The organism is Flavobacterium soyae (genome assembly GCF_021245985.1).
In the GTDB taxonomy this organism is placed as follows: domain Bacteria; phylum Bacteroidota; class Bacteroidia; order Flavobacteriales; family Flavobacteriaceae; genus Flavobacterium; species Flavobacterium soyae.
Window position 1 is genome coordinate 57,672 of the sequence record NZ_JAJQXA010000015.1, and the last position, 44,766, is coordinate 102,437.

Here is a 44,766-nt window from a genome sequence, read left to right on the forward strand (position 1 = left end):
TTTCAAAGATGCGAAGCAATACGATTACTGGGATCACGTAGATTACACTTTAGACGTGGCCCAGAAAAACGGAATTTACGTTGCTATGGTTCCAGTTTGGGGAACCAACGTTTCAAAAGGAAATAAAGTAAGCAAAGAACAGGCAACTGAATATGCTAAGTTCTTAGCTAATAGATATAAAAATAGAACCAATGTAATTTGGTTAAACGGTGGTGACACACATGGAAATGAATTTCAGGATATCTGGAATGCCATCGGAAATACTTTAAAAACCAATAATCCAAACCAGTTAGTGACTTTTCACCCGTTTGGAAGAACCGATTCTTCAGAGAATTTCCACAACGAAAAATGGTTAGATTTCAACATGTTCCAATCAGGACACAGAAGATACGATCAGGATTCAGTAAAAACGAATTTCAAAGAAGACAATTATAAATTCGTTCTAAGAGATTTCGAATTAAAACCAACAAAACCAACACTTGACGGTGAACCATCTTACGAAGGAATTCCACACGGTTTGCACGATACGCTTCAACCAAAATGGACAGCAAGCGATGTTCGCCGTTACGGATATTGGTCGGTTTTATCAGGCGCAGCAGGTTACACATATGGGCACAACGCCGTAATGCAAATGTTCAGAAAAGGCGATAAACCAGCTTACGGAAACAAAGAATTATGGACATCGGCGATCAATGCGCAAGGAGCAAAAGAAATGGTTTACATTAAGAAATTAATGGAACGATATAGTTCTCCAGATCGTATTCCAGATCAAAGTTTAATTGCTAATCAAGGTGAAAAATACGACTATCTAGCGGCAATAAGAGGAGTGAATTTTGCTCTAATTTATACCTATAACGGGAGAAAAATTTCTATCAATATGGGAAAAGTTTTAGGAGATAATGTTTATGCTTCATGGTACAACCCAAGAGATGGACAACGTAAAGAAATTGGAACATTTGAAAATAAGGGAGTAAAAGATTTTCAACCCAGCGGAAAAAAAGAAGATGGAAATGATTGGGTTTTAATTTTAGAATCAGAGGAATAAGATTCTCAACAGCTAAGCACAATCTTGTCATTTCGACGTAAGGAGAATCTTCGCAAGAAACTCTACAAAGTTGCTCAAGCATGTCGAGCTACTAACGAGGATTTCTCCTTACGTCGAAATGCCAAAAATGAGAGTAAAGAATCAGTGCTAATCATTTTAATCAGTGGCAAAAAAAAAATCTGCACAATCTGCAAGATCTGCGTGAAACCAAAAAACACAACTATGAAAAACATACTAATAATACTCTGCTTCATAACCGGATTAAACACTGCTTTCGCAAACGACGGCTGGTTAAACATCCTAAACGAAGGCGGAAACAACAAAGGAATAAAATGTACTCAAGCCATTCAGAACGCCATTGAAAAAGCATCTAAAAACGGCGGAGGTACTATCTTTTTTCCTGCGGGAGAATACTTGACAGGAGCTTTAACATTAAAAAGCAACATCACGATTCACTTAGATTCTGGAGCGCTTTTAAAGTTTTCAGAGAACTTTGATGATTTTCTGCCTTACGTAGAAATGCGTTACGAAGGAATTGTAATGAAAAGTTTCCAGCCCTTATTTTATGCAAAAGACGTAGAAAATATCACCATCACAGGAAGAGGAGTAATCGACGGACAAGGAAAAGCGTGGTGGAATGAGGTGTACCGAATCGAAACAGCTAAAGAACCGCTTCCTCCAACCAAATATCAAACCATGTGGGAAGAGCAAAATAAAGGTCTTTACACAGAACCTTACTACAAGAGAACGGTTGACAAGAAATTTTTCAGACCTTCTTTCTTTCAGGCTTATAATTGCAAAAATATTTTAATTGAAGGTGTAACTTTTAAAAACTCACCTTTTTGGACAATCAACCCGGAATTCTGTGATAATGTAACGGTTAACGGAATTTCAATTTTTAATCCGCATTCGCCAAATACAGACGGAATCAATCCTTCTTCTTGCACCAATGTTCACATTTCAAACTGTCATATCAGCGTTGGAGATGATTGTATTACGATTAAATCAGGAAGAGACGGCGACGGACGTAAATACGGAAAAGCAACAGAAAATGTAACCATCACAAATTGTACGATGTTAAGCGGTCACGGCGGAGTGGTTATCGGTAGCGAAATGTCGGGCGGAATCAAAAAAATAACGATATCCAACTGTGTTTTTGACGGAACAGACAGAGGAATCCGTATCAAATCGGCTCGCGGAAGAGGCGGTGTTGTAGAAGATATTCGTGTCGATAATATCGTCATGAAAAATATCAAAGAAGAAGCCATTGTATTAAGCCTTTTTTACGATAAAGGAACTCAGGTTGAGCCAGTAACCGAGAAAACACCACTTTTCAGAAATATCCACATGAGTAATATTACAGCTTCAAACGTAAACAAAGCTGGACAGATTTTGGGAATTACAGAAATGCCAATTCAAAACATCACTTTCTCGAATATCAATATGGACGGAAAAGAAGGTTTTACGGTAAGTACAGCCACAGACGTTGAATTTCACGATGTAAAAGTAAATGCAACAGTAGGTTCTTCTTTCAAAATTTCAGATTCAAAAAATATAATTTTAGACAACGTTGGATCTTCAACAGCCATAAAAGGAGTTCCCGTTATCAAATTAGATAATGTTTCAAATGTGCTGATCAACAATAATTTTCCATTCAATCCAACCGATATTTTTATCGAGGCCGATGGAAAAGACACTAAAAACATTTTCTTAAAAAATAATGTGTTCAACAATGTAACAACAGCTGTTAAAAAGGGAAAAGATTTAGATAAAAAAGCAATTACAGAATAATTCCACGTTCCTGCAAGGTTTCCAAAACCTTGTAGGTATTTAATAATTATTTTTAGAAGCAGAAACAATAGGCATTTTTGGAAGCATCGTCCCGCTTTCCGTTACAATCTTTTGTATCTCGTTAAAGAAACGAGACACAAAAGGATTTCCACTGCAATCGGGGCTAAAGAGAAAGATTAGGCTTTTTTGCAATCAGTAGAATTCTGAATTAAACATAAAATATACCTACAAGGTTTTGGAAACCTTGCAGGAAAGAAAAACAAAGCATGAAAAAAATATTCATCATAGTAATCCTTTCACTTTTTGCCATAACTTATGGACAGAAAAAGAAAGATTTATATCTTTTTACGTCATTTAGAGAACCCGCAACAGGAGGTTTATATTTGGCGTACAGTGAAGACGGTTACAACTGGAAAGGATTAGAAGGATCATTTTTAAAGCCAGAAATCGGAGCTAGTAAAATCATGCGTGATCCGTCCATCACAAAAGGAGCAGATGGAACGTATCACATGGTTTGGACAACCGACTGGAAAGGCGGAAACGGTTTTGGTTACGCCAGTTCAAAAGACCTGATTCATTGGTCAGAACAACAATATATCCCGGTAATGAAAAACGAACCAGAAGTGGTAAATGTTTGGGCTCCGGAAATTTTTTATGATGATGTAAAAAAAGAATACATTATTATTTGGGCATCGACAATTCCGTTTAGATATCCAAAAGGAGTGGAAGAAGAGAAAAACAACCACAGAATGTATTATGTAACGACTAAGGATTTCAAAACTTTTTCAGATACAAAATTATATTACGATCCAGGTTTCAGTGTAATTGATTGTGTGATCGTCAAAAAAAGCAAAAAAGATTACGTTTTAGTTTTAAAAGACAATACAAGACCGATGCGAAACATAAAAGTAGCTTTCGGAAAATCGCCTTTAGGGCCATTTGAAAAACCTTCAAAGCCTTTAACCGAATATTTATCTGAAGGTCCAACGGTAGTTAAAGTTGGTAAAAACTGGTTGTTATATTATGACAATTACGGTTCAAAAAATTATAAAGCGTTAAGTACAACAGATTTTGTTCATTTTGAAGATGTTTCATCAAAAATAACTCTTCCTGAAGGACACAAGCACGGAACGATTACAACAATCTCTGCGGACGTTTTAAAAGGATTAATTGATAGAAAATAAATTATATAGCCACAGATTACACGGATTAAAAGGATTTTTTTTAAGATCTGAGAATTAAAAATATAAATCTGCATAATCTGCTAAATCTGCGAGAGTAAATTCTTCCCGGAGATTTAGCAGATCAAGCAGATAAAAAATAATCTTTTTTAATCTGTGTAATCTGTGGCAAAAAAATAAATAAAATGATTGCTTTCCAAAACATAAAAACCAACATCATCACAGCCACAATCCTTTTGGCTAGCACGGCTGTAAATGCGCAGAACGACACAGTGCGTTATGTTGGAAAAACACTTTCAAACATCGATTATCATCACGGACAGTTAAGTCCAGCGGTTGGGGTTCACGCTACGCAAATTATGCGTGCAAGTCGTGAACACCCTGAAAAAGCAGATGGATTTGGATGGACATACAACCACCAGCCGATGATGGCGTATTGGAATAATACCTTTTATCTGCATTATTTAAGCGATCCTTCGGGCGAACATATTCCGCCAAGTCAAACTTTATTAATGACTTCTAAAGACGGTGTAACGTGGACTAAACCAGAAGTGATTTTCCCAATTTATAGAATTCCTGACGGATGGAAGAAAGAAGGAGTTGAAGGCGTTGCCAAAAATCTGGATGCAATTATGCACCAGAGAATGGGGTTTTATACGTCTAAAGACAACCGACTTTTTGCATTAGCGTATTACGGAATCGCAATGGATGAAAAAGACGATCCAAACGATGGAAAAGGAATTGGACGTGTAATTCGTGAAATCAAGAAAGACGGAAGTTTCGGCGAAATCTATTTCATTAGATACAACAAAACGTGGGATAAATCGAAATCGAAATTCCCATTTTATACCGCATCAAAAGATAAAGGTTTGAAAAAAGCCTGCGAAGAAATTTTATTAGAACCTTTGGTTTTACAGCAATGGGTGGAAGAAGCCGATCGTGATGATGAATTGATTCCGTTACAGAAACCGTACAAAGCGTTTAGTTATTACCATTTGCCAAACGGAAATGTCGTTGGTTTATGGAAACATGCTTTAACATCCATCAGTAGAGACGGCGGAAAATCTTGGGATTATATGCCATTGCGTGCGCCAGGATTTGTAAACAGCAATGCTAAAATCTGGGGACAAAAAACGTCAGACAATCGTTATGCAACGTTTTATAATCCATCAGAATACCGTTGGCCATTGGCAATTTCTACAAGTGACGACGGTTTAAATTATAAAGATTTATTGTTGGTGCACGGAGAAGTAAGTCCGATGCGTTATGGTGGAAATTACAAATCGGCAGGTCCTCAATACGTTCGCGGAATTACAGAAAAGAACGGAACTCCGCCAGACGGAAAAATCTGGGTGGGTTATAGTATGAATAAAGAGGATATTTGGGTGGCATCGATTCCCGTTCCTGTTACTTCGGTAGTAACCGAAAATGTAAATGACGTTTTCAATAATCTTCCAGACGGACAAGAATTAAAATTATGGAATACGTACGACCTTTCTTGGGCATCAACAAAAATCGAAAAGAAAGCTGATGGTAAGAAATGGCTGACTTTAAGAGATCAGGATTATTTTGACTATTCACGTGCTGAAAGAGTTATTCCTTTTGCATCAAAAATGGAAGCCGTTTTCACAGTAAAACCGGAGCAAAACGATCATGGTTTATTACAGATTGAATTCCAAAATAAACAAGGTCTGCCTTCTGTAAGATTGGTTTTTGACAGCGACGGACAATTAAAAGTAAAAATGGGAGCACGTTTTAATACCATTGCCAAATATGAAGCGAATAAAACGTATAAAGTTGCGGTAAAATTAGATGCTAAAAATCGTTCGTACACTGTGAAAGTAAACGACGAAAAAGAATCAACAAAGATATTTTATGCGCCAACAGATGGTTTTGAGCGAATCATGTTCCGCACAGGAGAGCAAAGACATACGCCAAATCCAGACACCGAGCCAGATACAGACGATTACGACGACCTGCCTCAAACTGGAAAATTAATCCCAGAAGCAGTATTTAATATCGAATCGTTGATTACGAAGAAGTTGTAGAGTAGAATAACCGTAATCTTGTCATCCTGACGAAGGAAGGATCACACAAGTAGCTCGACAATGATTGTCGATTAACTTTGAGGAGTTTCTAGTGTGATCCTTCCTTCGTCAGGATGACAAAAAATGAGAATAAGGATTCTATATCCAAACAAATAATAATGAAGAATTTCAAAAACATATTATTAGGACTTAGCTTTTTAATCACGTTCATTTCAAATGGACAAATTCTGCCTGTACATTTAACTACAGAAATGGCTGAAAACCCATTAGCAGTTGTCGAGAATCAGCCGAGATTGAGCTGGCAATTGATTTCAAAAGAATCTGATGCATCACAAATCGCTTACATTATTTTGGTGGCTTCGTCAGAAGAAAAACTAAATAATGATGATGGAGATATCTGGAATACGGGAAGAGTAAATACAGATAAGAACCTGCATATTGTTTATAACGGAAAACCTTTAAAAAGCGAAACCAAATACTTCTGGAAAGTTAAAGTATGGAATCAGGAAGGAAAAATTTCAAAATGGAGTAAAACGGCTACTTTCAGAACAGCTCCGTTAGAATCAGATTTAAATCCTACTTGGATTGGTGCCATTACCAAAGCCGATAGCCATTTGCCTGAAGGAAGAAATTACCACACAGCCACTTTCAACAGAGAAAAAAAGAATTCGTTTATCAATGCTTCCGATTCGTTGGCAAGAAGAAGTATAATGCTTCGCAAACCTTTCGAAATAGAAAAAGCAGTCAAAGAAGCCGTTGTTTATATTTCAGGTTTAGGACATTATGAATTGACTATCAACGGGAAAAAAGTGGGTAACAGCCAATTCGCACCTTTATGGACAGATTATGATAAAACGGTTAATTATAATGTTTACGAACTAAGTGCAAAAGAATTTGAAAAAGGAGATAATGTAATTGGAGTTTTGTTAGGAAACGGAATGTACAATACATTGGCCGAAAGATATACCAAATTCTTTGTAAGTTTTGGCCCGCCGACTTTATTTTTTAAAATGAAAATAAAGTATAATGATGGTTCAGAAGAAATTATAAAGTCAGATGGATCTTGGAAATACAGCAAAAGTCCGATTACTTATAATAGTATTTTTGGAGGAGAAGATTACAATTCCAATTTAGAGCAAAAAGGCTGGAATCGTAAAGGTTTCAAAGATAGAGATTGGAAAAAAGTCGTGATTCAGGAAGCACCAAAAGGTGTTTTAAGACCACAGACTGCACCGCCAGTTACGATTCAGAAACAATACGAAGTGAAAACCGTAAAAGAGCTGAAACCAAATTTCTATGTTTTTGATATGGGGCAGAATCTTTCAGGATTTCCAACAATCAAAGTAAAAGGAAAAATAGGACAAACGATTCGTGTTTGGGTTGCTGAAGGATTAAATGAAGAAGGCACAATAGCGCAGGGAAGATCTGGAAAACCATACTATTACGATTACACTTTAAAAGGCGATGGAGTTGAAGAATGGACACCAAAATTTAGTTTCTACGGTTATCAATATGTTCAGATTGAAAACATTAATTATAAAGAAGATAAGAATAAAGAGTTTCCAACTTTGGTCGATTTAAAATCGAATTTCATTTACAATTCGGCAGGAGAAGCAGGAAGTTTTTCATGTTCAAATGAGATTTTCAATAAAACACACGAATTGATCAACAACTCTATAAAAAGCAATTTCCAAAGCGTTTTTACCGATTGTCCGCAACGTGAAAAATTAGGCTGGCTGGAAGAAATTCAGTTAAATGGTCCCGGTTTGATGTTCAATTATAATCTTCAAACTTTCCTTCCAGCAACGATGCAGAATATTTCTGATTCACAAAGAGAAAATGGTTTAATTCCGACAATTGTTCCTGAATATGTAATTTTTGGAGGTGATTTTACCGATTCTCCAGAATGGGGTGTTACAGGCGTAATACTGCCTTGGATGTATTATGAATATTATGGAGACGCTTCATTGTTGGAGAAGTATTTTCCTGTAATGAAAAATTACGTCGATTATTTAGGAACAAAAGCAACAAACCATATCGTTTCGCACGGATTAGGCGATTGGTACGATTACGGAACGCATCCGGCAGGATATTCTAAAAATAGTCCGATTGCGCTTTCTGCGACTTCACATTACTATTATGGAGCTTATTTAGTGACAAAAGCATCAAAATTATTGGGGAAAACCGAAGATTTTGAGAAATATAATGCTTTGGCTTCTGAGATTAAAACGGCTTTCAATGCGGCATTTTTTAATGAAGAAACCAAACAGTACGGAACAAGTAGTCAGTTTAGCAATGCTGTTCCGATTTTTATGGATATCGTAGAACCACAATATAAAGAGGCAGTAATGCAAAATTTACTAGCTGATATCAAAGAAAAAGGAGATCGTTTGACGACGGGAGATGTTGGAAATCGTTACTTATTTCAGACTTTGGCAAGAAATGGCGAAAACGAAACCATGTACAGAATGCACAATCATTATGATGCACCGGGTTATGGTTTTCAGATTAAATTTGGCTTGACCACTTTAACCGAACAATGGGATCCGAGAAAAGGAAATTCGTGGAATCATTTTATGTTAGGACAAATTGAAGAATGGTTTTACCAAAGCTTGGCAGGAATAATGTCCGATCCTGAAAAACCTGGATTCAAACATTTCTTTATTCAGCCAGAAGTGGTTGGCGATATGACTTTCGCGAAAGCGGACTATCAATCGGTTTACGGAAAAATTGCTTCTTCTTGGGAAAAGAAAGACGGCAAATTTATTTTGACAGTTCAGATTCCGGTGAATACAACTGCGACAATAAAATTGCCGGTTGCTAAAAATTCAGAAATAAAAATGGATGGTAAAAGATTTAAGTCAGGTTTTGATGAAAAAGCCCAAAAGCCTGTTTTGGAATTAGGATCAGGAATTTATACAATAGAATGCACAATATAATGGGACACGGATGAAACGGATTCGCTATCGCGAAGACGCGGATTTATACGGATTTTTTTGTTCTATTTCAAGATGTAAAATTGAATTGCCTCCAGTTTTAACTGGAGGTTTAAGAAAACAAGACAAGCCGCAGGGCTTTAGCCAAACGACTAAGTTCGGCTAAAGCCAATGTAGAAATCAATAATATTTTCCTCCAGCTAAAGCAGGAGGCAATTAAAAAAAATAAAAAAAACCGCTTTAATCCGCGTCTTTACGAAGTAAATCCGTGTCATCAGCGTTCAATTTTAAGTTAGTTTAACACAACGAAACAATGAAAATTAAAAACATATATATAACAATTTTATTTTTTGCTTTGACATTTGCCAATGCACAAAGTACTTCTGATACTAATTTTAGAAAACCGGTATCAGAAACATTGAAAAAAATAGAAACTCTTTTTAATGTCACAATCAACGATGACAGAGGTTTATTAAAAGGAAAAGAACTGGATTACGCTGATTGGAGAATTGAACCTGGAAATCTGCCACTTTCACTGACCAATATTTTGGCACCGTTTGAATTGATGTATTTCAAACAACCCGATGGAACCTACATCATACGCAAGTATGAAAACCATAAAGTTTCGGTAGATAAAGGAAAAGAGCGTTTGTTTTACTTAGAAAGCCTTTATTCAACCAAAGAAGAATGGGAGAAACGCAAAACGGAGTTAAAAGCTTGTATGATTGCATCATTTGGATTAGAAAAGGCGCCCCCCACGCCAAAGTCTAAGCCACTTTTAACTCCAAAGAGAATTTACAAAGATTACAGTGTCGAAAATATTGCTTTAGAGATCCTGCCGGGAGTTTATGCCACAGGATCGATTTACAAACCGTATCCGTTAAATAAAAAAGCAGCTGTTATTTTAACTCCTGACGGACATTTTGGCGACGGAAGATATAGAAAAGACGAGCAGTACCGTTGTGCGATGATGGCAAAAATGGGCGCAATTGTGGTAGGTTACGATTTATTTGCTTGGGGAGAATCGTTACTACAGTTTCCAGAAGAAACACACAGAAATAGCATTGCATCGACGGTTCAGGTTTTAACTGGAATTCGTTTATTGGATTATTTAGCAACGGTAAAAAATGCTGATATGTCAAGAGTTGGGGTTACAGGTGGTTCTGGTGGAGGATCGCACACGATGTTTTTATCGGCGATAGATGATCGAGTGAAAGTTTCAGCTCCGGTTGTGATGGTTTCATCTCACTTTTCAGGCGGTTGCCCATGCGAAAGCGGACGCGGAATTCATCTTTGCGGAAACGGAACAAACAATGCTGAAATCTCTGCAATGATGGCTCCAAAACCGCAATTGGTTGTTTCTGACGGAAAAGACTGGACATTGGCAGTTCCAGAACTGGAATTTCCTTTTATCCAAAGAACGTATGAATTATATGGAAAGAAGGATTTAGTCGAAAATGCTCATTTTGCAAAAGAAGGACACGATTTCGGAATCTCGAAACGTATGGCTTTGTATCCGTTTATGGCAAAATATTTAAATTTAGATTTGAATAAAGTGAAGAATGATAAAGGCGAAATCGACGAATCGACTTGTGTAATTGAACCAAAAGAAAAGTTGTTTGTCTTTGGAGATAAAGGTGAAAAATTGCCAAAAAATGCTTTAAAAGACATCAACAAATTATATGAAATGTTCGGAGAAAAAAATCTGAAAGTTTACGAAGTTAAAAAGTGATAGCCACGAATTCACGAATTTATTTTTTATAAACGATACGCAATTTTTACTTTAAAATTAATCGGATTAACTTTTTCGATAAAATTAGAGAAATAAAGCGCAAAGAATAGTTAGAGTAAATTCGTGAATTCGTGGCAAAAAAAATATACTATGAAATTAAAAAGTAAAATTACGGCGATTTGTCTTGGGATTTTTTCGCTTACAGCAACAGCACAAAGTGACCTAAAATTATGGTACGATAAACCTGCGTCTATCTGGAACGAAGCATTACCTTTAGGAAACGGACGTTTGGGGGCAATGGTCTTTGGCGATCCTGCAGTTGAACGTTTACAATTAAATGAAGAAACTATTTGGGCGGGTTCTCCAAACAGCAATGCACATTCCAAATCGATAAAAGCATTACCAATTGTTCGTCAGTTAATTTTTGACGGAAAATTTGATGAAGCGCAGGATTTGGCGACACAGGATATTATGTCGCAAACCAACGATGGAATGCCGTATCAGACTTTTGGGAGCGTTTATATTTCGTTTGCCGGACATCAAAAATATACGGATTATTATCGTGATTTAGATATCAGCAATGCTACGGCGAAAGTAAAATACAAAGTAAATGGCGTTGAATTTACTAGAGAAATTCTAACCGCATTTTCAGATCAGGTTATTGTAGTAAAACTTACTGCGAGTCAGCCGGGACAGATTACGTGTAATGTTTTCATGAACAGCCCAATTGATAAAACGGTTGCTTCGACAGAAGGAAACCAGATTATACTTTCGGGAGTTGGAACTAACTTTGAAGGCGTAAAAGGAAAAGTAAAATTTCAAGGCCGATTATCGGCTAAAAATAAAGGCGGTCAAATCGATGCCAGCAATGGCGTTTTAAGTATCAACAAAGCCGATGAAGTGACTTTATACATTTCGATTGCAACCAATTTCAAAAACTATCAAGATATTTCTGGTGACGAAATTGCGAAAAGCAAAGATTATTTAACGAAAGCAGAAGCCAAAGATTTTGAAACGATTAAGAAAGCCCATGTTGATTATTACCAAAAGTTCTTCAAGAGAGTTGCTTTAGATTTAGGTTCAAATGATTTAGTTAAAAAGCCAACAAACGAAAGAATTAGAGATTTCTCTAAACAGTTCGATCCGCAATTGGCTTCGTTGTATTTCCAGTTTGGACGTTATCTTTTAATTTCAAGTTCACAGCCAGGCGGACAGCCAGCCAATTTACAAGGAATCTGGAATGATATGGTGACTCCGCCTTGGGACAGTAAATACACCACAAACATCAATGCCGAAATGAATTATTGGCCGGCACAAGTAACAAATTTGCAGGAAATGCACGAACCTTTTGTGCAAATGGCAAAAGAGTTGGCGGTAACTGGTGCAGAAACGGCTAAAACGATGTACAATGCTAGCGGTTGGGTTTTGCATCATAACACCGATATTTGGCGAGTTACCGCTCCGGTAGATTCAGCAGCATCAGGAATGTGGCCGACTGGTGGCGCTTGGGTTTGTCAGGATTTATGGGAAAGATATTTATATACTGGAGATAAAAAGTATTTGGAAGAAATTTATCCGATTATGAAAGGTGCGGCTGATTTCTTTCTTGACTTTATGGTTATCGATCCAAACACAAAATATTTAGTGGTTGTTCCGTCAAGTTCGCCTGAAAACATACACGCGGGCGGAACAGGAAAAACAACAATTGCATCGGGAACAACAATGGATAATCAGTTGGTTTTTGATTTGTTTACGCATGTTATTGAAGCTTCGGCTTTGGTTTCTCCAGATGCTGCTTATGTGAAAAAAGTAAGTGATACTTTGGCAAAAATGCCTCCAATGAAAGTGGGTAAACACAGTCAGTTGCAGGAATGGCAGGACGATTGGGACAATCCAAAAGACAATCACAGACACGTTTCGCATTTGTACGGATTGTATCCGAGTAATCAGATTTCAGCAATTAAAACACCTGAATTATTTGAAGCCGCAAAACAATCTTTGATTTATAGAACAGATGAATCTACAGGCTGGTCAATGGGATGGAAAGTGAATTTGTGGGCAAGATTATTAGACGGAAATCATGCGTATAAATTGATTCAGGATCAATTGCATTTGGTAACTGCGGATCAAAGAAAAGGCGGCGGAACGTATCCGAATATGTTGGATGCTCATCAGCCTTTTCAAATTGATGGAAACTTTGGCTGTACAGCCGGCTTTGCCGAAATGCTGATGCAGAGTCAAGAAGATGCGATTCATTTACTGCCTGCTTTACCAACTATCTGGAAAGACGGAAGCATAAAAGGTTTAGTTGCCAGAGGCGGATTTGTTATTGATATGACTTGGAAAAATAATAAGGTTTCGGAGTTGAAAATCTATTCGAAAATTGGAGGAAACTGTCGATTGAAAGTAGAGAATACTTTAAAAGGTTCTTCGCTTAAAAAAGCAAAAGGAAAAAATCCGAATCCGTTGTTTTATGATGTGGAAGTGAAGAAACCGATTATTTCTAAAGAAGCAAAATTGCCTAAAGTGCAATTGCCAACTTATAATATTTACGATGTAAAGATGAAAGCAGGGCAGACTTATACTTTTTCGGGGAATTAATATTTTAAATAAAGTATAAGTCTAGTTTGTCATTCCGAGGAACGAGGAATCACACTAGAAACTCCGCACAGAATGTCACCAATCTTTGTCGAATCCCGCGTGTGATTTCTCCCTTCGGTCGAAATGACAAAACAGTACCAAAATAATAAAATAAAAAAAGAATATGTTACAACATTTCAAACATAAAATAATAACACTTTCGATAGTAATTGCTTGTATAAACAGCGGTTGTAAATCGGGAGTATCACATTCTCAAAAAGGAAAATCGGTTATTTTAAAAGAAGAAAACTTCAAACATTATGTGGATTATTTCAACACGATGGAAGATGAAAACTTGAAGTTTGCGATTCCGAATGACAGCGCGTGGACGTGGATGAAAAAGAATATTCCGTTGTTTGAATGTCCACAACAGAATTTTGAGGAGATTTATTATTTCAGATGGTGGAGCGTTCGAAAACATATTAAAAATACACCACAAGGGTTTGCGATTACAGAGTTTCTGGTAGATCGTTCGTATGCTGATAAATACAATATGATCAGTTGTGCTTTGGGACATCATATCAACGAATTCAGATGGGTTCATGATCCGAAATACATTGAACAAGATGTTAAACTTTGGTATAGAGGAAATGATGGGAAACCAATGAACAAATTGTATAAATTCAGCAGTTGGACAGCCGATGCTTTGTATAATCGTTATTTGGTGAATAAAGATGAAAAATTTTTATTGGATTTGTATCCAGATATGGTTACAGATTATGCCGTTTGGGAAAAAGACCGCCAACGTAAAGATGGTTTGTTCTGGCAGCATGATGTGAAAGATGGAATGGAAGAATCTTTAAGTGGCGGACGAAAAGTACAAAATGCAAGGCCTACGATAAACAGTTATATGTATGGAAATGCTATAGCAATTTCTAAAATGGCTGAATTGAAAGGTGATGAGGAAACAGAAACCAAATTCAAAGCGAAAGCTGACGTTTTACAGCAATTGGTAGAAACGAAATTATGGAATCAGAAAAGTGAGTTTTTTGAAACTTTAACAGAAAAAGATACTTTAGCACAAGTTAGAGAAGCGATCGGATTTATTCCGTGGTATTTTAATCTTCCTGAAAAAGGAAAAGGTTTTGAAAAAGCCTGGGAACAAATTAAGGATGAAAAAGGATTTTCGGCTCCATTTGGTTTGACTACGGCAGAACGAAGAAATCCACGTTTTAGAACGCACGGAACTGGAACCTGCGAATGGGACGGTGCGATTTGGCCATTTGCAAGTTCGCAGACGTTAACGGCTTTGGCAAATGTTTTGAATAATTACAATCAGAATTTTGTAGCCAAACCTGATTATTTCAAGCAAATGGAATTGTACGTTCAGTCGCAGTATTACAGAGGAAAACCGTATGTTGGCGAATATTTAGACGAAACAACAGGGTATTGGTTAATGGGCGACAGGGAAAGAAGTCGTTATTATAATCATTCGACTTTCAACGATTTGGTGATTACAGGTTTGGTTGGTTTACGTCCGAGAGCTGATGAAAAGATTGAAGTAAATCCGTTGATTCCACAAGAAAAATGGGATTGGTTTTGTCTGGACAATGTTCTGTATCACGGCAATATTATTACCATTCTTTGGGATAAAACAGGAGAAAAATATAAAAAAGGTAAAGGTTTTAGAATCTTTAAAAACGGGAAGGAAATTGCAGTTTCTGAGAAATTGGAGAAGTTAGTTTCGCAATAAGTACCTGCTTAGTTTGTCATTTCGACGTAAGGAGAAATCACATACGGGATTCAACAAAGATTGGCATTACTTTGCGGAGTTTCTAGTGTGATTTCTCCTTACGTCGAAATGACAATACTTTGTCTATAAATAGAATACACAAAATACCTAACAAGTTTTTGAAACCTGTTAGGAGAAAAAATAATACTATGAAAAAGTTTTTTTTACATCTTACATTAATCATTTCACTTTTCACCATTTCGGCGAAAGCCCAAAACAAAATCATAGTGAGTGATTTTAAATGCGAAATGCTGACCAATCCAGAAGGAATTGATGTTTTACAGCCAAGATTGAGCTGGAAAATAAAAGCAAACGTAAATGATGTAAAACAAACTCATTATCAAATTTTAGCTTCTTCGTCTTTAGAAAAACTAAATGCCGGAAACGGAGATTTATGGGATAGTGGAAAAGTGCAAAGTGATGAATCTGTAAATGTAATTTACAACGGAAAAAAACTAAAAGACAGACAAGACGTTTATTGGAAAGTAATTGTTTTTACGAATAAAGGAGAAGTTCAATCAAAAGAAACAGCACATTTCAGCATCGGGATTTTAACTTATGCAGATTGGAAATCGACTCGCTGGATTGGATACGAAAAAACGTCTCCGGGAGATAGTATTTCGCAGTATTCGCGATTATCTGCCAGATATTTAAGAAAAGAAATCGACTTGAAGAAGAAAGTCAAAAGTGCCAAGGTTTATATCATGGGAATGGGCTTGTACGAGTTATATATTAACGGAAATAAAATTGGAGATCAGGTTTTAGCTCCCGTTCCTACGGATTATACGAAGAATGTAAAATACAATGTTTTTGATGTGACTTCACAATTGCAAGAAGGAAAAAATGCATTAGGAACGATTTTAGGAAACGGACGTTTTTTTACGATGCGTCAGGATTATAAACCTTATAAAATCAAGACTTTTGGTTACCCGAAAATGGCTCTGCAATTGTTTGTAGAATATACTGATGGAAGTAAAGATGTTATTAGAACTGACGATACTTGGAAAATCACAACTGACGGACCGATTTTATCCAACAACGAATATGACGGCGAAGAATACGATGCCCGCAAAGAAATGAAAGGTTGGAATACCATTAATTTTAATGATAAAAAATGGCTTTCAGCTGAATATGTGCAAGAACCGGGCGGATTCTATGAAGGACAGATGTCGGCGAATATGAAGATAAAACGCGAAGTAAAACCTATTTCAATCAAACAGACTCCAAAAGGAACTTATATCTTAGATATGGGACAGAATATGGTGGGTTGGTTACAATTGAAAGTAAAAGGAAATTCGGGCGATAAAATCACAATGAAATTCGCTGAATCATTGCAGGCCGACGGTTCGTTATACATTGCAAATTTACGTGATGCTAAAACAACTGATATTTATACGTTAAAGGGAGAAGGCGAAGAAGTTTGGGAACCTCGTTTTATTTTTCACGGATTTCGATTTGTGGAGATTTCAGGTTTTAAAACAAAACCGACTTTAGAAAATTTCGTCGGAAAAGTCGTTTACGATGATATTGCGACAACAGGAACTTTCGATTCTTCAAATCCAATAATGAATCAGATTTTTAAGAATGCGTGGTGGGGAATCAGCGGAAATTATAAAGGAATGCCAATCGATTGCCCACAGAGGAATGAGCGTCAGCCTTGGTTGGGAGACAGAACAACGGGAGCTTACGGAGAAAGTTTCTTATTTGATAATCAGACGTTATATGCCAAGTGGTTAGATGATATTAAGAACTCACAAACTATCGATGGTGGAATTCCAGATGTAGCACCAGCTTTCTGGCGTTATTATGGTGATAATGTGACTTGGCCGGGAACTTATATTACAGTTGCCGATATGCTGTATCAGCAGTTTGGAGACAAAAAAGTGGTTGAAAAACAATATCCGTCGATGAAAAAATGGATGGATTATATGGAAGAAAATTATTTGGTTGATGATATTATGACCAAAGATAAATATGGCGATTGGTGTGTTCCACCAGAATCGTTGGAATTAATTCGTTCCAAAGATCCTGCGCGTTTAACAGACGGCGAATTGATTTCGAGTGCGTTTTATTATCAGCTTTTAAGCATCATGAAGAAATTTGCTGTAATTGCCAATGCTCAAAATGATATTAAGCATTATGACGAATTAGCTGCAAGAATCAAAAAAGCATTCAACACTAAATATTTTAATTCATCAAAAAATGGTTACGCCAATAATACAGTAACGGCCAATTTACTGCCTTTAACTTTCGGAATGGTTCCAAAAGAATTAGAGCAAAAAGTTTTCGAAAATTTAGTGCATGAAGTAGAAGTGACAAAAAATGGTCATGTAAGTACAGGCGTTATCGGAACACAGTTTTTAATGCGAACCTTAACCAATTTTGGACGTGGCGATTTGGCTTTCAAATTAGCATCAAACAAAACCTATCCAAGCTGGGGTTATATGGTCGAAAACGGTGCCACGACCATTTGGGAACTTTGGAACGGAAACACTGCCGACCCAGCAATGAATTCGCAAAACCACGTCATGCTTTTAGGTGATTTATTGATTTGGTATTACGAAAATATGGCAGGAATCAAGAGCAATCCAGAAACTCCAGGCTTCAAACAAATCATCATGAAACCAGATTTTAATGCCGGATTGACTTATGTAAATGCTTCATACGAATCGATTTACGGATTGATAAAAAGTGACTGGAAAAAAGATAAAAAAGCTTTGGTTTGGAATATTACGATTCCTGCAAATGCTTCAGCTTTAGTGTATTTACCAACAACAAATGTTTCAGCAATAACAGTGAATAAGCAAAAGTTAACTCAATTTTCTACTTCTATTAAAACGGATAATAATACTGTTGTAACATTACCATCGGGTTCCTATGTTTTGAGTGTAAAATAAGGAAGTTTTTTCGTACTATTGTAGACTATTGTAAAAAGTAATTCATGGATGCCATTAAAGTTTTTGAAGATAAAAAAGTACGAAGCCATTATGATACCGATAATGAAATTTGGTATTTTTCTATAGTGGATATTGTTGAGGCATTAACAGATTCTAAAAACCCGACAGATTATTTAAAAAAAATCAGAAAGAGAGATGTTGAACTTGGAAGTTACATAGGGACAAATTGTCCCCAGGTAACAATGCTGACTAATGGGAAAAAGCGTAAAACATTGGCAGGCAACGTTGAGAATATTTTTAGAATAGTACAATCCATTCCATCTCCTAAAGCTGAACCGTTTAAACAATGGCTAGCAAAAGTTGGTTATGAACGTATTCAGGAAATTCAAGATCCGGTGCAAAGCATTGATCGGGCGAGAGAAAACTGGAAACAACATGGAAGAAGCGAAAAGTGGATTCAGCAACGCATGATGGGACAAGAAACCCGAAATAAGCTAACTGATTATTGGAAAGAAGCGGGTATTGAAGAGAAAAATGAATTTGCAATTCTAACTAATATTATTCATCAGGAATGGACTGGTCTTTCAGTGAAAGAACATAAAGAAGCAAAAGGCTTAAAGTCACAAAATCTTAGAGATCACATGAGCGAGGCTGAACTTATTTTTACTGCGCTGGCTGAACTTTCAACAAGACAAATAGCCGAAAATGATGAAGCAAAAGGAATAATCGAAAATGCAGTGGCAAGCAAAAAGGGTGGAGCAGTGGCAAAAAATGCGAGAGTTGAACTGGAACAGCAAACGGGCAAAAATGTAGTGACAAATGAGAATTTTTTGCCTCCTGCAGACGAGAAAAAGACTTTACCTAGGAAGAAATAATATTTTTTTCTCAAAAAATGAACTCTTAGAAATATTACTTTGATATAATAAAAAAAATAAATGAGATTTCGGATATTACGTTTTCGTCAGGAAATTTTGAGATAAACGTTAAATAATCTGCATTTTTAATAATTCGGGACAGTACAGGATGCATTGTTAATTTTTTGGTGTTATTTTTACACTTATTAAATATTTTTACCTAAAAAAATGTTAGGTATGTATTTATAGTCAAAAAAAATAATTCATAATTTAATTAAGAATGAAGTTAGCAAAATTAGCATTTGTCTTGTTTGGACTTTTCCTTTTAGGAAGCTGTAAATCGGCTTTAGAGAAAAAGACTTGGAAAGAAGGAATTTTAGTAGATCAATTTGTTTACGATAAAGCACCTTATCCGTCTTGTCACGCCATTACAATTGTCGAAGCTACAAATGGTGATTTAGTTGCCTCATGGTTTGGAGGAACGCACGAAAGAAATCCTGATGTTTGCATTTATGTAGCCATCAAACCAAAAGGAAGCGATACTTGGAACGAAGGCGTAAAAGTTGCCGACGGTGTCATGAAAGAAGGACCGAGATTACCAACTTGGAATCCGGTTTTATATCAAATTCCAGGAGGTGATTTAATGTTATTCTACAAAATAGGACCAAAACCATCAGAATGGTGGGGCGTAATCAGAACTTCATCTGACGGCGGAAAAACGTGGTCTGAGGCTCAAAAAATGCCAGACGGTTTCTTAGGGCCAATCAAAAATAAACCAGTTTTATTAAGCAACGGAACTTTATTGTGCCCGTCAAGTATTGAAGGCGACGGATGGAGACTTCGTATGGAATCTACTCCAGATTTTGGAAAAACTTGGGTAATGGGCGATACGCTTCCGAGAGGAAAACAGAAAATCAATGCAATCCAGCCAAGTATTTTATTTCATAAAGATGGAAGTATTCAGGCTATCGGAAGAACAAGAAACAGAGCTATTTTTAGTACATTCTCAAAAGACAACGGAAAAACTTGGTCGGATGTAGAGTTAATCGGACTTCCAAATAACAACTCAGGAACCGATGCTGTAACGTTAAAAGATGGTAGACATTTGTTAGTTTACAATCATGTTTTGCCTCCAGGAAAAGAAGCGAAAGGGCCAAGAACACCTTTGAATGTTTCGGTTTCTAAAGATGGAATCAATTGGAATGCCGCTTTGGTTTTAGAAGATTCAAAAATCAGTCAGTATTCTTATCCTTCAATGATTCAAAGCTCAGACGGAATGGTTCATATCGTTTATACTTGGAGAAGAGAAAAACTGAAATATGTAAAAGTGGATCCGAGTAAACTGGTTGCGCTTCCAATCAAAAACGGAATCTGGCCAGGTGAGGAAGGAAAAGTAGTTACAGCTGTAAAAGCGGAAGAAGAGTAAAATAAGTTCGCCACGAATTTTACTAATTTCCACAAATTTTTTAAAATAATAATTCGTGAAAATTGGTGCAATTCGTGGCAAAAAAATATAAAGCCACAGATTAAAAGGATTAAAATGATTTTTTATTCTAGTTAATCTCTAAAATCTGCTCAATCTGCGAGAGTAAAATTTTTCCCGCAGATTAAGCAGATCGAGCAGATTTTTTTAATCCTTTTAATCTTTATAATCTGTGGCAAAAAAATATAAAGAATGAAATCTAAAAAACATTTATTAATTGCAATGCTTGTTGTTCTATTAACAACATTCAATAGTTGTGCAACGGCTCAGTCTTCTAATAAAAAGCAAAAATACAAAGTGGCAGTTTGCGATTGGATGATTTTGAAAAGACAAAAATTAGGTGCTTTTGGTTTAGCAGCTGAAATAAAAGCTGACGGAATCGAACTGGATATGGGAGGTTTAGGAAATAGACCAACATTTGACAGCAAACTAGGCGACCCAGCAGAAAGACAAAAATTCTTAGATAAATCGAAAGAAACTGGAGTAGGAATCAGTTCTATTGCAATGTCGGGTTTTTATGCACAATCTTTTGCCACAAGAGAAATCACACCAATGATTACGGATTGTATTCAGGCAATGAAAAACATGAAAGTAAAAGTGGCATATCTTCCGTTGGGAACTCAGACCGATTTAGTTAAGAATCCAGAATTACGTCCAGAAGTAATTAAGAGATTACAATGGGCAGGAAAAGAAGTCGGGAAAATTGGCGGAGTTATAGCAATTGAGACTTCTTTGAGTGCGACTGAAGAGAAAAAACTTTTAGATGAAGTCGGTTCAAAATACATTAAAAGCTCTTTCAATTTTGCAAATGCTTTAGATAATAAAAGAGATATTTCATCCGAATTAAAAATATTAGGAAAGAAATATTTAGCGCAGATTCACGCTTCAAATACCGATCAATTTTGGTTAGAAAATGACAAAGCGATCGACATGCCAAAAATCAAACAAACTTTGGATGAAATGAAATGGAGCGGATGGCTAATTGTAGAGCGTTCTCGCGACGTAACGCAAGTGCATAATGTAAAAGCTAATTACGGAGCAAATGTGGCTTATTTAAAACGCATTTTCCAGAATTAATTTTTAGCCACAGATTAAAAGGATTAAAATGATTTTTTAAATCTGTGAAAATCCTTTTAATCTGTGGCTAAAGAATAAAATCTCACTTTTGTCATTTCGACGAAGGAGAAATCACATTAGAATTTCCGCTAAGTATATCGCCAATCTTTGTCGATTCCCGAGTGTGATTTCTCCTTCGTCGAAATGACAAACTAGATGGGAATTTTTAATGAATAAAATTAAAATACCATGAAATATTTACAATTACTTTTTTTATGTCTTTACGTCTCTTTCGCGACAGCGCAGAACATCACAGTTGTAAGTGATCCGAGTTCGCCTAGAGCAAAGTTTGGAGCAGCCAAATTATCTGAAATGCTTTCTGCAAAAGGATTCAGCGTAACTTCTTCTGATAAATTCAAAAAATCAAAAGATAAAGTAATTGTAATTGGAGAAAAAGGAACCGATTTCTGGAAGAAAAATGCTAAAAGCGCTAAAATCAACGATAGCAAATTAACTAAGAAAGAAGGTTTCCAGATTCGCACTCAAAATAATATAATTTATATTGAAGGAACAGATGCTTCAGGAACTTTGTATGGTGCATTAGAATTAGCAGATAGAATTAAAACTTCAGGTCAGCTTCCATCAGAAATCAATATTGATGATAGTCCAGAAATGGTTTTGAGAGGAGCTTGCATCGGAATGCAGAAACCAGTTTATCTTCCAGGACGTGACGTTTACGAATATCCGTATACGCCAGAAACTTTTCCTTGGTTTTATGATAAAGCACTTTGGATTAAATACTTAGATATGTTGGTAGAAAACCGCATGAACTCTTTGTATTTATGGAACGGACATCCGTTTGCTTCTTTGGTAAAACTAAAAGAATATCCGTTTGCTGTTGAAGTAAGCGACGAAGATTTCAAAAAGAATGAAGAAATCTATAAATTCTTAACCGTTGAAGCAAACAAACGTGGAATCTGGGTAATCCAGATGTTTTACAATATTATTGTTTCTAAACCTTTTGCAGAACATTACAATATTAAAACTCAAGATCGTTCGCGTCCAATTACACCGTTACTTTCAGATTATACCAGAAAATCTATTGCTGCTTTTATCGAAAAATATCCAAACGTAGGTTTAATGGTTTGTTTGGGCGAAGCCATTAATACCGTTGATGATGATGTAGAATGGTTTACCAAAACGATTATTCCGGGTGTTCGTGATGGTTTACAGGCATTAGGAAAAACAGAAGAACCGCCAATTATCCTTCGTTCTCACGATACAGACGGGCCTTTGGTAATGGAAAAATCACTTCCATTATATAAAAACTTATATACAGAAAGCAAATATACAGGAGAATCTTTAACGACTTATACGCCGGGTGGACCTTGGGGAGAAACGCATAAACAATTAAGTGCTTTAAAATCAATTCATATTGAAAATGTTCATATTTTGGCAAACTTAGAGCCTTTCAGATATGGTTCTCCAGATTTTATTCAAAAAACGGTTAAAGCGATGCATAGTGTTCATGGAGCAAATGCGCTACATTTATATCCGCAGGCATCTTATTGGGATTGGCCTTACTCGGCAGATAAAACAAAATCAGGAGAACGTTTATTAGAAATGGATCGTGACTGGATTTGGTACAAAGCTTGGGCAAGATACGCTTGGGACAGTAAAAGAGATCGAAACGAAGAAGTTAAATATTGGGATAATGATTTAGCTGCGAAATTCGGAACAACTCAAGAAGCAGCAAATAACATTCTAAAAGCTTACGAAGAAACTGGAGAGATTGCTCCAAAAACCTTAAGACGTTTCGGAATCACAGAAGGAAATCGTCAGACTTTATTGTTAGGAATGTTTGAAAGTCAGTTGGTGAATCCGTCCAAATGGAGAGTATATCCTGGATTCCACGAATCTTGTGGACCAGCGGGCGAATTGCTTTTAGAATATGCTAAAAAAGAATGGAATAAAGAACCGCATTCTGGTGAACTTCCAACTCAAATTATTGCTGAAATTACAGAACATGGAAGATTAGCTGTTGAAGCAATCGACAAAGCCGAAGCCAGCGTAACCAAAGACAAAGAAGAATTTGCACGTCTTAAAAATGATATGCATGCGTATAAGGCTTTCGCCGATTTTTTCTCAGAAAAAGTAAAAGCCGCTTTATTGGTTTTAAGATACAGTTATTCTAACGATATTGCTGATTTAGACAAAGCAATGCCTCATTTAGAAAAGAGCATTGAGTATTATGAGTTATTGGTAAAACTAACAAAAGATACCTATTACTATGCCAACAGTATGCAAACTGCTCAACGCCGAATCCCAATTGGAGGAGATGACGGAAACAACAAAACTTGGGCAGAATTATTACCGCATTACGAGCGTGAATTGGCTAATTTCAAGAGAAATCTAGAGAAGCTAAAATCTTCAAAAGACGGTAAGATCGAAACCAAAGAAGGAAAACCTTGGAAACCAGCCGAAGTAACTTTTATAGATGAAAAACTGGGAACGTATTTAGTAAAAACTGGAACAAAAGTGTACGGAACAGATATTTCGGAGTTAACTAAAATTGCTCCTGAACTTCAAAACCTAAGAGGATTCTCATTTGTAGAAAACGATCAAAATGAAAAAGGAACACATTTGAAGTTTAGAAACACAAAAGCGGTTAAATTAGTGGTAGGATATTTCAATTCAGATCAGAAGAGATTCTTATTACCACCAAGTTTGGAGACAGATGCAGCAGGAAATGCGCACGGTCAAGCCGAAGTGATTCTGGCAAGTGCCATGAATTTGAAAGATTTGCCACGTGTAAACATTCATACTTATACTTTTCAGCCGGGTGAGAATAAATTAGATTTAGGTAAAGGAAAAGTATTAATTTTAGGTTTCATCGACGCAGATCAAACCATAACACCACGTGATGTTGGGTATATCAATGCAGGAGAAAAAGCAGCTATTGATTGGTTGTTTTATTAGCCTATGCGTTCCTGCAAGGTTTTCAAAACCTTGTAGGTATTATAAATGGACGTTAAAAGTAAACCTACAAGGTTTTGAAAACCTTGCAGGACATAGAAAATATGAATAGAATAGTTTTTTTTATTTTTTGTTTTTTTTCAAGTCTTTGCTTTGTTTGGAGTCAGAGCAAAGATTCGGGGAAGTTTCGTAAAGAAATTTCACTGAATTCGTCTTGGGAAACCGTAATACTGGATAATCTTCCGCTGAAAGAAGAAGATTTTGTAGAAAATCCAAAAACTGATTCCAATTGGCAGCAGGTTAGTGTGCCTCACAATTGGGATCAGTATTATGGTTTCAGAAGAACAAAACATGGAAATTTGCATGGTACTGCTTGGTATAAAAAGACAGTAAAACTCGATAAGAAAGACAGTTTAAAACAACATTTTCTTTATTTTGAAGGTGTAAGTTCTTATGCAACGGTTTGGATAAACGGTAAAAAAGTAGGCGAACACAAAGGCGGAAGAACTACTTTCACTTTAGACATTTCCAAAGCAGTTTCTTTCGATGCAGCAAATATCATTGTAGTAAAAGTAGCGCATCCCTCTTTTATTGCCGATTTGCCTTGGGTTTGCGGTGGCTGTTCTGGCGAATGGGGATTTTCAGAAGGTTCTCAGCCAATGGGAATTTTTAGACCTGTTACTTTAGTTGTTACAAATGATGTGAGAATTCAGCCTTTTGGTGTTCATATTTGGAATGACAAATCGGTTTCAAAACAAAAAGCAATTCTGCATACCACTACAGAAATCAAGAATTACAGCACTTCACAACGAAACTTAATTGTCGAAAATACCCTTTTGGATTCTTCAGGAAAGAAGGTTGCTATCAATAAAAGCGATAACAAAATCAATTCGGGAGAAACAAAGGAAATAGCACAGGCACTTCCTGAGATTCAGAATCCGAAATTATGGTCGCCATCCAATCCGTACTTGTATAAATTGGTGACTTCAATTTATGAAAATGGAAAAATAATCGATCAGTTAACAACTTCGTACGGAATTCGTTGGGTAAGTTGGCCAGTTAGCCGTGACGGAAAAGACAATCGTTTTTTCATAAATGATGAGCCTGTTTTTATAAACGGCGTTTGCGAATACGAGCATTTAATTGGAAAAAGTCATTCGTTTTCAGACGAAATGATTCATTCTAGAATCGAACAAATCAAAGCAGGCGGATTTAATGCTTTTAGAGAAGCGCATCAGCCTCATAATTTATTGTATCAAAAAGAATTAGACGAAAACGGAATCCTGTTTTGGAGTCAGTTTTCAGTACATATTTGGTACGATACGCCTGAGTTTAAAGAAAATTTCAAAACCTTATTACGAGAATGGATTAAGGAACGAAGAAATAGTCCATCTGTTGTCATGTGGGGATTGCAGAATGAAAGTACGATTCCGAAGGAATTTGCAGAAGAATGCACGCAGATTATCCGAGAAATGGATCCGTTATCGGCTTCTCAAAGGATTGTAACAACTTGTAATGGCGGAGAAGGAACCGACTGGAATGTCGTTCAAAACTGGTCGGGAACGTATGGCGGAGATCCGTTAAAATACCATCTGGAAATGACCACTCAGTTATTAAACGGAGAATACGGCGCATGGCGTTCAGCCGATTTGCATACAGAAGGTGAGTTTGACCAAAAAGGAACTTTAAGCGAAAACCGTTTTTCTCAGTTAATGGAAATTAAAGTTAGAGAAGCCGAATCGGTAAAAGATAAAATTGCGGGACAGTTTAATTGGCTTTTTGCTTCGCACGAAAATCCGGGACGAGTGCAGAACGGAGAAGGTTTTAGAGACATTGACAAAGTTGGCCCAGTAAATTACAAAGGACTTTTTACCATTTGGGGCGAGCCTTTGGATGCTTTTTATATGTATCGCGCCAATTATGTTTCGAACAAAACCAATCCGATGGTGTATATCGTTTCGCATACTTGGCCAAGCCGCTGGGAAAAACCTGGAATCAAGAACGGAATCGATATTTATTCCAATTGTGACGAAGTAGAATTGTTTAATGATATCAATAAAGCTTCACTTGGAAAACTAAAAAATCCAGGAATCGGACAGCATTTTCAATTCAATAATGTCAATATTCAGTACAATGTTTTGTATGCTGTTGGCTATGTAAACGGAAAAGCTGTTGCTAAAGATTATATTGTTTTAAATAACCTTCCAAAAGCACCTAATTTAGATGTTTTAACCACCAATAAAGCAGATATTACAAAAGCCAAAAGCGGTTATAATTATATTTACAGAGTAAATTGCGGAGGTTCAGAATTGACAGATTCTGCTGGAAATACGTGGTTTTCCGATACACACAAAAATGGACAAAACAGTTGGGGTTCATTATCTTGGACAGATAATTTTGAAAAACTTCCAGACTTTTTTGCCAGTCAAAGAACCACTTTCGACCCGATAAAGGGAACAAAAGATCCTGAGTTGTTTCAAAGTTTTAGATACGGAGTTGATAAACTGCGTTACGAATTTCCTGCACCAGATGGCGAATATTTAGTAGAATTGTATTTCACAGAACCATGGTACGGAACTGGCGGAGGCTTAGACTGCAAAGGCTGGCGTTTGTTTGATGTTGCCATCAATGATAATGTTGTTTTAAAAGATTTCGATATTTGGGCAGAAGCAGAACATGATAATGCGTTGAAGAAAACATTCAAAGTAAAAAGCATAGATGGAAAAATTGTGATTTCGTTTCCAAATGTAAAAGCTTCACAAGCGATTATTTCTGCGATTGCGATTGCAACAAAAGATATTCATGCAAGACCAGCTTCAGAATCTTTAAAAAACATTCAGAATTTGCTTTTAGATTCTTATGATAAAACCAACAGAATAGCTTCATGGCTGGATATTAATTCAAAACAATATTCTGATTCTGATGTTGTTTTTACCGAATTGCCTTCTGAGGTTTTTGGAGCAGATTATTTACAGTTTTCTTCTCATTCTAAAAATAATGGTTCGTTTACTGCTAAAGAAGAATCGACAGTTTATATTTTAGTTGACGATAAAAAGAAGACATTAAAAGGGCTTTCGGATTATAAAAAAATAGAGGAAAAAGCGAAAAACAACAATGGAATTTCGTTTGATGTTTTCACTAAAAAAGTAAAGAAAGGCGAGAAGGTTCTTTTTGATAATTCGGAAAACATAAACACAATTGCTGTCGTTCCAACTTATGACATGGGAGAAAAAGACGATTCAAGATCTGTTGTAATTATAGAAGCAGAAAAGACAAAAACAACGGGAACAGGAATCGAGAAAGGAAATTTCAAAAAAGCTGATTATATCGAGTTTACAAAAAAGACAAACAACAGCATAGAGTTTGAAGTAAAACCCGGAGTTGCTGGAATTTATTTAATGCGTTTTCGATTTATGAATAAAAATGAAACTCCGATGAAAGTGAAATTCAAAATGGAAGATGCGTACGGAATTTTAATGCGAAATGATACGATTGAGTTTTTTCCATCACCTGAAAAATGGAAGATTTTGAATACAACTTCTGGGGGTTATATTAACGCAGGAACGTATAAAATTACATTGGAAGGTGATGATTTGAAGGGATTAATGCTGGATAATTTCGAATTTCAGTAAATGATGGTTTGCCACAAAGGCACAAAGACGCGAAGATTTGTTAACGAATTTTTATTGTAGAGACGCACCACAGTGCGTCTACGCCCCAATTGTCCATACTGTGTGTTATGCACTGCTGTGCGTCTCTACGTTAAAACGTTGCAATTATAACGTTCAGTTTGTCATCCTGAGGAACGAAGGATCACACTCGAAACTCGACAAAGATTGGAGATTTAGTTTGTGTGGGCTCCGACTTCGCTCAGCCTGACAAAATGGTGTCAAAAAAACGATTAGAATAAAAACATATTTATGATAAAACATAAAAACATATTTCAAAAAATTACAATTGCCTTATTGTTTTCGGTATCCATTTTTGCACAGAAACAAGCCAGAATTGTCGAGGATTTTAATAAAAAATGGAACTTCAAATTGGGAGATTATCCTGAAGCAGTCAATGCTAATTATAATGTGTCAGATTGGAGAGTACTTCAATTGCCACATGATTGGAGTATTGAAGGAGCTTTTGATAAAGATGCGAAAACCAAGCAAGCACAAGGATTTTTACCCGCTGGAAAAGGCTGGTACCGCAAAGTTTTTACTATTCCTGCAAATTGGAAAAACAAAACGGTTTCAATTGAATTTGATGGTGTTTTTAAAAACAGCGAAGTTTTCATTAATGGAAAATCATTAGGAATTCGTCCAAACGGATATATTTCTTTTGGATATGACTTGACGCAATATTTAAACTTTGGAAAATCAAATACGATTGCTGTAAAAGTAGATAACGATGCACAACCCAATTCCAGATGGTACACGGGTTCTGGAATTTACAGAAATGTACGTTTGGTTGCCAGTGAAAAACTGCATGTAGGTAAGTGGGGAACTTTTGTAACAACGCCAGAAGTTTCAGCAGAAAAATCAAAAATACATTTAGAAGTTACGATTGATAATGATAATACTTCTGCTAAAGAATTTAAGCTGGTTACTTCGGTCGTAAATTCTGAGAATAAAGAAGTTGCGAATTATACTTCGACAGAAAAAATTGGTGCTAAAACATCAGAAAAAACGGTTCATGATTTAGAAGTAAAACAGCTAAAATTATGGAGTACAGAGAATCCGTATTTATATAAAGTTATTACAAAATTGTATGAGAAATCGAAATTGGTTGATAATTACGAAACGCCTCTTGGATTTAGATATTTCAATTTTGATTCGGAGAAAGGATTTTCTTTAAACGGAGTTCCAACTAAAATTTATGGAGTTTGTCTGCATCATGATAATGGCGCTTTGGGTGCGGTTGAAAACATTCATGCGGTTAGAAGAAAACTGACTTTGATGAAAGAAATGGGAGCCAACGCTATCAGAATGTCTCATAATCCACATTCTTTGGAAATGATGCAATTGTGTGACGAAATGGGGTTTATTGTTCAGGATGAAGCTTTTGATGTTTGGAAAAAGAAAAAAGTAACCAACGATTACCATAAAGACTGGGATGCCTGGCACAAACAGGATTTAGAAGATTTTATCAAAAGAGATCGCAATCATCCATCGGTTATGATGTGGAGTATTGGTAATGAAATTAGAGAACAGTTTGATTCGACTGGAATTTCGATTACCAGAGAATTGGCTAAAATTGTAAAATCCTTAGACACGACACGTCCAGTAACTTCGGCTTTGACAGAAAATGTAATTGAGAAAAACTTTATTTACCAATCTGGTGCTTTAGATCTTTTGGGATTTAATTACAAACACGAAGATTATAAAGATTTTCCAACGAAATTTAAAGGACAGAAAATATTGGCTTCAGAAAGTGTTTCGGCTTTAGAAACGCGTGGACATTATGATTTTCCTGACGGAATTAAAGCCTGGCCAACCAAACACGGCGCTGCGTTTGATGGAAATGCCGATTGGACGGTTTCGGCTTATGATCAGGTGAAATCGTATTGGGGAGCAACGCACGAAGAAAACTGGAAAACGATCAAAAGTCAGGATTTCATGGCAGGAACTTTTATCTGGACAGGTTTTGATTATATCGGAGAGCCAGATCCGTATCCGTTTCCTGCAAGAAGCTCGTATTTCGGAATTGTTGATTTAGCTGGACTTCCTAAAGATGTGTATTATATGTACCAAAGCGAGTGGTCGAATAAAACGGTTCTGCATATTTTCCCGCATTGGAACTGGAAAAAAGATCAGGAAGTGGAAGTTTGGGCGTATTATAATAATGTCGATGAAGTGGAATTATTCTTAAACGGAAAGTCGTTAGGAAAGAAAGCCAAACAAAATGATGATCTGCATATTTCTTGGAGAGTGAAATTTGAGCATGGAACATTGAAAGCGGTTTCGAAAAAGAACGGAAAAGTAGTTTTAGAAAAAGAAATCCGAACTGCTGGAGAAGCTTCTAAATTGGATTTACAAGCTGATAAAACTTCAATCAAAAATGATACTTATGATTTGGTTTACGTAACCGTTTCGATGACTGATAAAGACGGGAATTTACTCCCAAATGCAATGGATTTAATCAATTTTGAAGTTACAGGCGGAGGAAAATTAGTTGGAGTTGATAATGGTTATCAAGCCAATTTGGATTCTTTTAAAGCGAATTCCTGTAAATTATTTAATGGAAAATGTATTGCTATTATTCAGTCTAGTGGGAAGAAAGAAAATATTCAATTGAAGGCTTCTACAGCTGGTTTACAAGCTTCAACAATTGTAGTTAAGGTGAATTAAATTTAATCTCATAGAATTACAAAGTTTTTAGCTCTGAGAATGAACTTATAGAAAAGAATATTGGATAAAAAAAAGCTCCTTAATTTTTAAGGAGCTTTTTCATTATAAATTATTGCCAGCTTAAAAATACTGTGAATTTGACTTTTTGATTTGGCAAGCTAGAATTATTATATTCTAAATTGATTGTTTCTGGATATGCATTTGCACCTGTCGTATAGTCTGACATTGTAGCATATAGTCTACCTCCAATTTCATTGCCGCCGAATCCTTCAATTTTAACAATTGTAAATTCATATTTTTTAGATAAATCACTAATTACTTTTGGAGTTTGAAGTGTCCATGAAAGTGGTAATTGTGTTTTTGTAATATTTTTAAAAATTTCAGAAGAAGTCTGATCCTTATAAGTTTCATCGTCGACAATATAGAATTGAACATTTCCACTTTCCCATTTATTACCTTCGTAGTCAACAAATGGCATTTCAGTAACTGTAACTTTAGTTATCTTGACACTGGTTGGGACTGGTGCCGCTTTTATTATAATATCTTTTGTTGTAATGGATGTTCCGCCAGGACCGCTTGTAATTAATTTTATTGTATAGTTACCTGCAGAAGTATAAGTATGAGTTGGATTTTTTTCCGTTGAAGAGGCTGTATCTCCAAAATCCCATAAATAATCTGTAGCATTTTCAGATTTGTTTTCAAAAGTAATTGTTGCAGGTGCGGTTGTATTATTTCCTATAAATGAAAAGTTAGCAGTAGGTGCCTCTGCAGTTTCCTCTTTTGGAAAGTTGTCTGATGAACAGCTAGAAAATAATAATAATGATAGTGCAGTAATAAATTGAAATAGATAATTTCTCATGGTAAATTTAAGTAATTAGTTTCTTACAAAGAAAAGGAAAATATTTTATTTAAACTAAAAATATTTTCCTTTTTAAATTAATTTATTTTGATTAAGGTGATGAAGTATTATATAATGGAAATGATTTTTAGTATGTATAATTATGAAAAGAACCTAAAACATTTGGGTTTGCTTTTTTTTATCAAATTAAACCTATATTAGCCTAAATAATATTTAAAAGTCGTAAAATGATTTGTACAATTTATTCGCATCATTTAGGTTTTGAAAGAATAAAAGAAATATTTCTTTCGCACATACCTAAAGGAAGCTTTTTAAACCATCCTGATTTTATTGAATTTGAAGTGAAAGGCGGTATTTTAAGCCCTTCAAAAAAAATAAAAATAGCTTATAGAGAAAGAGCCGAACCATCTTATAAAATTCCGGAAGTTGACGATTCTGATTTAACTGCTAATTTAAAAGGTCTTTACGGACTCGTTAATTCATTGCTGGCAAAAAATGAAAAAATAAAGAATTTATTTCTGCATAAAATACAAACCTTAAATTCTGAGTTTTCAATAATTCAGGAAAAGGGCGAGATTAAAGAACTGAAAGCTATTGTAGAAGAAATTGCAAAAGAGTTTGATGCGATTTTGTTTGCTCAGCCTAATACGAGTATCAGTAAATCAGATTCACAGCATTTTTTAGACAAAGATTTGAATTTAATTATAGACGTAAACGGAAATTGCGAAATCGACGATTTAGGCGTAAGTATCAATTCGGGTTATTTTGATGGTGATCAAAATGAGCTTGATGAAGATCAAATTGAAAGAAAAGCAAAAAACGAAAAAATTCTTGAAAAAGAAAACATAAAAATCAACAGAAATCTGCCTTGTATAGAATCTGAAAGTGAAACTACGCTTAGAAATCCTAAAGACATTGCTCAAAGAGTCAGTGTACTGGCAGTAACAAATTTAGTTGCGTTTAATAGTATTTCTCCGGAAGAAGCCGTTGATTATTTACAGAATTATAAGCTTTGGGATTTTACTACGGATAGAGAAAAAGAGTTTCTTGCCGATCCTACTGATGATAAAAAAATGTATGAAACCTGGAAATGTGAAGGTATCTGTACTTTGATGTGGGCTTTGAATAAGGTTGAAAAACTCGATTTTCCTAATGAGTTTTGTAATTTAGAAAATATCAGTTCTGAGGATTATCCGGTTGGGAAAGATAAAGATCCTAATGAATTTATCAATTCAATACATGCTACACGTTCTAAAAGTGAAATTTTAGATACCGCCGATTTATATTACCGATACAATTGGGCCTGCGTTGATGAAAGGATTAAAGGACGTCAGATTGAAGAAATAAATCCCGGAATTGTTTACGAAAGACAATATGCCCTTAACTGGCTCATAAATTACATGGATCAGGATTGGGATGATGTAACTTGTGATACGTAATTTGAGTTATGAGTTATGGGTTGTCAATTATCAATTGACAACTTATAATTTATATTTAAAATTTCTAGACTTAATAACTTTGCCATTATCAGTTATCATAACGCAGCTGTAATTTGGGAATTTTTGAAGCAAAAGCAGGCCTTCTGTCTGGCCTAAAACCATCATAGAAGTACTTAATCCGTTGGCGGTTTCAGCATCAGGGCCAAAGACCGTTACACTGCACAAACCTGTTGCGGGATATCCGGTTGCAGGATTTATGATGTGAGAATATCGTTTTCCGTTAAAAACAACAAATTTTTCATAACTGCCGGATGTTGTTACCGCACCTTGATTTAAAGGTACAACGGCTAAAACTTTTTCAGGTTTAAACGGATTTGTAATTCCTATTTTCCAGGGCTGCCCGTTGGGTTGTTTTCCCCAGATGCTCATATCTCCCGAACCGTTTATAATTCCGGCTTGAATACCTTTTGCGATCATAATCGCTCGGCATTTATCGGTTGCGTAGCCTTCGCCAAGAGCGCCAAAACCAATTTTCATTCCTTTTAATTTTAGGAAGATTGTCGATTCAACGCTGTCCAGAATAATATTTTTATAGCCCACTTTTTCAACCGATTTTTTTATGGCTTCCGCCGAAGGCATTTCGGTCATTGATCCGTCAAATTTCCAGATTCTGTCCATTGCGGCAAAACTAACGTCAAAACTGCCGTTTGTTATTTCAGAAAATTTTATGGCTCTTTGTGTAAGTTCAAAAACTTCGCGATCGACTTTTATGGGTTTAACTCCAGCATTTTGATTTACTTGTGAAACTTGTGAATCTGGTTTCCAATCGGATATTAAATTTTCAATTCGCGTAATTTCTGTAATTACTTCATTGATATTTTGTTCTGCAGTTAAAGAGTCTTTAGCTACAATACTAATATCAAAACGACCTCCCATAAGCAAAGTCGTTCTTTTTCGTAATATTTGCGAATGCGCTGATAAACAACAGCTAATTGCAAAAACACATAAAACTTTATTTAGAAATAAATTCATAAGCTTATATTAATAATCTATAATTTTTAAACACATCCCGAAGCTTTGGGACTATAGTTTTTCTTTATGTATAAATACGTTTCACTTGTTTCAACAAACATAGCTTAACGGGTATTTCACGCAGATTTTAAAAAGATTTAAGCTGATAAACGCAGATTTTTTATTTAATCTGCTCAAATCTGCAGAATCTGCGTGAAACTTTTTAAGCGACAAACATAATAGCTATGTGTGAAAATCTTGATTTTTTTTCAATCTCTTTTCTTCAGCTTTAAATCTATGTTTCTATGTGTTTAATAATAACTCAAATGTTTAATAGCAATCAGTTAATAACTGCCCGTTATTTTTATAATCTAATAGTGTTTTATTTCCGTTTGCCAAACACAATTCATCGAGAATTGTTTCAACATCTTTTTGCATCGTAAGAGATCCGCAAATCATAATAACGCCGCCTTGTTTCAATAAATCAATAAAAAAAGCAGTATCTCTTTTTATCAAATCCATTACATAAATATGTTCAGCTTCGCGCGATAAAGCTACATGAAAATTATCCAAATGTTCTTTTTGAATCATTATCCCTGCAAACTTTTTATAAGCCTGAAGTGTTGGTGTTTCCATTCTAAATCCGCTGTATAAATGTATTTCTTTCTTAGTCTTATTTTGTTCGATCATTCCTAAGAAGGGGGCAATTCCGGTTCCGTTTGAAATAAAAGCGATTTTTGGTGCTTTATTTGGAAAATGAAAAGCTTTATTATTGATAATTCTGGCTTTTATTGTATCTCCAATTTCTAAATTATTTAGAAACCCTGATCCTAATCCGTTTGGATGCAGTTTTACAACCAACTGTACGTTTCCTGAATGATTTCCAATCGAGTAGAGGCGTTCTCTGGAATCATTTGCAGGGTAAATTGCGAGTAAATCACCTGATGCAAATTTTGTTCTGCTATTGGCGCATAAAGTCAATATAAAAGTATGTTCGGTATCAGAGATTGGTGTTTTATCTAAAACCATTAATTTCTGCAAACCTTTAGGAATGTGATTGTATAAAGATGGAGTAGCGGCTAACGGAATTTCAGCTTTGGCACTCCATAATTTTATCCATTCTACAAATTCTATTGCCGATTTATCATTAACAGTCTGTAAATCTAAAAAACGTTCTGCCCAGCTTTGAGTTTCCAAAAACTGGTCGATTTCAATTGCAAATCCACAGAAATCAGGATATGATTTTGAACCAAAACCAACGACAGAGAATTTAATTTTTTGCTCTTGATTTTGTTTCTGTAAAAGCGTTTTAAATTTAGTTCCGTTAGAAGGTGCGTCTCCCAAACCGTGTGTTGACGAAAAAACAATAATATGCTCTGCTTTCGGGTAAACCGAAAAACTATTTAATTCCGCAATAAAAGCTTTTTTTCCGTGACCGATTAATTGTTTCAAAATGGCATTGGCAAATCTAAAAGAACTTCCATTTTCAGAACCAACTAAAAGAATATATTTGCTTTCATTGGCTTTGAATTTATTTTTAATTCGGCTTGATCTTCTTTTTAAAGTAATCGCAAAGCCTGAATAAATAAAGAAAAGAATATTGATACAGGCAATGGCTAAAATAACCGCCCAAATTCCGTTTATTCTTCCCGTATGAAGGTCAAGGCTTAAAGCAGATAACTGAACGGCAAGCGGTGAACGTTTTTCTGAAATCAAAGTTCCATCAACCTGATTTACTTCTATTTCACGATCTTTAAGTTCAATGATATAATATTCTTCCGGATCATCGGTAAAAGGAAATTCGATTTTTTTTACGTCAGACAGAAGTGTAGTTTTTAAGACCGAAGTTTTTTTGGCTTCCGCCGAAAGTTCTGTTTTTACAGGTTTTGCTTTTTCTTCACCCATAAAAAAGTTGAACCTTTCGAGCGATAAATACGTTCCGGTAAGTGCAATGATGAAAATTGGAATTAAAGCCAGACGCCCTAAAAGCACATGATAGTACTGAGCAAAATATTCTTTTATGATTTTCGAAAAGAAATTACGAATTCCTCGTTGTCTTTTAAGAACAAGTACAAAACCCGAAATGGAAATCAACAATAAACAAAAAGAGATTACGCCCACAAAAAAACGTCCGGTTTCATGAAGAAACAACGAACGATGAAAACCTGTTACCCATTGAATAAATTCGCTCTTTTTTTTAGGATTTCCTAATGTTTTTCCGGTTTTTGGGTCAATGTAAGCATTAACATCATTTCCATCTGCATCAATTGCCTGAAGCGTTACAAATTGATTGTAATCGACACTCAATTCTGTAATTTCTGAGTATTCTTTCTTTACTATTGGCAGTGTTTCTCCCAATGTTATTTTATCAAAATTGGCTGCTTTATACGGAAGTGTTTTTTCCTGTACGGCATCGACTGCCAGAATAATTCCGGTGACAGATGCTAAAAGCAGAAATATCGAAGAAAATAAGGCCAAAGCCAAGTGAGCGTAACGCCAAAAAGAAAGAGTCATTTAGTGTATTCTAGAAATGTAATAAAATGTTTAAAGCTTTGCCAAAATTAAAACTTTGACAAAGCCTGGATTCAAGTTTAAGCAGAAAAAATAATATTCATGCTTATAATGAGGTTAAGAAATAATTACCAAAAATTATATTTTGTTTAGCCTTACGTATTTGATGTAACCTTTTCCGTCTGTTTTGTCAGCAAGGCCTTCTGTTGAAAGCGGAATTTCAAGATCACTTACATAATATTTCTGGTCTTCAACTGCAGACTCAAAACGCAATTTGTAGCCTTTATTAATTTTTGAATCCTCAATTTCTATTGTGGTCACGCTGCGATCGCCGCCAGTAACAGATGCACCTGTTTTGGCACTGATGTCTTCTTTTTTTTGGGCATGGAATTTATTCCATTCTTTCAAAGAGCTGTACCATTTTTTATCGTCACCCATTACATAAAGTGTTTTTTCGTATCCGCCAGTCGGGTTAATAAGCGAAACCACAATATATGCACCTTCTCCCATATAATTTGCCATTTGCAGCATACATTTGTATTTGCTTGATTGTGCATTTGACTGAAAAGAAACAAGGCAGATAAGAGCGATTTTAAGTATAGATTTCATTTTAATTAATTGTGAATTATGAGTTGTGAATTATGAGTTTTGTTTTGGGGTTATAAGTTAAGATATAATTTATAAGTAGTATACAACTCATAACTTAAAAAATGCTATTTTAAAAAATCAATTGAAACGTTGTTTTTTGTAAGCAGTTCATTTTCTTTAGCTAAAGCATAAGCAGTTTCGTCAAACTCAGTGTTGATGTCTTTTTTTGCTCCTGCAGAAATAAGATATTTTAAGACAGCATCATCTTTAGCAACCATTGCAGCTCTGTGTAAAGCTGTTAAACCATCTTTATTTTTAGCATTTATATCTACTTTTAAATCTGTAATTTTTTTAAGAAGTGTGATATCATTTTTCGTAACTGCTAAATGATATAAAGTATTTCCGTCTTTTTGTGCAGCTGCTAAGTTTAATCCTTTGTCCTGAAGTAATTTTGCTTTAGCATCAAAAGGATCAGCAGTAGTTCCTTTTCCGGCTGGTTTATATGATTGAACCAGATAAACTCCTAAATTATTTCCGTCTTTGTCTTTTACATTTACATCAGCACCTTTGCCTAAAAGTAAAGCTGCAGCTTCTGGAGTTCCTGATCGTACTGCGTTTGTCAAGGCCGATTCTCCTTTTAAGTTTTGGGTATTTATGTTTTTTACTGCAGGAAGTAAAATTTCTAAAACTGTAGTTTCTTTGGCTGCAGCTGCTGCCATTAAAGGCGTATTTCCTTCTTTATCAGCTTTATTAGCATCGGTACCTTTACTTAAAAAATATTTAACGATTTCAGCCTGATTTGGTTTGCCTGCTAAAATGTGCAATACATTTTGTCCGGCTTTATTTTGTGCCGTTGGTTTCAGCTTTACTTCTTCAACTAAAAATTTATACGTTTCAATTGTATTAGTTTCTCTACGGTTACCCTGAGCTGCAGTAAAAAGAGCATTATCATTTGGTTTTATTCCTTTTTCAAGAAGTTTTTTCAAGAAAGGAATGTTTCCAGATCTTGCTGCATATGTAAAAGCAGTATTTCCGTCATTGTCTACATCTTTAAGTGATAATCCTTTTGAAGTAAAATATTCAGCAGCTTTTAAATCTTTATCAGAAGGAATTGCCAAAAGTAATAAGTTAGCACCGTTTGCATATTTTTTCTTTGGGTCGATTCCGGCTTTAAAAAAGGCATCATACAAAGCAGGATTTGATTGTCCGTTTGAAGCTGCAAAATCTACAGGAGTTGTACCGTGGCTGTCTTCAAACTTAACATCAGAACCTTTTCCAATTAAATATTCTACCAATTCAGTATTTCCTTTGTAAGCGGCCCAGTGTAAATATATACGATTATCGTGTGTTAATTTAGTAATTGAGTTTCCGGGCTGGTCAATTAAAAATTTGATAGTTTCATTTGGAGCATCGTTATTGATTGCCAGTGTAGTAACATCAAAAGCATTTATGTTGGCTTCAGCAGGATTGTTTCCTTTTGCTATTTCTGCTTTAACAGTTTCAACATTAGGAGACGTTTTCCAAAATGACGGTTCTAAAAGTGTATTTTTTTGCTGTGCACTAACAAATAAAGTTGCTGCAAATGCTAAAGAAATAAAAAGATTCTTTTTCATATTATGTTATGTTGTTTATTGGAGTTTTAGTTCCAAAAATTATTGATGAGACAATTGTCTATTTAGAATAAATCAAAATAATAGCAAATGTAAAGATTAATATTTTTATAGCAAGTTTTATTGCTTTTAAAAATTTAATTCTAATGATTTTTTTATTTAAATCCTGTATTGACAGCTATCTTCTTATGGAACAACTATTTTTTAAACCGTAAGACTGCAGTTTTATATTTTGGTTTAATTAGTGTTTAATGTTTTTTATTGTTTTTAAATTTAAAATGCTTAAAATTAAGTGTTTATAATTTGTGTAAGTAGAACGATTTTTAAAAATCTGTTTTTCTTTTTTACTAAAAACGGATTCTTTTAAGACGAGATTTGACGTTTACATTTGCTTAAAATTGGATCAAAAAAGTCCAAAATTGAACTTTGTATGTTGATAACTGTTTTTTCTTTTTTGGGATTTTTTTCTTTTTTTATGTTGACAACTTTATTTAGATTCAGTTTAAATAACTGGTATGTGGGCAACTACGAAAAATTATGTGCCTGTTAATAAATTGTTTTTTAATGGTTTTCGACCCAGTTTTCCCCTGTTGATAATTGCTCGGATTTTTAACATCAAAACCTAGACAAAAGAAGAATGGCGGGTTAATTTTACATATATAGAAAAAGCAGTAATTCCCACCTCAAATCCTGTAGTTTTCTATTCTTACTTAGTCACCGTTAAATACTATATATATGTCTATATTTGATAAAAGAGTCAATTATAAACCTTTTGAATACCCGGAGGTTTTACAATTTACAGAAGCGATAAATAAAGCGTATTGGGTTCATACAGAAGTTGATTTTACTGCTGATACTCAGGATTTTCATGCTCATTTAACAACTGCAGAAAAAACTGCCGTAAAGAACAGTCTGTTGGCAATTGCTCAGATTGAGGTAGCTGTAAAAAGCTTTTGGGGAAATATCTATGAACACTTTCCAAAACCTGAATTTAATGGTTTAGGTACCACTTTTGCAGAGTGTGAATTCAGACATTCTGAAGCCTATTCGCGTCTTCTTGAAGTATTAGGTTATAACGATGAATTTGAAAAACTTCTTAACGTGCCTGTTATTCGCAGACGTGTAGATTATCTTTCAAATGTTTTAAAAGATACTCGCTCTCAGGACAATCGTAAATATATGGTTTCATTGATTTTGTTTAGTATCCTGATCGAAAATGTTTCACTTTTCAGTCAGTTTGCTATTCTGCTTTCTTTTACAAGATTTAAAGGCTATATGAAAAATGTAAGCAATATTATTGCCTGGACTTCTATCGACGAACAGATTCATGCTAATGGCGGAATTTACATCATCAATAAAATCAGAGAAGAATTCCCGGATTATTTTGATGCTGATACTTTAGAATTAGTAAGAGAAACGGTTAAGGATTCTATTGCAGTCGAATCAGACATATTAGACTGGATATTTGAAGAAGGTGAAATCGAAAGTATCAAAAAAGGTGATTTGGTTAATTTTATGAAATTCAGAATTGACGAAAGTTTAAAACAAATTGGTATTCCAACAATTTTCAATGTTAATATTGAAGATTACAAAGCTTTGGCCTGGTTTGAAGAAGAAGTTTTTGCGAACAGTCTCGATGATTTCTTTGCAAAACGTCCTGTAGAATATACCAAACATGATAAAAGTATTACGGCAAACGACCTTTTTTAAAAGAAAAACAGTATGAGTACAATAGATACAAATGAAGTAAATAGTCTTCCGCAAAATGAAGCAGGAACCAAAATGTGGTGGAAGAACTCTGAAAGCGAGCAAATTTTAAATCGCGGTTATCTTTTAAAAGGTGAAACGGTAGAAGGTGCAATTGACAGAATTTGTACTGCAGCTGCAAGAAGATTGTATAAACCGGAATTAAAAGAATCTTTTGTAGAAATGATCGAACGCGGCTGGATGAGTATCAGCTCTCCGGTTTGGGCTAATATGGGAACCGAAAGAGGTTTGCCTATTTCTTGTTTTAACGTACATGTTCCAGATAAAATTGAAGGAATTACACATAAACTGGGCGAAGTTATCATGCAGACTAAAATAGGCGGTGGAACATCGGGTTATTTTGGGGAATTACGTGAGCGCGGAAGTGCCGTAACGGATAACGGAAAAAGCAGCGGAGCCGTAAGTTTCATGAGGCTTTTTGATACGGCTATGGATACGATTTCGCAGGGCGGTGTGCGTCGCGGTGCATTTGCTGCATATTTAGATATCGATCATCCGGATATTGAAGAGTTTTTGAAAATTAAAAGTATTGGAAATCCAATCCAGAATTTGTTTACCGGAATTTGTGTTCCTGATTACTGGATGCAGGAAATGATTGACGGAGATAATGATAAAAGACAAATTTGGGCAAAAGTTTTAGAAAGCCGCCAGCAAAAAGGGCTTCCTTATATCTTTTTTAGTGATAATGTAAATAAAAGCAAGCCACAGGTTTATAAAGATCAAAATCTAAGAATCAACGCAAGTAATTTATGCAGTGAAATTATGCTTCCGTCAACTCAGGACGAATCGTTCATTTGTTGCTTATCGTCAATGAATTTGGAGCTTTATGAAGAATGGAAAGATACAGAAGCGGTAAAACTGGCCATCTTTTTCCTTGATGCTGTATTACAGGAATTCATCGAAAAAACAGAAGGAAACTATTATCTTTCTGCTGCGAACAAATTTGCTAAAAGACATCGTGCATTAGGTTTAGGCGTTTTAGGATGGCATTCTTATCTGCAAAAAAATATGATTCCGTTTGAAGGAATGGAAGCTAAATTGAAAACGACAGAAATTTTCAAACATATAAGTAATAAAGCGGATAAAGCTACTCAGGAATTAGCCAGAATTTATGGTGAACCGGAATTGTTAAAAGGTTATGGAAGACGTAATACGACAACGATGGCAATTGCACCAACAACTTCGTCTTCGGCAATTTTAGGACAGACTTCTCCGGGAATTGAACCTTTTAGCAGTAATTATTATAAGGCTGGTTTGAGTAAAGGTAATTTTATGCGTAAAAACAAATACCTTAAAAAATTACTGGAAGATAAAGGTTTGGATAATGAAGAAGTCTGGAGAGAAATTATGCTGAACGGTGGAAGTGTTCAGCATATGTCTCAGCTTTCTCAAATTGAAAAGGATGTTTTTAAAACGTTTAAAGAAATCAGTCAGCTTGAAATTATACAGCAAGCAGCTATTCGTCAGAAATTTGTAGATCAGGGACAAAGTTTGAATCTTAATATTCCGGCCGAACTGCCAATTAAGGAAGTAAACCGTTTAATGATCGAAGCCTGGCAGTTAGGCGTAAAAAGTTTGTATTACCAAAGAAGCCAAAGTGTTTCTAAAGAATTGGTAACAAGTTTAGTTACCTGCAGCAGCTGCGAATCGTAAAAGATAAAAAAGCCGAATCTTATTTTGAACTGCCCCCAAAAAGTTAGACACTATTTGGGGCTTTTTTTATGTGTTTAAATTAAAGATGTATACCAATAAATTAGGCATTCTTTTTATTGAGAATTTAATTTAGTTCTCATAAAATCTTAATTTAGCAACCAGAAATTATCATCCAAAACAAATAAATACCCGCAGTAAATGGAAAATATTACAGTAATTATAATGTTACTTTTTGGCGTAGCTTTTCTTAGTTTAATAAGTAAAAGGTATAATTTTCCAATTCCTATTGTACTGGTGCTTTGCGGTGTAATTATCAGTGTCGTACCAGGACTGCCGGTTATTGCGCTGAATCCTGAAATTGTTTTTATTGTATTTTTGCCGCCTCTCTTGTATCACGCAGCATGGCATACAAGCTGGTCTGATTTTAAACAGACGATCCGCCCGATAACTTTAGCAGCCGTTGGCTTGGTTTTTTTTACTACAGGACTGGTTGCTGTTGTTGCACACTGGCTTATAGATGATATTTCCTGGCCGTTAGCTTTTTTACTTGGCGCTATTGTTTCGCCTCCTGATGCAGTTTCTGCGACGTCAATTACTAAAGGTTTAGGTCTTCATCCAAGATTAATTGCAATTCTTGAAGGAGAGAGTTTGGTAAATGATGCCAGCGGTCTTGTGGCGTATAAATATGCTTTAACTGCAATTACAGCAGGAAATTTCGTTTTGTGGCAGGCTGGATTAAACTTTGTTTTGATGTCGGTTTTGGGAATTGCAATAGGTCTGGCTGTTGGTTTTATAATGTATTATATTCATAAAAGATTTGTTTGCGATGACATTATTGAGGTAACACTTACGTTATTGACGCCATTTTCGTCTTATCTGATTGCCGAACATTTTCATGGCTCGGGAGTTTTGGCAGTAGTAGCTACCGGACTTTTTTTGGCTGCAAGATCAGGTACTATTTTTTCTCATGAAAGCCGCATCATGTCTTATACAATATGGGATGTTTTAAGTAATATTCTTAATGGTTTAATCTTCATTTTAATTGGATTACAGCTCCGGCAGATTATTGAAGGAATCAGTAATTATTCAGGAGATTTGTTATTTATCTGGGGTGCCGTGATTAGTATTGTTGTGATTATAGTTCGTTTTTTGTGGGTAATTCCGGCAACGATGATTCCGAGAATGCTCAGTAAAAAAATTCGAATGAAAGAAGAATTTGATTATCGAAACATGATTATTTTTGGATGGTCGGGAATGCGCGGTGTAGTTTCTATGGCAGCGGCTCTGGCACTTCCGTTAATGCTGAATAAAACTGAAGAATTTCCGCTTCGTAACCTGATTATTTATTTGGTTTTTTGTGTGATTCTTTCCACTTTGGTTATTCAGGGACTTACGCTTCCGTGGCTTATTAAAAAGCTTAAAATTGAGCGTTATTCTATTTTGGCTGAAGAATATGATATTCGAAATATTATTGTTTCTGAAACTATTGCGCATATCGAAGATAATTTTTCGCTGCTGGATGATGAATTACTGCATAATATTAAAAGTAAATATGAAGTAAAATTTAATCGTTTGCAGAAGACCGAACTTCCGGCGAATTTTTTTGGAAATGGTAAAGTATTTGGAAATGAAATTTTTAATGATTTTACCAAAATTCAAATTGATCTTTTGAATGTAGAACGAAGCAAACTCGAAGTTATGCATAAAGCGGGTTCAGTAAACGAGGAGATTTTCCGCAAAATAGAAAAAGAACTTGATCTTGAAGAAACCCGGCTTTGGATGGAAATGTATGAGGAATAAAATTTTCAGGCTTTAAAAATCAAATTTTTAAGGGTTTTATACTTATTTCTTTGATTCATATAAATGATAGCTGTAATTATGTAATGGTTTTGATATTCAGAAAGTTAAATTTGAAATATTAAAACGAATGCAAACAGAAAAAGTATAATTATGAAAACGCTATTAAAAACTAAAACTGCAATGCTGGTACTGTTAACGGGATTAGCATTTTCATGCAAGAAGAACGAGACTAAAACTGAGTCTCCAGATCATGCAGATTCGACTAAAACGATTATTGATACGGTAGGGCCAGATATTGACACAACTGTAACAGACACAGTTAGAGCTGTTAAAACTGATACTATTAAAAAGTAGAATTGAATATTATAAATGAAAAAAAACTGTAAGGGAAAAAATCTTTTACAGGTTCTCGTTATTTATAATGGTTATAAAGTTTTTTTATATTCAAAACTGTATTTTTGGTCATAAAAAAAATTAATTTATGAAAACTACTAATTTTATTAAATTTTTCTCTTTTGCTTTATTGACATTGTGTATTGCAAGCTGCAGTATTCATCATTCACATTCATCATCAGGAAAAATTCCTCCTGGACAGGCCAAAAAAATGTCAGGAAGTAAAAGTGCAAAAGCTTACGCTCCGGGTCAGCAAAAGAAGTAAGGATAATTGTTCTGGATTTAGACCTTTATAAAGCAAAAAAAGAGGCTGTCTCAAAAGTGAGGCAGCTTTTTTTGTGGCATAAAAAAAGGAAAGCTTTCGCTTTCCTAATTCTTGCAATTTGATTAAATTGCGGTGTGTGTATAGCTTCAAAAGTAGTCTTT

26 protein-coding genes (1 of these 26 cut by a window edge) are annotated in these 44,766 nt (G+C 35.3%); 21 read left to right on the forward strand and 5 right to left on the reverse strand.

The genetic code is table 11. The features are described 5' to 3' along the window. The 15 genes from LUU93_RS17265 to LUU93_RS17335 all read left to right on the forward strand — a co-directional run. On the forward strand, nucleotides 1–1,045 hold the 3' portion of the coding sequence (locus tag LUU93_RS17265) for a glycoside hydrolase family 140 protein (protein ID WP_232682414.1). Its footprint begins 362 nt before the window's first position; the window shows 1,045 of its 1,407 coding nt (coding positions 363–1,407); its start codon lies beyond the left edge, outside the window; its stop codon occupies nucleotides 1,043–1,045. A gap of 222 nt (nucleotides 1,046–1,267) precedes the next feature. Then, nucleotides 1,268–2,836, forward strand: a complete 1,569-nt coding sequence (locus tag LUU93_RS17270; protein ID WP_232682415.1) for a glycoside hydrolase family 28 protein — start codon at nucleotides 1,268–1,270, stop codon at nucleotides 2,834–2,836. Between the two features lie 266 nt (nucleotides 2,837–3,102). Then, nucleotides 3,103–4,020 (forward strand): glycoside hydrolase family 43 protein, encoded by a 918-nt coding sequence (locus LUU93_RS17275; protein ID WP_232682416.1) that lies wholly within the window; start codon nucleotides 3,103–3,105, stop codon nucleotides 4,018–4,020. Nucleotides 4,021–4,202: 182 nt separating this feature from the next. Next, nucleotides 4,203–6,065 carry a sialidase/neuraminidase family protein gene (locus LUU93_RS17280; RefSeq protein ID WP_232682417.1) on the forward strand — a complete coding sequence of 621 codons (1,863 nt, stop codon included), beginning with the start codon at nucleotides 4,203–4,205 and terminating at the stop codon, nucleotides 6,063–6,065. 158 nt (nucleotides 6,066–6,223) lie between these two features. Next, complete coding sequence (locus LUU93_RS17285) at nucleotides 6,224–9,004, forward strand: glycoside hydrolase family 78 protein (protein ID WP_232682418.1); 2,781 nt, start codon at nucleotides 6,224–6,226, stop codon at nucleotides 9,002–9,004. A 310-nt stretch (nucleotides 9,005–9,314) separates the two neighbouring features. After that, nucleotides 9,315–10,733 carry an acetylxylan esterase gene (locus LUU93_RS17290; protein WP_232682419.1) on the forward strand — a complete coding sequence of 473 codons (1,419 nt, stop codon included), beginning with the start codon at nucleotides 9,315–9,317 and terminating at the stop codon, nucleotides 10,731–10,733. A 150-nt stretch (nucleotides 10,734–10,883) separates the two neighbouring features. Further along, nucleotides 10,884–13,334 carry a glycoside hydrolase family 95 protein gene (locus LUU93_RS17295; protein ID WP_232682420.1) on the forward strand — a complete coding sequence of 817 codons (2,451 nt, stop codon included), beginning with the start codon at nucleotides 10,884–10,886 and terminating at the stop codon, nucleotides 13,332–13,334. 163 nt (nucleotides 13,335–13,497) lie between these two features. Beyond that, nucleotides 13,498–15,066 carry an MGH1-like glycoside hydrolase domain-containing protein gene (locus LUU93_RS17300; protein ID WP_232682421.1) on the forward strand — a complete coding sequence of 523 codons (1,569 nt, stop codon included), beginning with the start codon at nucleotides 13,498–13,500 and terminating at the stop codon, nucleotides 15,064–15,066. Nucleotides 15,067–15,254: 188 nt separating this feature from the next. Continuing rightward, a complete protein-coding gene (locus LUU93_RS17305) occupies nucleotides 15,255–18,002 on the forward strand; it encodes a glycoside hydrolase family 78 protein (protein ID WP_232682422.1) in 2,748 nt (915 codons plus the stop codon). Nucleotides 18,003–18,046: 44 nt separating this feature from the next. Further along, nucleotides 18,047–18,877: a BRO family protein gene (locus LUU93_RS17310; protein WP_111376745.1), complete on the forward strand. Its 831-nt coding sequence runs from the start codon at nucleotides 18,047–18,049 to the stop codon at nucleotides 18,875–18,877. A 259-nt stretch (nucleotides 18,878–19,136) separates the two neighbouring features. After that, complete coding sequence (locus LUU93_RS17315; protein WP_232682423.1) at nucleotides 19,137–20,282, forward strand: sialidase family protein; 1,146 nt, start codon at nucleotides 19,137–19,139, stop codon at nucleotides 20,280–20,282. Between the two features lie 249 nt (nucleotides 20,283–20,531). Further along, nucleotides 20,532–21,416, forward strand: coding sequence for a sugar phosphate isomerase/epimerase family protein (locus LUU93_RS17320; protein WP_232682424.1), 885 nt, complete (start codon nucleotides 20,532–20,534; stop codon nucleotides 21,414–21,416). Between the two features lie 228 nt (nucleotides 21,417–21,644). Beyond that, nucleotides 21,645–24,374, forward strand: coding sequence for an alpha-d-galacturonidase (locus tag LUU93_RS17325; protein WP_232682425.1), 2,730 nt, complete (start codon nucleotides 21,645–21,647; stop codon nucleotides 24,372–24,374). A gap of 101 nt (nucleotides 24,375–24,475) precedes the next feature. Continuing rightward, a complete protein-coding gene (locus LUU93_RS17330; RefSeq protein WP_232682426.1) occupies nucleotides 24,476–28,003 on the forward strand; it encodes a malectin domain-containing carbohydrate-binding protein in 3,528 nt (1,175 codons plus the stop codon). Nucleotides 28,004–28,291: 288 nt separating this feature from the next. Continuing rightward, nucleotides 28,292–30,709, forward strand: coding sequence for a glycoside hydrolase family 2 TIM barrel-domain containing protein (locus LUU93_RS17335; protein WP_232682427.1), 2,418 nt, complete (start codon nucleotides 28,292–28,294; stop codon nucleotides 30,707–30,709). Nucleotides 30,710–30,818: 109 nt separating this feature from the next. Here the strand turns inward: LUU93_RS17335 and LUU93_RS17340 are convergent, their stop codons facing one another. Continuing rightward, the gene (locus LUU93_RS17340) at nucleotides 30,819–31,568 is read right to left on the reverse strand and encodes a PKD domain-containing protein (RefSeq protein ID WP_232682428.1); all 750 of its coding nucleotides are present in this window, start codon (nucleotides 31,566–31,568) and stop codon (nucleotides 30,819–30,821) included. Nucleotides 31,569–31,795: 227 nt separating this feature from the next. On the opposite strand from LUU93_RS17340, the gene LUU93_RS17345 reads away from it, so the two are divergent. Next, on the forward strand, nucleotides 31,796–33,007 hold the full coding sequence (locus tag LUU93_RS17345) for a DUF4272 domain-containing protein (RefSeq protein WP_232682429.1): 1,212 nt from the start codon (nucleotides 31,796–31,798) through the stop codon (nucleotides 33,005–33,007). A gap of 42 nt (nucleotides 33,008–33,049) precedes the next feature. Here LUU93_RS17345 and LUU93_RS17350 read toward each other — a convergent pair whose 3' ends face one another. The 4 genes from LUU93_RS17350 to LUU93_RS17365 form a co-directional block, all read right to left on the reverse strand. Beyond that, nucleotides 33,050–34,039, reverse strand: a complete 990-nt coding sequence (locus LUU93_RS17350; protein ID WP_232682430.1) for an FAD:protein FMN transferase — start codon at nucleotides 34,037–34,039, stop codon at nucleotides 33,050–33,052. Nucleotides 34,040–34,348: 309 nt separating this feature from the next. Then, entirely contained in the window at nucleotides 34,349–36,532 is a 2,184-nt protein-coding gene (locus LUU93_RS17355) for a PepSY domain-containing protein (RefSeq protein ID WP_232682431.1), read from the reverse strand. A gap of 135 nt (nucleotides 36,533–36,667) precedes the next feature. Continuing rightward, nucleotides 36,668–37,138 carry a DUF2271 domain-containing protein gene (locus tag LUU93_RS17360; RefSeq protein WP_232682432.1) on the reverse strand — a complete coding sequence of 157 codons (471 nt, stop codon included), beginning with the start codon at nucleotides 37,136–37,138 and terminating at the stop codon, nucleotides 36,668–36,670. A gap of 104 nt (nucleotides 37,139–37,242) precedes the next feature. After that, entirely contained in the window at nucleotides 37,243–38,730 is a 1,488-nt protein-coding gene (locus tag LUU93_RS17365) for an ankyrin repeat domain-containing protein (protein WP_232682433.1), read from the reverse strand. A gap of 732 nt (nucleotides 38,731–39,462) precedes the next feature. On the opposite strand from LUU93_RS17365, the gene LUU93_RS17370 reads away from it, so the two are divergent. The 5 genes from LUU93_RS17370 to LUU93_RS17390 all read left to right on the forward strand — a co-directional run bounded on the left by LUU93_RS17370 (nucleotide 39,463) and on the right by LUU93_RS17390 (nucleotide 44,605). Further along, nucleotides 39,463–40,437 carry a ribonucleotide-diphosphate reductase subunit beta gene (locus LUU93_RS17370; protein WP_232682434.1) on the forward strand — a complete coding sequence of 325 codons (975 nt, stop codon included), beginning with the start codon at nucleotides 39,463–39,465 and terminating at the stop codon, nucleotides 40,435–40,437. Between the two features lie 12 nt (nucleotides 40,438–40,449). Continuing rightward, on the forward strand, nucleotides 40,450–42,147 hold the full coding sequence (locus LUU93_RS17375; RefSeq protein WP_232682435.1) for a ribonucleoside-diphosphate reductase subunit alpha: 1,698 nt from the start codon (nucleotides 40,450–40,452) through the stop codon (nucleotides 42,145–42,147). 198 nt (nucleotides 42,148–42,345) lie between these two features. After that, entirely contained in the window at nucleotides 42,346–43,947 is a 1,602-nt protein-coding gene (locus tag LUU93_RS17380; RefSeq protein WP_232682436.1) for a Na+/H+ antiporter, read from the forward strand. A 150-nt stretch (nucleotides 43,948–44,097) separates the two neighbouring features. Then, nucleotides 44,098–44,301, forward strand: coding sequence for a hypothetical protein (locus LUU93_RS17385; protein WP_232682437.1), 204 nt, complete (start codon nucleotides 44,098–44,100; stop codon nucleotides 44,299–44,301). Nucleotides 44,302–44,428: 127 nt separating this feature from the next. After that, a complete protein-coding gene (locus LUU93_RS17390) occupies nucleotides 44,429–44,605 on the forward strand; it encodes a hypothetical protein (protein WP_232682438.1) in 177 nt (58 codons plus the stop codon). Nucleotides 44,606–44,766: the final 161 nt, after the last annotated feature.

Coding starts and splice junctions, on each gene's coding strand:
- LUU93_RS17310 (WP_111376745.1), top strand. CDS start 18,047: ATGGATGCCATTAAAGTTTTTGAAGATAAAAAAGTACGAAGCCATTAT.
- LUU93_RS17305 (WP_232682422.1), top strand. CDS start 15,255: ATGAAAAAGTTTTTTTTACATCTTACATTAATCATTTCACTTTTCACC.
- LUU93_RS17385 (WP_232682437.1), top strand. CDS start 44,098: ATGAAAACGCTATTAAAAACTAAAACTGCAATGCTGGTACTGTTAACG.
- LUU93_RS17330 (WP_232682426.1), top strand. CDS start 24,476: ATGAATAGAATAGTTTTTTTTATTTTTTGTTTTTTTTCAAGTCTTTGC.
- LUU93_RS17355 (WP_232682431.1), bottom strand. CDS start 36,532: ATGACTCTTTCTTTTTGGCGTTACGCTCACTTGGCTTTGGCCTTATTT.
- LUU93_RS17285 (WP_232682418.1), top strand. CDS start 6,224: ATGAAGAATTTCAAAAACATATTATTAGGACTTAGCTTTTTAATCACG.
- LUU93_RS17320 (WP_232682424.1), top strand. CDS start 20,532: ATGAAATCTAAAAAACATTTATTAATTGCAATGCTTGTTGTTCTATTA.
- LUU93_RS17390 (WP_232682438.1), top strand. CDS start 44,429: ATGAAAACTACTAATTTTATTAAATTTTTCTCTTTTGCTTTATTGACA.
- LUU93_RS17280 (WP_232682417.1), top strand. CDS start 4,203: ATGATTGCTTTCCAAAACATAAAAACCAACATCATCACAGCCACAATC.
- LUU93_RS17290 (WP_232682419.1), top strand. CDS start 9,315: ATGAAAATTAAAAACATATATATAACAATTTTATTTTTTGCTTTGACA.
- LUU93_RS17325 (WP_232682425.1), top strand. CDS start 21,645: ATGAAATATTTACAATTACTTTTTTTATGTCTTTACGTCTCTTTCGCG.
- LUU93_RS17365 (WP_232682433.1), bottom strand. CDS start 38,730: ATGAAAAAGAATCTTTTTATTTCTTTAGCATTTGCAGCAACTTTATTT.
- LUU93_RS17340 (WP_232682428.1), bottom strand. CDS start 31,568: ATGAGAAATTATCTATTTCAATTTATTACTGCACTATCATTATTATTA.
- LUU93_RS17370 (WP_232682434.1), top strand. CDS start 39,463: ATGTCTATATTTGATAAAAGAGTCAATTATAAACCTTTTGAATACCCG.
- LUU93_RS17315 (WP_232682423.1), top strand. CDS start 19,137: ATGAAGTTAGCAAAATTAGCATTTGTCTTGTTTGGACTTTTCCTTTTA.
- LUU93_RS17275 (WP_232682416.1), top strand. CDS start 3,103: ATGAAAAAAATATTCATCATAGTAATCCTTTCACTTTTTGCCATAACT.
- LUU93_RS17295 (WP_232682420.1), top strand. CDS start 10,884: ATGAAATTAAAAAGTAAAATTACGGCGATTTGTCTTGGGATTTTTTCG.
- LUU93_RS17270 (WP_232682415.1), top strand. CDS start 1,268: ATGAAAAACATACTAATAATACTCTGCTTCATAACCGGATTAAACACT.
- LUU93_RS17375 (WP_232682435.1), top strand. CDS start 40,450: ATGAGTACAATAGATACAAATGAAGTAAATAGTCTTCCGCAAAATGAA.
- LUU93_RS17300 (WP_232682421.1), top strand. CDS start 13,498: ATGTTACAACATTTCAAACATAAAATAATAACACTTTCGATAGTAATT.
- LUU93_RS17345 (WP_232682429.1), top strand. CDS start 31,796: ATGATTTGTACAATTTATTCGCATCATTTAGGTTTTGAAAGAATAAAA.
- LUU93_RS17335 (WP_232682427.1), top strand. CDS start 28,292: ATGATAAAACATAAAAACATATTTCAAAAAATTACAATTGCCTTATTG.
- LUU93_RS17350 (WP_232682430.1), bottom strand. CDS start 34,039: ATGAATTTATTTCTAAATAAAGTTTTATGTGTTTTTGCAATTAGCTGT.
- LUU93_RS17360 (WP_232682432.1), bottom strand. CDS start 37,138: ATGAAATCTATACTTAAAATCGCTCTTATCTGCCTTGTTTCTTTTCAG.
- LUU93_RS17380 (WP_232682436.1), top strand. CDS start 42,346: ATGGAAAATATTACAGTAATTATAATGTTACTTTTTGGCGTAGCTTTT.